This window comes from Pedobacter humicola, from assembly GCF_056490705.1.
The window spans coordinates 1-57671 of the sequence record NZ_JBWJIG010000022.1 but is presented as its reverse complement, the minus strand read 5'-3'; the positions used below and the strand labels follow the sequence as shown (position 1 = coordinate 57671).

Genomic DNA, 57671 nt, shown 5'->3' with positions numbered 1-57671 from the left:
AGCGGCTTTTCATTTAAGAATGTTAAGCTGGGCAAGCCTTCGGAAATGGTAAAGACGGGCCAAAACTTCCAATGTGTTATTCCTCAACTGGCAACAGCCGAAATCAATGGCAAAAAGGCTATTGTAAAGAGTAACCTGCTTTGCATGTCGTACGATGGCGGCAAAAACTGGTATTTTATAAATGCAGAGAAAAGCCAGGAAGCCTCACTCCGGAAATTAATACCCGAGATCAGCAGTAAACTGGTTATTCCGAAATCGGAAATCATTCCTCAATAAATTTTAGCTTACACACATGAAATACCATAAAAACTTTAGTTGGTTTATACTCCTGATTATACTGGCGCTTAATATTGGCTGCGACCAGGTATCTAAAAACATTGTAAGGAACAAGATCAGCGATTACGAACACATCAGCATTATTAAAGATCGTTTTACCTTAACCAAAGTTGAAAACAGCGGCGCATTTTTAAGCTTAGGCGATAACATGCCCTATATTTTTCGGTTGATCATTTTAACAGGCTTACCGTTATTATTTTTAGGTTATGGCTTATATTTCCTCTTTGCTAAGCGAAACCTCCCTGGCAGCATGCAAATTGCGCTGTGCTTCTTAATTGGTGGTGGCATCGGTAATCTTTACGATCGGATAGTTCATGGTTCGGTTACAGATTTTATGCACATGGACTTATACCTCTTCCAAACAGGGGTTTTTAATTTTGCAGACATTTCGATCATGATCGGTGTGGGCATATTGCTTTTTCAATCGTTAAGAAGTAAAATGCAAAAAGAAGAAATAACAGAAGAGGCCGAATAATTACAGATTTCTTAACAAAGAATTACCGCCATTAAACAAACATATATTTATCTTTAGGTATTAAACAATCAAAAAATAAAATCCCATCATGAAAAGAAATGCAACAGCCGTATGGCAAGGTTCTATTAAAGAAGGTAATGGTAACATTACAACACAGAGCACTACTTTAAACAATACTCAATATTCTTTTAACTCCCGTTTTGCAGAGGGTGTTGGTACAAACCCTGAAGAATTAATTGCTGCTGCACATGCAGGCTGTTTTACGATGAAATTATCTGCTAACTTAACTGAAGCAGGATTTACTGCAGATAAATTAGAAACAAAATGCGAAATCAACCTTGATCCATCTAAAGGTGAAATTGTGGAGTCGCATTTAACTTTAACAGCTTCTGTACCTAACTTAAGCCAAGAAAAATTTGATGAACTGGTGGCCGATGCCGAGAAAAACTGCCCAATCTCTAAATTATTAAACACAACCATTACGGTTGATGCTACTTTAGCATAGGCCTTTGTCATGCTGAGGTACAAAGCATCTGAACAATGATACAGATCCCTTTGTACCTTAGCACGACAGCTTATCCGTATTTCCAGCAAAAAAATAAAAAAATTGTATAACTTAGTTTCACCCATCTAAGTTAACATGAAAAAAACGCTCTTATTTCTAAGCACTGTTTTACTCTTAAACAGTTGCGTGTCTTTTAGCAGTAAAAAGGAACAAACCTTTACAATTACTTCAGGCAACTATACTGATAGTATAGATCTTACCAAACCCATTTCAGAAGAAAGTTTATTTACAATAGCAAGAACGAATAAAAGTAAAAAAGTTAAGGTTTTAGCTGTTCAAAATCTAAACGATGAATCCAATCTGTTTAATATCGCTTGTTTTGATCAGGATACCGCCCTCGTAAAAATAGCAGTGGTAAAAATGAATGATCAGTCTAACCTGTTCCATATTGCCAGTTTTAATCAAAATATAACGGTAAGAAAAATTGCGGTAGGTAAAATGAACGATGAATCAAACTTATTCCACATTGCTTCATTTGATAAAAATGCTTCAGTAAGAAAACTGGCCGTTGCAAAGATGAACGATCAGGCTAACCTATTTCACATTGCCTCTTTTGATAAAGATGCCGCAACAAGAAAATTGGCTGTAACTAAAATGGACGATCAGGCCAACTTATTCCACGTAGCCTGTTTTGATCAAGATGTGGCAACCAGAAAATTGGCGGTAGGTAAAATGAACGATCAGGCCAATCTGAACCATATCATTTCTTTTGAAAAAGAAAGTGAGATCAGGCAGCTTGCATTAAATCAACTCAACCACAATTAATCAATTGACAGTTATCAATTCACCGTTCAACAATAAGCTTTCAAAACCTACAACAACCTAAGCCATGTATTTCCCTACAATCGGCATTCTTCTGCCCATACCAAATGCTTTTGGCGATACCCTTAAAATAGGTGGCGTTTGATAACGTTTAAATTCGGCGATATTAACCATTTTCAAAATACGCTGTACCAAGGCTTCATCAAAACCCTGGGCAATAATAGCCTTTGAACCCTGTTTCTTTTCAATATGCTGATATAATATTTTATCAAGGATTTCATATTCTGGCAATGAATCTGAATCTTTCTGATCTGGCCTTAATTCTGCCGATGGCGGTTTAACAATGGTATTGACCGGAATAATCTCCCGCTCTTTATTGATGTATCTGGCCAACTCAAATACCTGCATTTTATACACATCACCTATTACACCGATCGCGCCGCACATATCGCCATATAAGGTACCATAACCCACCGCACACTCACTTTTGTTAGAAGTATTGAGTAGAATATAACCAAACTTGTTGCTCATCGCCATATTGATAATGCCACGGATGCGGGCCTGGATGTTTTCTTCTGCAAGGTTAAACGGCAAACCTTTGAAAGCTGGTGCCAGTATATGGTCAAAAGCTTCGGCGACATCTTTAATCGGTACAATTTCGTGCATACAGCCAATGTTGTTCACCAGATCCAAAGCATCCTGAACCGAATGGTCAGAAGAAAATTTTGAGGGCATTAATACCGCCATCACGTTTTCGGGTCCTAAAGCGCGGCAGGCCAGCGCACAAACCACAGCCGAATCAATTCCGCCTGACAAGCCTAAAACTGCTTTATTAAAGCCTGATTTTCCGAAATAATCTTTAATGCCCAAAATCAGCGCATCGTGGATCTGCTCAATATCCGTCATTCTTTCTGATTGAGGGTATTTATTCCGTACATTTTCAACCTCTTCCAGATCGAAAACCTGAAGATCTTCTTCAAAATATTTCATTTCGGCTTTCATCGCGCCGTCTGCATCAAAAACCAGTGAACCACCGTCAAAAATAATTTCGGTCTGTGCGCCAACCTGATTGACATAAAATACCGGCAGGTGATATTTTTTTGCATTATCAGCCAGTACTTTAATCCGTTCATCATCATGCGTATAAGAGAAGGGAGATGCCGCAATATTGATCATCACATCCGGCTGCTCTTTAATCAGTTCATCCATCGGATTAGATACATACAACGGATTATCGTTAATGTTCCATAAATCTTCGCAGATGGTCAGCGCAATTTTTTTACCCTTAAAATCAATACAGCCAAACTGTGTGGCGGGTTCGAAATAACGGTATTCGTCAAATACATCATAAGTAGGTAAAAGCGCTTTTTTAACCGTAGCCTTCACTTTCTCATCCTCAATAAAATAGGCTGCATTAAACAAGTCCTTTCCTTGTAATACCTCATTTTTAATCGGCAATCCAACAATACAGGCAATATCTGTACAATGTTTGGCAATTTCCTTAACAGCATTTTCGCAGAGTACAATAAACTCATCAAACTCTAAAAAATCCCTTGGCGGATAGCCACAAATCGCCAATTCAGCAAAAACAACAAGATCAGCGCCTTTATCTTTCGCCAATTGAATATGTTCGGTTATTTTTTTAGTGTTGGCCTCAAAGTTTCCGATATGGTAATTGAGTTGTGCTAGCGCTATCTTCATTTTGTTTATCAAGTAGTTAGTATCGGGTAATGGGTATCAAGTAATTAGTAGTAAGTAGCAAGTCGTGAGTATCTGGTATCAAGTATTAGGTATCGAGTATTAAGTAGCAAGTATCAAGACTGATTCTTAGAAGAATACGCCAAAATTAAGTGCCAGGTAGTGGTTTTTAACGTTTCTGCCTTTATCACTTACAATGTTAGTGAAACCATTGTTAAAGGTTAAACCCGCTACGATACTGGTGTTTCCCGAAATATCAAATTCACCACCGCCACCAATAATCAATCCGGCACGATAAAACTTGATATTATCCGATACATTTAAATTATCACCTACAACAGTTCCTCCCGTTACCGCATCCTGCTTAGCACTAATATTAATGGAGTTAGACAAGCCAAACTGCCCATACCAGCGTTTGCCATCAGCCTTTACGGTTTTTAATTTAACGGTTAAGGGCAAGTCTACATATTGCAACTTATATTTTAAATCGTAGGCTTTCGGCGCGGTACTGCTACTTCCAGCAAAATAAGGCAAAACATTTGCCTCTGTGCTTTTACCATTAATTGAGGTGATGGTTAATGCGGTAGCAAAACTATAATTAGGGGCGAAGTTAAAATCGCCGATCAATCCATAAGAGAAGCCTAAAGCAACACCATCCGTTTTTCCCTGCTCTGGCTTAATCCACCCAAAAGTTGGTGTAGCGGTTAAGCCCAACCTAAAGCCGTAACTGGTTAAGGGAGAATTTTGCGCGCATGCGCCAAAACTTAAAAGAGACAAAATTAAAATGGTTGATATTCTTTTCATGCTATAGCTGATTATATATATTTGTTCTACATGATGTATAACGTAAAACACTGGCAAATTTATCTAATTTTTCTTTTTGCCATCACATTTATTTCCTGCAGACAAAGCAACAGGCCCGATGTTAGTCATATACAGGTAAATATCAGAATTGACAGATTTGACAATGCACTATTTGCCGGTAAAAACAAGAATATTTCCGACGTAGATAAACAGCTTAACTCGCAGTATGGCGCATTTTACGACGACTTTATCCACCGCATCCTCGACAGCAAATATTCAAATACCGAATCGTTGGCCAATTTATACCGTGATCAGGCTTATACCGATTTAACCAAAGAAGTGGATAGCGTTTTTCCTAGCCTAAAGGTTCAGGAAGAGGGATTGAATGAAACCTTCAGATACATTAAATATTACTATCCAAAAGCCAAGGTTCCAAGGTTTATTTCCTTTGCTTCGGGTTTTGCTTACCAGATGCCGGTAGGCGATAATTACCTCGGTATTGGTTTAGATATGTTCCTGGGTAAAGACAGCAAATTTTACAGGGCCATTGTACAAAGTGTTCCATTATATCTTTCGAGAAGATTTGCGCCCGAATATATTGTTCCACGCGTAGCTGAAACTTATGCGCACGAAGAGCTTTTTGCCGAGCCTGATGAAAACAGGACGCTCCTATCTAAAATGATTTTCCAGGGAAAGGTTTTATACTTTCTAGATCAGGTTTTACCTGAAAATATAAGCGATACAACCAAAATTGGATACACCCAGCAACAGTTAGATTGGGCACAAAATTTTGAAGGGGATATTTGGGCATATTTTTTGGAGAACAACTTTTTGTATGAAACCGATTACCAAAAGATCCAGGTATTTTTATCAGAAGGACCTTTTACGCCGGGTTTAGGCGAGGGCAGAGATTCGGCACCAAAATTGGGTGTGTGGATGGGTTGGCAAATTGTTAGAAAATACATGAAAGCACATCCTGATGTTACCTTACAGCAGCTAATGGCAGATAACGATGCACAGAAAATTTTAAATCAATCGAAGTATAAACCGAAACAACAGAAATAGTCCGTTAGTCTTAAGTCCAGAGTCCTAAGTCGGGAGTCTTCATTTAAAAAATCATCCCAAATTAAAATCTATGAAAGTTGGCATTGTATTATCAGGAGGAGGCATTAGGGGAATAGCACATTTAGGCGTTTTAAAAGCTTTCAGCAATTTAGGCATTACCTTTAGTCATATTAGTGGAACGAGCGCCGGAGCGATAGCCGGGGCCTTTTTTGCCGCAGGTATAGATCCGGAAGAAGGATTAAATATTTTCCTCAAAACAAAGCTCTGGCGTTTTGTTAGGCCAGCTGTAGGCTCTTTGGGTTTGATTAATATCGAGAACACTTCCTTAATCCTAAAAGAATATTTTCCTGAAGACACGATCGAGAAACTCAAAATCCCGCTAACCATTGCTGCGGTAAATTTTAGCGAAGGACGGTTGGTATATTTTACCAAAGGTCCTTTAATTAGGGCAGTCCATGCTTCTAGCTGTATACCTGGTATTTTTAAGCCCATAATGATCGATGGACAGATGTACGTGGACGGTGGTATTTTAAACAACTTCCCTGTAGAACCATTAATGGAAGATTGCGATTTTATCATTGGCTCTTCCTGTAACCACCTTAAACCTGTTGATAAAATTACGGGGATTACCAATTTGATGGGACGTGCCGGCATCATGTCGATCAACCATGATATGGAAAGAAAAGCTAAATTCTGCAATGTACTAATTGAACCAAAGGGTTTGGGTGCCATTAGCACTTTTGATATGAAACGTGCAGAAGATATTTATTGGCTCGCACATGAAGAAGCCTTGATTACCATCAAAAATAGCCCCACCATCTCCGAATTAATTACAAAATAAACCGTTTCCCTTAATAAATACCCAAACGCTAAAAGTAGTATTTTAACCACAAAAATACGATCACACATTACAAATCTACAAGTATAAAAAATACGGAATTGAAATAAAAATATTACATTTCCCTTGGTGTTGATGTAATATTATTTTACACTAGGATTATACTTTGCAAAATGCAAGGTAATAAACCTAAACGTCTGTCCATGTTTTTTAACCTCCTTATTCTTTTTCAAAGAAGAAGAATTCCTGTTTTTACGATCTTCTAACTTGATTTCCTGTCAGCATACAGATCAATATTTTTTACCTAAAAAACCTAAAACATGAAATTCTTAAAATTAAATAAAACCCTGATTGCCGCTCTCGCATTAACAGTATTATTTTCTTGTAAGAAGGAAAAACCAACAGAAACCGCAGATTTACAGCAACCGGAATTAACTGCAGCCAACCGCCTTAGCAATTTCAAGATCTGCACAGAAAAAACCTTAAATGGGACCACACCAAGAGGAGCCGTTATAAAATCATCAAAATGGGCAAGAGGAACCACAATTAAGGTCAGTTTAAACGGAAGCACTTTAGCCATCAGAAATAAAGTGATTCAATATGCCAAAGAATGGGAAAAATATGCCAACATCAAATTCAACTTCGTTACCAACGACAGGACCGCTTCCATTAGGGTAAATTTTGTTGAAGACGGGAGATCCTGGTCGTACATGGGAACAGATGTGAAGTATATACCAGCTGATAGTGTAACAATGCATTTTGGATGGTTCAACTCAGAAACAGATGACTCAGAATTTAGCCACGGTTTTACACGAATTTGGACATGCTTTGGGATTAATCCATGAGCACCAACACCCTTTGAATGCTATTCCCTGGGACAAACCAGCTGTTTACGCGTATTATGCAGGCTATTGGACTCAAGCAGAAGTAGATGCTTATCTATTTGCAAAAGAAAATATTGCGCAAACCAATTATAGTGCTTATGATAAAAATTCGATCATGCATTATGCCGTTCCAAACGAATTGACGATTGGAGACTACGAGGTAGGATGGAACACGGTATTATCACCAACCGATAAGTCATTTATCCGCACAGTTTATCCATTTTAAAAGATAAATAAATATGCATAGTGGCATCATGTCACTATGTATATTGTATTAAAACCGGAAAATAAGATCATCGCTATGCTATTTCTTTCACAAAAACCGTTTCTAACCTGTTTAATCCTCGTTCTCTTTCATAATTCAGCCCGCTATCTTCCAAATTAAAAATATCATTTTAATTGATTTCATCTGGCCATGCAATATTTATACTACACAAATATTGCTATAAATTACAAAAAACTAAGTGTAAAACATACACTAATGCAATAAAAATATTACATTTCTCTTGGCGTTACTAGAATATTATTATACTTTAGGATTATACTTTGCAAATGCAGAGGCAATTAACCTAAATGCTAACTTATGTTTTTCAACCTCATTATTCTTTTTCAAAAAAGAAGAATTCCTGTTTTTACGATCTTCTAACTTGAATCTCCCAGACCAAAAACAGATCATCAATTTTTACCTAAAAAAACCTAAACCATGAAATTTTTAAAATCAAATAAGACCTTACTTATAGCCCTTGCGCTTACCACTGTATTCTATTCTTGTAAAAAAGAAAAACCAACCGAAACAGCAGATCTACAAAAGCCAGAATTATCAAGTGTTAATCCGCTTGGCGATATTAAGATCTGTACAGAAAGATCTTTAGATGGCATTACTCCAAGAGGTGCGGTTTTAAAATCGACCAAATGGGCTCCGGGAACCACGATTAAAGTGAGCTTAAACGGAAGCACAGCAGCCATCCGGGCTAAAGTAATACAGTTTGCCAAACAATGGGAAACTTATGCCAACATCAAATTCAACTTTGTCACAAACGACAATACCGCTAAAATCAGGGTAAGTTTCGTAAGTGGAGACGGATCCTGGTCTTATATCGGAAAATCTACACCTAGCACTGGTGCAACGATGAATTATGGCTGGCTAACGGCAACTACAGCAGATTCGGAATATAGCCGCGTGGTCATCCACGAATTTGGTCATGCCCTGGGATTGATCCACGAACACCAACATCCATTGGTGGCGATTCCTTGGGATAAACCAGCTGTTTATGCCTACTATGCGGCTGCACCAAATTACTGGAGCCAGGCAGATGTAGATAATAACTTATTTGCTAAATACAGTACTACACAAACCAATTATAGTGCTTATGATAAAAATTCGATCATGCATTATTCAGTTCCAAACGAATTAACCATCGGTGATTTTGAAGTGGGATGGAATACGGTATTATCACCTACCGATAAATCATTTATCGCTACAGTTTATCCATTTTAGAAAATAAATAAATACACATAGTAGTATAATTCACCACTATGTGTATTTTGCTTCTATAAACCGAAAAACAAATATGTCTATCGCTTTGCGGATTTCTTTTATCAAACCGTTTTTAGCCTGTTTGATGCTGATTTTCTACTATCAGGATGTGTCGGCACAAGATGTTCCGCACAAATGGCAAATAAAGCCTTATGTGGGTATTCAGCAATCGAGGTTCGATTGGTCTATTGCCGGTAACACTGCCGGAACGAGCCCCAATATATTGTCGGAGCTGATCTGGAAAAAACTTAAGGGACCGAGTTTTGGTTTAAACATCAGGTACAATGTTACCAGTCGGCTGAGTGTAAAGGCAACTAACCAATATAGCAGCATAACCAAGGGTGAGGCAGAAGATACTGATTATGCAGATGATGACCGGCAAAGTGCCTTTTATTTTGATCTGCTCGATGCAAATAAAGGTTACTTGTACAACGGCAACTTACAGCTTAGCTATCAGCTTTTAAAGCTGGGTCAGTTTAATATTAACCCTATCATTGGGATTTCCTATAATCGGCAGAAATTTCATCTTTTAGAAAGCGCAAATAATCCGGCTAGCAATGGTTTAAACTCTACTTATCAGGTAACGTACAAAGGTTTTGATTTTGGGACAGCATTTATCTTTAAAACACAGCATTTTAGCCTGGGTGCCGAAATATTGGGTGGATTCTATACCTACGCTTCAAAAGCCAATTGGAATTTAATCCCTGATTTTGCAAAACCTGTAAGTTTTACGCATAAGGCAAATTCCTTTGCATTAAGTGGCGACCTCAATCTTTCAGTTCCGCTGAACAAAAATTTGCGTATAGAACTGGATTATCTGATCAATAACATTAAAACCTATTCCGGTGTAGACAGGGCTTATTATAACAACCGTAATACTGAGGAAACTCAGTTTAATGGCGCCAATTTTAGAAAAAATGCATTGTTATTGGGATTAAATATTGGTTTTTAATTTTTTAAGGCTACCAAACGCTCGCCTTCCAAAACCGGAATTGCCTGGCAAAGATTTAACTGCAGGCAAAAAACCACGTCTTCTTCAATATTCAGTTGGGCCAAGCGGTGGCTATGTGAAGATTTATGGAGGTATTTCCTCAGATCTACTTTAGCTAACGCATATAAATCTTCGGCCGCTACACTAGAATCGTCGAAATGTTCAAAATTTTGGCGGAGATTATTTACCACTGCTCCGGCAAATAAAGTATCTTCTAAATTGAACTGATCTTTCCAGCCTGCACACAATAAAAGCACGTTTTTATTCTGCCTTTTCAGGTAATCGCAAAGCGCATCTAAATTCAGGAAGGAACCAATTACCACCTGATAAGCTCTTTTTTGAGCGAGGTGCAAAGCTTTGGTACCATTAGTCGTGGTTAAAACAACCGTTTTCCCACCCACTTTTTCTTTCGTGTAAGAGAAGGGTGAATTTCCAAAGTCATATCCTTCCACTACTTCTCCGTTTCTTTCTGCCGCCAACAAAAACCCGCTGTCGCGATAAGTTAAACAATCTTCAACGTTTGCAACAGGTATAATTGCTTCTGCACCATTATCTATCCCATACGTAATAGACGAGGTAGCCCTTAAAATATCGATAACCACCACAATACTTTGCTCGATATCATACAAATCAATCAGGGCCGGTGTTAAACAAACTTCTATTTTTTTTGACATTCAGTGAGATTTGAGTATTGAGATCTGAGTATTGAGATGTGAGATATAGCGGTCGAACCGTCTCAAATCTCACATCTATTGCCTCAAATCTTATTTATAAAAAGGAAACTTAACCACTTTAGCTTTGATTGGCGTATTGCGGATTAAAATAAAAACTTCGGTTCCTTCTTTGGTAAAATCTTTTGCAATGTAACCCATACCAATCGCTTTTTGCAAGGAAGGTGCCTGGGTACCAGAGGTTACTTTACCGATAATATTTCCTTCAGCATCGGCAATTTCGTAATCATGACGGGGAATGCCACGATCGATCATTTCGAAGCCAACCAATTTCTTTTGAATACCCGCTTCTTTTTGCGCCAATAGGGCTTCTGAATTGGTAAACGTTTTAGAAAACTTGGTAATCCAGCCTAAACCTGCTTCAATTGGCGAAGTGGTATCATCAATATCATTTCCGTATAAACAGAAACCCATTTCTAAACGTAAGGTATCGCGGGCACCTAAACCGATCGGCTGAATGTTGTATGGCGCACCAGCTTTAAAAATGGCATCCCAGATCTGATCTGCATGCTGGTTTTCGAAATAAATCTCAAAACCACCGGCACCGGTATAACCAGTTGCTGAAATCACTACATTATCAATACCCGCAAAAGTACCTTTCACGAAAGTGTAATACTCCATTGAGGCCAAATCAACATCAGTCAAACTTTGTAAAGCATCAGCCGCTTTTGGTCCCTGAATAGCCAGAAGAGAAGTTTGATCAGAGATATTGTGCATTTCTACCGCTTCTGAATTAAACTGTTGGATCCAGTTCCAATCTTTCTCGATGTTTGAAGCATTTACCACCAACATGTAGGTTTTATCATCTATTTTATAAACCAAAAGATCATCTACAATACCACCGTCTTTATTTGGCAGGCAAGAGTACTGAACTTTTCCATCATATAATTTAGAGGCGTCGTTACTGGTTACACGCTGAATCAGGTCTAATGCATTTTCGCCTTTCAGGATAAATTCGCCCATGTGGCTTACATCAAAAACACCCACACCATTACGAACAGTTGCATGTTCGGCATTAATACCTTCGTAAGTAACAGGCATATTGTAACCTGCAAATGGAACCATTTTAGCGCCTAAAGCGATGTGTTTTTCTGTTAATGCGGTGTTTTTCATCCGTAAGTTTTATTTTTTATGATAATGAAGCTATTTGATCTATTTTATTCAACTGATTCAGCCTGAAAATGAGGCGACTTTCACCTTAATCTTCCTGGGGTGCAAAACTACTAAGAAAAAGATAAAATTTTGAGGTTATTTTATCATATCCTACCGATTTAGATACCAACATTCGATAAGTATAGATAGCGTATAGTACTGGTACGCTTTAGCTATTCGAAGCGGTTTTAAACTGGTTACCAAATTGAGGGTAAGTCCGCAGCAAGTCCGCGTATAGTCCGCGTTTTTACACCTAAATGCGGACTTGGTTTGGACTTGTATTACACTGACGTTCATCCACTGATTCAATTCAGGATTACCTAGGCACTCAGCAATTCCTCGTAAATCTTTAACATCCTGCTGGAGATCAGATGAACACCGTGGTCGTTTTCTACCGTTTTACGGGCATTCTCGCCGATCTCCATCCAGCGTTTAGGGTTAATGATGCATTGTAAAATAGAACGGTAAAATTCATCTGCCGAATCGGCGATTAAGATATCATGTCCATGCCTGCAATTAATCCCCTCGGCGGCAGTGGTGGTGGCGATAATGCATTTTTTCATCGCCATGCCCTCAATAATCTTTACCCGCATGCCGGTACCTGATATTAGGGGTACAATCATAATCGCCTTCGAATTCATAAACTCTACGGCATCAAACACCTCTCCTTCTACAATCAGGTTTTCCGAATCGTATTCGAAGAAATGTTTCTGCATGTTTTTCCCGGCGATATAAAACCGGAGATCTTTATTCAATTTTTCGATATCAGGCCAGATATCATCCAGAAACCATTCTAATCCTTCCTGATTTGGCCGCCAATCCATCGCACCCAAATGAAAAAGTGTAGGGAAACTGGTTTTGGTTTTATCTACTTTATATTTTTCCAGATCAATGGCAACCGGAAAAACCGACATCGGGATTTCACAGCCAAACATTAAGATACTTTGTCTGTCGGGCTCGCTAATGGCAAAAATATGGTGGAAACGGTTAATCTGATCGGTTTCGTAAGCTTTAAGCCGCTGGGCTAAAAATGCCAGGTATTTCCGCCTGATTAAAAACTTTTCTGAATGCGAGAGGCGTTCCCAAAGGGTAAATTCGATATTATGTGCCCTGTAGATGAGTTTGGCGTTGCTATTTGCCTTAACCACATCTAAATATGGCACTACAAAAAGTCCTTCGAACTGAATGATATCGAAAGCATTTTCGCGCAGGAGATTTTCCAACTGCCGCGCGGCATCCTCACTATAATACCTGGAAACATTGTAAGATTCGTTGGTGAAAATATTAAAAAATGCCGACCACACGTTTACATCAGTATCTAAATCGTAGGTATGATATTTAATCTGTTCAAAAATGGGATCGTAGATATCCTCGATATCAATTCTTCCTTTTGTGGGATTAAGGCTAAACAAAGTAATATCTGCACCAAGTTGCAGCAAACCTTTTATGGTGTTATAAACCACAATGGGATAACCACTATTTGGCGGAAAGGGAACCCGCTTAGTAATCAACAGAATTTTCACGATGTGGTGAAAATACGAAATTTTAGGCGTTTTTTGAAAACAGTTCTAATTGGGGGTCGCTAACATTGAACGTTTTGCGGTGAAAAGGCGATAATCCGATTTCGATCACAGCCCTGCGGTGCGCAATTGTTGGATATCCTTTATTTTGCTGCCAATTGTAATGCGGGTAATCGACATGCAGATTGGTCATGAATTCATCGCGGTGTGTTTTCGCCAGTATAGATGCCGCAGCGATATTTAAATATTTGCCATCACCCTTGATGATACAGCTATGCGGAATCTGTGGATAGGTTTTGAAGCGGTTGCCATCAATTACGAGATATTGTGGCTGGGTATGTAATTTTTCGATTGCCCTATGCATGGCCAGAAATGATGCATTTAGAATATTGATGCGGTCGATTTCTTCATGATCGCAGGATGCTACCGCCCAGGCCAAAGCTTCTTGCTCGATAATTGGCCGCAATAAGGCCCTTTGCTCATGAGATAGTTGCTTTGAATCGTTTAACCCCTCTAACACGTACCCTTTTGGCAATATTACCGCTGCTGCAAAAACAGGTCCGGCGAGGCAACCTCTTCCAGCTTCATCACACCCAGCCTCTAATAACTCTTCCTGATAGCAGTTTAACAACATCTTGCAAATTTACTGAAATAGAGATACTAAGGAAATTATTTTGTTCAACATCTTTTAAACATTAATTTTAAGGATAATATAACGTGACTGATCTACGCTCATGAGATACAACGAAACCTTAGCCCTCCGTGTTGCCGAGCGCCTGATGCATATCCAGGATGTGGCAGAAAAAGAGATGTTCAGTGGCCTTGTTTTTATGGTGAACGGCAAAATGTGCCTTGGAGTTTCCAAGAACAGTATGATGGTAAGGCTCGACCCCAGTACATTAGAAAGTTTATCTCATAAAGATGGCTGGGAGCAAATGGTGATGGGCGACAGGCCAATGAAAGGTTATATTTCAGTTTCAGAAGATGTTTTGGGGCGGAATGATGAACTCGATTTTTGGGTTAATCTTGCTTTGGCCTTCAACCCAATGGCGAAAGCATCAAAAAAGAAATAAGCCAATAAATCCTGCATACATTTTTTTCGCTCTATGCGCGAAGGCATGGTAGTTTTTCGCAGGTGTTAGTGTTTTTATTGGTGCTCAAGAATGCTTGCGCATTTTGGAGCGCCAAAGTACCCAAAGCGCTTTGTCAATCCAACAAAGAGCCTCATTACACAATCCTTCGCACATCAAAAAAACAGCGGCACTTCGTTTAATCAGGTATTGTTTGTATTTTCTTTGGCCTGATTGAGCCCTTCGGGGTTTGTGTTCAATTCTTTTCAAATCTTTGATTCATTGCTTATGAACACAAAACCACTGCGTTTCAGGTTTGTTGGTGCAAATTTACCTCGACTGCACCTGTTTTTTTAATTTCCCTGGCTCTTGGGATTGACGGAGTTCTTCGGTAAAACCTATAGGTTATTAAAGTTAGCTTAGCGTAACGCCCTGGAAAATCTACCTTGCAAAGTTGTATCCACACGATAGGCTAATAATGCAAATACTAGCAAGAGCCATATTTTTTGATTAATTTTATCTTTCTAATCAAATTTTATGAATAAAGGGGCTGCTATAGCGGTATTTCTGCTATCTATTTCATTCACTGTTCTGGCTCAGGTTAAAAGAGCTGCTACATCAACAGCAATCAAAGAAGTAAATACAACACAATTAAAAACCCAGGCTCCGGAAGGGCATTACTGCGATTATTGTAAGTTAAATTACCCCGAATCGCATTTCCCCTGCATCATGAAATCCATCAAAGGCAAACTGGACGTAACTACCGGCGAGGTCAGTTTTGTTGCCGGGCAGCCCATAGGTGGTATTGTAGTTAAGGGAGGTAAAAACCCTGGGGGCAGCTCCATCAATCTGGTTACCAATCCAAATGGGGAAATAGAATTCAACAATGAAAGTTCAGGGAATTATAAATTTATCATTACTGTACCTTCAACCAACCCAAAATCAAGGGTAGCGGGTTCGCCAATCGGAGGTATAGTTGTGAAAGGTGGCAAAAATCCAGGTGGTAGTTTGATCACGGTAATCACCAACGAAAATGGAGAAATAGAACTTAACAATCTTGCTGCCGGAACCTATAAATTCACTGCTTTTGGCGCTTCTGCAACAGAGAAAAGTAATCCTTTGTATAAATCGAGCTATTCGGATAAGGTAAATCCTTTATATCAGAATTAAATTCATTAAATTTAAGTTTCCTTCCATTTTTGGCACCATTATGGAATATTTCAAGTTTGTGCATCTTTAAATTATTACACATTTAAAACACACATTATGAAACGTTTAAATTTAATATTGAGCTTTGCCCTTCTTTTGATGGGTGCTCAATCTTTTGCCCAAACCAACAAGGAAACTACCGTAAAAATTGTAGCGGATAAACACTATACTTTTGTTGCCAACACTGCCCTGCCCATGTCAAATATGGACATCAATAGAATAATGAGTACGATGCCTGGCGGGATGGGTGGTTCTGCGATAAACCTCACCGGATCGCAATATGATGTAAAGGTTACCAAAGATAGCGTTGTGGCCTACCTTCCTTATTACGGAAGATCGTATACTGCGCCGATAGACCCGAGTCAGGGTGGGATTAAATTCACCTCAAAAGATTTTACGTATACCGAATCGAAGAATAAAAAAGGGGCTTATACTATCCAGATCAACACAAAAGATGTAAAAAGGGAAAATTATCGCTTTACCATCAACATTTCGACCAGTGGTTATGCTTCACTAACAGCAAGCAGCATCAATAAACAGCCAATCATTTTTAATGGTTATTTAGATGAGCCAAAGAAACAGGATTAATTTTGTCATCCTGAGCCTGTGGATGGATTTACTTAAATTAATAGTAAGGCATTCGACAGGCTCAACGTGACGTTTCCGACATCAGGATAACCCAATGTCTTTATTTTTTAATCAACTCAATCTGAAATATATGTGGCCATTTCTTACCAGCCACAAAAAGTCTTTTCGTTGTTTTATCATAAGCAATACCGTTTAAAACATTATTCGCTTTTTCGTCTTCTGTTTTAAAGAAGTCGGCTGGCAACAATCCGGATAAATCGATCCTGCTTTCTACCGCACCCGTTTCCGGATTGATCACCAGAATTTCATTGGTTGTGTATACATTAGCATAAATCTTACCATCGATGATTTCCAATTCATTTAGATTTTGAATGGCTCCCTTGTTATCGAATACATCAATTGATCCAATTTTCTGATAGGTATCTTTATTCAGGAAAAAGATAGTGTTGGAACCATCGGTATTGTATACTTTTTGTCCATCGAAAGCCAAGCCCCAGCCTTCTCTTCCAGTGGTATAAGCAAACTCGGATAATTTCTTGAAAGTTGCCTTATCGTAAACAAAACCTACTTTCTCGCGGTAAGTCAACTGAATAATTTTGTTTCCGATTACGGTTATTCCTTCGCCAAAATATTGCTTATCTAAGTCTGCTTTCTGAAGGATTTTCCCTGTAGATGGATCTACTTTACGCAAACTCGAATGGCCGTAATCGCCGGCACTTTCATAAAAAAAGCCATCATGATATTCCAAACCTTCTACATATGAAGCCGTATCGTGAGGCAAGGTTTTAATCACTTTATAGGTATATTCTGTTGGTGCCTGAGCCGCTAAAACATTAATGTTTGAGGTTAGGTCTTCTGATTTTCCAGCACCGAATATCTTTGCCGTTAAGAGGTGATTGCCCAGTTTCAAACCAGCAGTTTTTAGCTTGATGGCCAAGGTATCGTTTTTCGAAAGCACTTTGATGGTATCGATCAAATACACTACAGAATCTACTTTTTGTTCAGTGCCAAATTGTACTTTAACATCAAATTCATTCCCTGACGGCACATTAAGACCAGTCATAGGTGAAAGAAAACTTCGGTAGGTTGTGGTAGCATCGTCTTTACAAGAGCTTACAAATGCCATTGTAATTCCGATAAATATGAAATTTTTGATTGGGTTAATCTTCAGGCCAAAACGCATCTTCAATATGTTTTAAATTATAATTTTTATTTTTTGTAAAGGTAATCGCAATAATATCAAAACGGACATCATTTTGATGGTTCATTAATTCAATATAGGCATTAGCCGCCAATTCCATCTGTATTTGTTTAGCCTTGTGCACAAAATCTTCCGGCTCGCCAAAGGCAACCGAACTCCGGGTCTTCACTTCTACAAAGATCATGATCCCGTCTTTATACACAATTAAATCTACCTCAGCCTTTCCATAGGTCCAGTTTTCATCTAAAACCTCGTATCCGTTATCTTCCAGATATAACTTCGCAATGCGTTCTCCTTCTTTACCTAAATCGTTGTGTAAGGCCATAAATAACTAAAACTGGAGTTAGATCCCAATTGCTGTTGTAATGATGTTTAGTTTCTTCACTTAAACCGCTCGTCATGCTGAATTTATTTTATTAGCCAAAAGATAAGCGATCATTCCTGGCAACTAATTATTCAGTCATTATTTAACAATCACAGAACCCAAAAACTTAGATATTTCTCTTTCCACCCCTTTTATCACCCCATAGCGCTGCATCAAAATCATTTGATTATCCTCGTCTTTTTCATCTTTTATTTCTTTCAACAGGTTCATCAATATCTTTTCTACCTTTCTTTTTTTAAGGTGAAAAATCCCGCCTAAGATCGTGGCTTTTAAATTCATCGATTCATCCTTAACATAAATGAGGTGTTTATTGAGCCAGTTCTCGCTTAGCGCATACTCTGAAGTTGAAAGCGTAATCGCAAGATCCGCAATATCCCTATCCTGATGTTTAACAAAATGGTTAGCAGTAGGTAGTCTGCCATTGTCGATTTCTGATTTATAATAATCGATAATGCGCTTACAAAGTGGGTCGTCAAATTCTACATCACTCAGATTCTGCATGATGAACGAGCCGATATACATATCATCAATTTTATCCCAGTTTACAAATTCGTGCCCAAAGGCCAGTAATAAACGAACAATTTCCTTTTCCTGAAATTCATTCTCCTCAACAGGTGCTTCATGGCCCATGGGGCCTGCGCTGTCGTCCCATAAATCATCCGGCGGACCAAGGGGCTCAGGCGCACCTGAAGAATAGGGTTTTGGACTTGACGACGGATTTGCCCGTTGATTGCTGTCGAAGTTTTTCTTAAGCTTAGCCGAACGCATTTTATTGAGTTCGCCCAACAGAATATGTTCATCGATTTCGAGCAAGCTGCTACACTCGCGGATAAAAACCGAAGCTTTGATCTGATCCGGAATTTTAGCGATACTTTCTACAATATCGCGGATAATACCTGCCCGCTTGATGGGATCGTTGCCCGCATCTTTAAGCAGCACATTCGCCTTATATAATATAAAGTCTTTTCTATTCTGCTCAAGATAGGTTTTAAATGCTCCTGCCCCCACATGGTGCATATAAGAATCAGGGTCATGGCCATCAGGGAAGGAAACGATTTTCACGTTCAGTCCTTCTTCCAAAATCATATCCAAACCCCGGAGTGAGGCTTTAATCCCTGCCGCATCGCCATCAAATAAAATGGTGATGTTCTGGGTAAAACGCCCGATCAGTTTAATCTGCTCCACCGTTAAGGAGGTACCCGAAGAGGCTACCACATTTTCTATTCCAGCCTGATGAACAGAAAGCACATCGGCATAACCTTCGGCCAGATAACAGTTGTCTAAATCGCGGATGGCTTTTTTGGCGTGGAATAAGCCATAAAGCACATTCGATTTGTGGTAAATCTCACTTTCAGGTGAGTTTACATATTTAGGAACATTTTTATCGGTTTTTAAAGTCCTGCCCCCAAAACCGATGATCCTGCCTGTAAAATTATGGATCGGAAACATTACCCGGCCACGAAAGCGGTCGTAAATTTTTCCATTATCGTTTTTGATCGATAATCCGGTGGCTTCTAAAAAATCTAATTTATGACCGGCATTGATTGCGCTTTGTGTCATCGCATCCCAAACATCGGGAGAGTAACCCACTTCGAATTTTTTCAGGATATCTTCTCTAAAGCCGCGTTCTTTAAAATAGCTTAAGCCAATTCCCCTGCCCTCGTCGGTTTCCCACAGCTGTTTAACAAAAAATGCAGCGGCATATTGCGAAACCACGTAAAGGCTTTCCTTAGCGCTTTGCGCTTCAGCATCCTGCGGACTAAGTTCGGCTTCCTCAACTTCTATATTGTATTTATTGGCTAAAAATTTAAGCGCTTCGGGATATGAATATTTTTCATGATCCATAATAAAACGCACCGAATCGCCTCCTTTACCACAACCAAAACATTTATAAATGCCTTTGGTTACGGATACGTGAAAGGAAGGTGTTTTTTCGCCGTGGAATGGGCAATTACCTATTAAACTGGTTCCGCGTTTTTTTAAGTGCACAAAATCCCCAACTACCTCCTCAATACGGGCGGTATCCATTATCTTATCTATCGTTTCGCGGTTGATCATATCCTACTGTTGTCCGTCATTGCGAGGAGGCACGACGAAGCAATCTTTTATGCTATTAATTATTTCAATTTGTTATCACTAAGCAGGAAAGATTGCCTCACTCCACCGCCCACCTTCTTCAGTTTGCAATGATGAATCGACTTGCACTACCATTCTTTCACTATTTCCCATAAATCCTTCCATTCAGGATTCATAGATTCTATTAATTTTATCTTCTTTTTTCGGCTTCCGCCTTTAATTCTCTTTTCTTCAGCAATTGCCTCCATTATTGAATCATAAGAACAAAAGTAAACAAGTTTATCAGTGTTATATCTTGCCGAAAAAGACTTTGGATGTTCCTTGTCTTTATGCTCTTTCACTCTAAACATTAAATCTGAAGTAACTCCAACATATAACGTTGTATGAGTAAAATTGGTAATAATGTAAACTGTTCCGCCTTGCTCCATTACTCTTTTAATCTATCATTAAGCAGGAAAGATTGCTTCACTCCACCGCGCAATCACCCTTCTTCAGTTCGCAATGACGAATGTTATTTCTACTTCACCAAAGGCAATAACTGATCAGCAACCAGTTTATTTCCTGTTTCGTTTAAGTGCACCCTATCAACGGTTAAAATGCCTTTTTCTTTATCTTCAGGATTATTTTTTGCCTCATAATCGGCAAATATCTTTCTTAAATCGCACACTAGAAGGTTATTTTTTGCAGCCAATTCTCTGATACCGGCAGCATATTTATTTAAATCTGCATCCAGCTCATTGGTACCATCCTTTTTCTCGCCCACCACAGAAGGCGTAACCAGCACCACTTTACTTCCAACACCCTGAATCTTATTGATCAAAGCCTGATAAAATTTTAAATACTTATCATAATCAGTTCCGGTATGAGAAGACTGTTTGTGCCAAACATCATTAATGCCCACATAAATTACTACTAAATCCGGTTTCTTGTTCAATACATCGTCTTCCAAACGCAGGTATAAATCGTAAACCTTGTTACCACCTATCCCAGCGCCGATTACGTTATACTTTGTAGAATCGAGCGATTGTTTGATCAGGGTTACATATCCGTTTTTAGAAACGCCCTGTTGGGTAATTGAATCGCCGAAAAAGATAATCCGTTTTGGTTTAAATGTCATCGAGGTTAATGCAATTAAGCAAAAGCTTAGTAAAATACTTGTTTTTAATACTGTTTTCATTCTATATCTTGGTTAGGGTTATTTTTTATCAGTCTTTTTAAATTCCAGATCCTGAAAGTCGAAACTAAAATCAGTTAACGGCGATATCGCTTCTATTTTAAATCCATCGGCTATTGCATTGTTATCCAAACTGAAATTAACAAATGCATCGGCATCCAAACTCCGATCATACCATTTTACGATATAGGTATTTCCCTTGTAATAGGTCATGTCGCCTTTTAGTTTTGGTGCGTTTTTAGCCTGAAAATGCATTTTACCATTTATTTCACTGATGGTTACATCGCCAAACCACAAATCGTGGTAAGTTCCGTAGTAACTTTTAACATCAGGTTTTGTAATAGAAAGTTTTTGTTGTGCTGCAATATCGTTCCAAACCTTACTCACCATTTCATCGGCTTGTTTTTCATTTCTAAGGCGGTTATCGTTATAGATTTTAATCCGATCCTGTCCTTTAATCCCAAGATAACCATCTTTAATCGAGTTGGTAATGGCATTAAATGCAGCGCCCGACTGTTGGTTGGTTAACACAATAATCCCCAATTTCATTTCCGGAAGAATGGTTACCTGAGTTACAATTCCCGATAAACCGCCTGTGTGCGTGGCCTGAAAATTGCCATTCACATTACTCAAAAACCAGCCTAAACCGTAGCTGCTAAAAGCAGCCGGATTACCTCCAGCAATAATGGTCTGCGGGGTCCAAAGCTCTCTGGCTACAGCAGGACTGAATAATTTCTTATCTAATGTTTCGCCGTATTTACCACCGTTGATCATCGCCATTACCCACTTGCTCATGTCGGTAACGTTCGAATAAATCCCTCCGGCTGCATTCGCAATTTCTCCAAAGCTTAAGCCTACCGGAAGCAGTTTACCTTCGTAAGGCGCATGGCCATCAATTACATTTGATTTATCTTTTAAACGGTACCACGAAGCTGCAGTTTTGGTCATTCCTAATGGTTTAATGATGCGGCTTTCTATAAAATCCTCATAAGTACCTCCCGAAACCCTTGCTACTACGTCGCCAGCCAAAATATACATCAGGTTATCGTAATCATATTTGGTACGGAAAGATGAAACTGGTTTTAAATAGCGGAGGTTGTGGATGAGCTGTTTTTTATCTACGGTTGATGAATCAGGCCAGATCATTAAATCGCCCGCCCCTAAACCTAAACCACTGCGGTGTGTAAGCAGATCGCGGATGGTAAATTCGCTGGTGACATAGGCATCGTACATTTTAAATTCCGGGATTACATCGGTCACTTTTGTATCCCAGGTGATTTTCTTTTCATCAACCAACATGCCCAAAGCTGCAGCCGTAAATGCTTTTGTATTGGATGCCACACCAAAAAGGGTATTTTCATCAACCTTTTTATTGGTTTTGATCGAACTTACACCATAACCTTTTAAATGGATTACTTTACCGTCTTTAATTACAGAAACCGCGATACCCGGAACGTTAAAAGTGCTTAATGTTTTTTCAACCACGCTATCGATCTGTTTTGAGGTGAGCACCTGTGCATGTACCTGGATGCCCAAAAACAGTAATAAGGCAAATGATATTTTAAATTTAAAGGGAGAGAAGAATTGCATATTGATCGGTTTAAATAATCGTTTAAAGATAATAAATCTTTTAGGCGATAGTCGAATCCTTATTTACCCTTTTCGAGTTTGTAATCTTTATGCACGATTAAAAAACTTGCCCGTTCTTCCTTTTTGAAGGGGTAATCCCAATTGCCCTGATAAGTGATTTTAGTCGGCAATTTATCTTCGCCAAAATAGCCCATTTCGATATTCATCTGCACATCAAAATCAAAGAGCATGTTGCTGTATTTCATATCAACATAACGCCCCAGGATATTGAAGTTGCGTTTATCAAAAATGGTGACCAGTTCTTTGATCATGATGCCATCTTTTGTCCAGCTGCTTAAATCAGGTTTTACAGAAACCTTAAAGCGATAAACCGGGATGGAATCCAGATAAGTACCACTGGTGAAACCATAGTCGTAATACTGGCGCATATTGGCTGAAAATATTTCAGTTTTACTACCAATAAAAGGCACCTTAACCGGCCTTCCAGGATTGAATATCAGTGTTTTTAGCTTGTCTTTGTAGCTCTCATTTGTTCCACCCTTTCCATCGGGTTTAGGTGCATTGGGTACGAAATCGGTGCTATAGGCATTCATAAAAATGTAGTCGAACATTTCTACAGTATACAGCTGGTATTTGCCGTTTTTCTTATAAATTTTGCCGGTATCCTGTTTTACGAGATATTCCATTTTATAAGGCCCGCTGTTGTTGTGACGGATTTTACGGTATACTTTGCCATCCACCTTATTCTTTTTATCGTAGCTGTATATCCTGTTTTCGGCAATAAAGGTATAACGTTTCATATTCCTGAACGACTGATAAAAAGAGGTATCGTACATTACTTTTTTAATGAAAGTCTCTACGTTCAACTTTTCGGCCTTAATGTTTACCGTAGAATCGAGCGTAATGGTTTTAATCGTATCCGGATTGAAACGGTTGATTTCCTGAGCAAAACCTGTATACAAGAGCGATGTTAACAGTAAAAACAAAAAGACTTTTTTCATGCAGATTGGATAATGTTTGATGGACGATGTGAGATGGAAAATGGATAATGGAAGAAACGCTCCTCTCATCCATTTTATTTGTTTACATTTTAGTTTCCTAGTTGTTTTAATGCAATATAAGCCATCAGTCCTGTTGATATTTTTAATGCATCTTCATCAACATCAAATCTTGGGGTATGCACCGAATATTGTGTGTCTTTAGCCGCATTCCCGGTACCTAAACGGTAAAAACAGGCATCGGTTACCTGCGAGTAGAAAGAAAAATCTTCCGCAGCCATCCAGATATCTAAATCAACTACGTTTTCTTTACCTAAAAAGTCTTCGGCAAAAGCCCTTGCATTGGCGGTTAATTTTTCTTCGTTGATTAAAAACGGATAACCTCTGTGGATATCGAAATCGCAACTTCCGCCCATGCTTTCGGCCATTCCTTCGGCCATTTTTTTCATGCGTTTGTGTGCCTCATCTCTCCAGTTTTCATCCAGGGTTCTGAATGTACCTTCGATTTTTACTTCATTGGGAATAATATTGGTTGCACCGTTGGCGATCACTTTACCAAAAGATAAAACCGATGGTAAACGTGGGTCGGCATTGCGGCTAACGATCTGTTGTAAGGCGATGATAATATGTGATGCGATTACAACAGGATCGATGTTCTGATGGGGCTGTGCACCATGCCCGCCTTTTCCGGTTACGGTAACATACAATTCATCAGTTGAAGCCATATAAATCCCCGAACGGAAACCTACTTTACCGGCATCAATCATAGGCATTACATGCTGTCCGACGATGTGCTGCGGTTTTGGGTTTTCGAGCACACCCTCTTTAATCATAATGCTGGCGCCACCGGGCAATAATTCTTCGGCTGGCTGGAAGATCAGTTTTATGGTTCCACCGAAATCATCTTTCATTTGATTTAAGATGTTTGCCGTACCTAAAAGTGAAGAAGTGTGTACATCATGTCCGCAGGCATGCATTACACCATGATTTTTAGAACGGTAAGGTTTATCATTGGCTTCGTGAATGGGTAAAGCATCCATATCGGCACGTAAAGCAATCACTTTATCAGAAGGGAGATTTCCTTTGATTAAACCCACTACACCTGTATTGGCGCAATCGGTATATTCTATTCCCCATTTTTTTAATTTATCCTTGATGAATAAAGAAGTTTCAAATTCTTTAAAAGACAGTTCAGGGTTGGCATGGATATGTTGACGATAGCCTACCACTTCGTCGAAAATGTTGGCGGCTAATTCTTGTACTTTATTTTTGATCATTGTTTGTCGTGGTATCTAAAGTTGGTGCATTAATTTTTTCCCTGAAAATAAACAGTGTCGGGAAAGCTGGTCTGAGTTCGTTGATTAATCGCTGCGCCTCTAATCGGCTCCTAAAATCGCCCACCCGAACATAATAATTGGGTTCTTTATAAGTGAGATAGGTATTCAATTGCGGGTAAAGCCCTTTAAACCTGGCCTGTTCGTTAAAAACCTCACGCCGGTCTGAGCCATAAAAAATCTGTACCCGGTAACCGTAGGCCGAAACAATGGGTTTACCTGGTTTTACTTCTCCCGAGGTTTTATAAACTTCGAGGCGTTTAGCAATTAAGCTATCAATTAAAGGATCTTTTATTACCGTTACCTCCCCTTTTTGTGCAAAAGCAGTCGTAAAAAGAAACAAACAACCTATAAAAGTGAATATTATTTTCATGTGTATTAACCCTGGCATTTAGTGAGGAGGTGAATAAAATATCACCTCGTTTCTTCTTAACAACAAGAATGCCGAAATCGTTGCAAAAATCGGCATTCTTTATGGGTTAAGCAAATCGTTATTATTTTGGAGTTTTTTTTTGTTCGTCATTTCGAGCGGCCGCCAACAAAGTTGAGATTTTTTAAATAGGTGATCGACTAATGTTAATTGAAAGATTTCTGAAGTATGGCCAAAATCAGTTTTTGAAAGATTTCTCCATTCCGCTGCCGATTAAACCTGTGAAACAAGCAAGCATACTAAGGTAAATAACAACAAATGCTTAAATCGGTACGCTCCAGTCGAAATGACGATAGTTTATGTGATGACATCAATAAAGAAAGCCAGATTCCTTTCGAAACCTGGCTTTTAGCATGATAAGCATTAAGCAGATGCCTAATTTGCTTTTTTAGGCTCTAAAGTAAATTCATATACTTTTGGATCATATTTCATTATCGCACCGGTAGCAGCATCAATAGCAAAACCAAATACACCAATAACGTTTAATATGGCAACAGGATTGAATGTAGTCTGGGGCTGGAATGTTTTGGTTTCGTAACCATCAAGCTTTAAACTGATGGTTTGTCCGGTAAACCCCTTTTTTAAGGGAACGGCCATTGGCGTCACTCCGGTTTTGACGCCATCTACTTCAATAGCTGCGGCAGGTGGGTTTGAATTGATCTGAACAGTTTGGGTAGTTCCGGTAAAAATGGTGGCGCAGCTCGATAGCAGCAGTGTCGCTGAAACAGCGGCAACGTTAAAAATCCTTTTCATTTGTGTGTGTGTTGTGTGTGTTCCTACTCTTATGGCTTTTCAGTTCCGCCCCGTTTTTTATGGTTTCTGGACTCCATTTTTAAGTTTAATAGTCATTAAGAAATTGCCTACCAATTTCTTAGTGACTGTGACTAAATATAGGAGTTAATTTGTAAATTAAAAATTTAGTTATAAAAAAAGCCCCGGCAATAAATGTCGGGGCTCGATAAGTTAAGATAGGTATTGATTATAAATTCGCGCCGTGGCAGTTTTTAAATTTTTTACCACTACCACATGGACAAGGTTCATTTCTACCTACAGTTGCTTCCTTCCGGATTGGCTGTTGCGGAACGGCCTCACGCGTATCTCCAAACTCGATACCAGGTTCTTCTCTGCCAAACTCTTGTTTAGTGGTTTGCAGCTTTGGCTGTTTAACCGGAGCTGGTGCTTCTCTAACCTGATCAGGCTCTTGTTGTACCGGAATACCACCTTTATATAAGAAACTCACCACTTCTTTATTTACCGCATTAAGCATGTTTTTAAATAAGTTAAAAGCTTCCATTTTATAAATTACCAATGGATCTTTTTGTTCGTAAACCGCATTTTGTACGGATTGCTTCAAATCATCCATTTCGCGTAAATGTTCTTTCCAGCTATCATCGATTAAGGCTAAAACAATGGTTTTTTCGAACGAACGCACCACTTCTTTTCCTTTGTTGTCGATGGCTTTCTTTAAATCAACCGCCACCTGGATACCACGGATACCATCGGTAAAGGGAACCACGATCTGCTCGATATGCTCGCCGCGTTCTTCATACACCTGAGTTAAAACCGGTAATGACTGTTGAATAATTGCTTCCGATTTACGTGCATAAAATGCTTCTGCTTCTTCAAATAACCTTTCTGTTAACTGAGGAATACTGGTTGAGGTAAATTCTTTGTCGGTAATAGCGGTGTCTAACGAGAAGTTTTTGATCACTTCCAACTTAAAACCATCGTAATTTCCTTCTTGTTTATATTCGCTTACGATATCTTCGGCAACGTCGAATACCATATTGTTCATATCCACATCTAAACGTTCGCCAAATAAAGCGTTTTTACGTTTAGCATAAATTACCGTACGTTGTGAGTTCATCACATCATCGTACTCCAACAAACGTTTACGGATACCAAAGTTGTTTTCTTCTACTTTCTTCTGTGCACGTTCGATAGATTTGGTAATCATCGAGTGTTGGATCACTTCACCATCTTCGATTCCCATACGTACCATGATGCCAGAAATACGCTCTGAACCAAATAAACGCATTAAGTTATCTTCTAAGGAAACGAAGAACTGAGATGAACCCGGATCACCCTGACGACCTGCACGACCACGTAACTGCCTGTCTACACGACGAGATTCGTGACGCTCGGTACCCACGATCGCCAAACCACCGGCTTCTTTAACACCTGCACCCAATTTAATATCGGTACCACGACCAGCCATGTTGGTGGCAATGGTTACGGTTCCGGCCTGACCAGCTTCGGCAACGATATCGGCCTCTTTCTGGTGCATTTTAGCGTTCAATACATTGTGTTTAATTCCACGAAGTTTAAGCATACGGCTTAATAATTCTGAAATCTCTACAGATGTTGTACCCACCAATACCGGGCGGCCAGCTTGCGGCTCCAATTGTCCGGTTTGCGGATTAACCGCAGGGATTAAAGCGCCTTTAGCATCTAGCTTAGGTACCGCTCTTCCTGTTGGATCGTATTTAACCACCGGTTTACCATCCTTTTGCTTCACATTGCCTTCTTTGTCTGTTTCATATTCTGTTTCGTAATGAGAATATGGAAAAACAAGGTATTGTATCTCTGCTGCAACAGCGTTATATTTTTCGCGAACGGTACGGTAAACATAATCCTGTTCATCAATCCTTGAAATATTTCTGTTGGTTGGAATCTCTACCACATCTAATTTATAGATCGACCAAAACTCGCCAGCTTCTGTAGTTGCAGTACCCGTCATACCGCAAAGTTTGTGGTACATACGGAAGTAATTTTGCAAGGTTACCGTTGCATAAGTTTGGGTAGCATCTTCAACCTTTACATTCTCTTTAGCCTCAATGGCCTGGTGCAAACCATCAGAGTAACGGCGGCCATCCATAATACGGCCAGTCTGCTCATCAACAATTTTAATTTTCCCTTCATCGATGATGTATTCTACATCAATTTCGAATAAAGTATAGGCTTTTAACAATTGGTTTACCGAATGGATACGCTCTGCCTTAACAGAATAATCGCGCATTAAAGCATCTTTCTGAACAACCTTTTCTTCCAGAGGCATATCAGATTTCTCTAAGTCTGCTACTTCAGTACCCACATCTGGCAATACGAAGAAGTGAGGGTCTTCACCCGATTGGGTAATCAGTTCGATCCCTTTTTCGGTTAATTCAACCTGGTTGTTTTTCTCGTCGATATAGAAATACAATTCAGAATCTACCTTAGGCATATTCTTAGATTGATCTGCCATGTAATGATTCTCTGTTTTCAACAATAAACCGCGAACACCGCTTTCACTTAAAAACTTAATTAAGGCTTTATTTTTTGGCAAACCACGGTAAGCGCGTAACAAGGCCAAGCCACCTTCACCCTCTTCAGTTCCGCTGTTGCCTGCATTGATTAACTTTTTGGCTTCGTTTAAAGCTTGCGTTACATATGCCTTTTGTGCATTAACCAAACGTTCGATACGTGGTTTTAATTCATAAAACTCATGTTCATCACCCCGGGGAATCGGACCAGAAATGATTAAAGGGGTACGGGCATCATCAATTAAAACTGAATCGACCTCATCCACCATAGCAAAGTGCAATTTACGCTGCACCAATTGATCAGGTGTTTGCGACATGTTGTCACGCAGGTAATCAAAACCGAACTCATTATTGGTTCCGTAGGTAATATCTGCGGCATAAGCTTTTCTTCTTTCCTCCGAATTTGGCTCATGTTTATCGATACAATCAACAGTTAAGCCATGAAATTCAAATAATGGACCATTCCACTCACTATCCCTTCGGGCCAGGTAATCATTCACCGTTACGATGTGTACACCTTGTCCGGCCAATGCATTTAAATAAGCGGGTAAGGTACTTACCAGGGTTTTACCCTCACCGGTAGCCATCTCTGCAATTTTACCACTGTGTAAAACAATACCACCAATTAACTGTACATCGTAATGTACCATGTTCCAGGCTACTTCGGTTCCTGCAGCATCCCACTTATTGGCCCATTGTGCTTTATCGCCAACAATTTTAACATTGCTTTTTCTTGCAGCGTAGTCCCTGTCGAACTGGGTTGCGGTAACTTCTAAATAATCGTTCTCGCTTAAACGGCGTGAAGTTTCTTTAATCACGGCAAAAGCTTCCGGAAGGATTTCCAAAAGTACTTTTTCCAATTCTGCATCGCGGTCTTTGCCTAAAGCATCAACCTGATCGTAGATAGCCGTTTTTTGATGAAGATCTAAATCTTCGCTCTCTGCATCAGCTTTTAGAGCTGAAATTTTCCCGTCAATATCGGTCAAAAAAGCAGAAATCCTTTCTTTAAATTCTATGGTTTTACCACGTAGTTCATCGTTGTTCAGGGCCGACAGTTTACTGTAGTGCTCGTTAATTTTTACAACCAATGGCTGGATAGCCTTTATATCTCTTTCTGATTTACTTCCGAAAACCTTCGCTAAAAATCCTAACATTATATTATTTTAAATCGTATTTATATTAAAAAATGGTGTGTCACAACAACCAAGCCATTGTCTTTCTTAAGTCAGTTTGGCAGTTGCTGGTATAAATGGGGGGCAATCTTATAAAGATTAATTTTTAAATAAAGATAACTAGGGACTGTTATTCTTCGGTTTTTTCCTGATTGTTAAATCTGCGATAACCTGATTTACACATACATATTTTTCAACTTTTAACTGAGGCTGAATCCCAATTAAAGCCAGTTTGGTATAAGATAACAGGTATGGATTACGATGTTCGTTAAGCTGATTAGAACTTTGATCAGCTGCATTAACATTGATTTTGTACTCTTTACAATATTCGTTTAATATCCTTAGCCCTTCAACACGTTCGGCTTTTGCCAAATGTGTTAAGCTAAAAAATACAAGCGATATGGTAACAAAGTGTTTCATTAATAGCGGCAAAGCTAGTTTTAATCTTTTATAAAAAGAAATTACAGCTTAGCAAAAAGTGTACCTCAATTTTTTAGTTCTGCATTTTATATTACTGTATTCCAATTCTATTTTACTGAACCCCCGATTCTATTTTATCGCATCTGCATTCAATACTAATGCTAACAGCGCCTTGCTCATCTCCCCTTACTTCATCATTTATCCCGTTCACCGTTCCAACCCGAGCGTTTGTCGACACATTTGTTACAATAAGTCCTATTTCATGCAACTTTAATCCAACGAAACAAAACGCATTGACTATGGAAAGAAAAAATTTCATCAGAAGCTTAATGATCGGGGCCATCTCCACCCCTGTAATTATTGAGGCCTGCAAAAAAAGCAGCATCACCGATGGATCAAACACATCGGGTTCGGGCACGGCCGGAACAACAGCCAGCACCAATGGCACCTGTACTTTAGCACCAACTGAAACAGAAGGACCTTTCCCTACAAAAGTACCGGCATCGTATGTGCGCAGCGATATTACCGATGGGCGTTCAGGCTATAAAATGACCGCTAAAATTACCATTGGCAACTTAAACAACAGCTGTGCGGGTTTGGCAGGCGCGATTGTAGATATATGGCATTGTGATGCAGAAGGAAACTACTCTGAATATGGAGGAAGCGGCATGCAAAACATCAATTATCAATCTGTACACTTTTTACGTGGTCGCCAAACAACCGATGCAAACGGCCTGGTCACCTTTACCACAATTTTTCCAGGCTGGTATAGCGGCCGTGCAACGCATATCCATGTGCATGTTTATAATGCAGCCGGAACATCGTTAATGGTTACACAAATTGCTTTCCCTGAAGGTGCCGGAACATCGGTTGCATTGGTAAACGGTTACAGTAAAGGTTTAACTGGCTACACCTATAATAATGCCGACAATGTTTTTAGTGATGATAAAGCGGGCGTAGAAATTGCAACCGTAACCGGAACATTGACCGCTGGTTTTGAGCTTACTTTTAAAGTGAATGTAAAAGCGTAGTTTATCCTTATAATTGTTTTATTTTCATAAAGACGTTAGGAATTCTTAACGTCTTTTTTAATTTTATACCATGTCGAAAAAAGTAATTACGCTGTGTTACCGGAAAATAATTGATGCCACCAATATCAGCGAATGGGATAAGTTTGTACATGAAGATAGTTTTGCAGAGTTTAAGATGCAGGCCCAGTTTTATAATCAGGAACAGCGGTATTCTACTTTTGCCGAAATACTACTGAATGCTCCGGAAGCAGAAAAACTTCATTTTTTGGTGAGCGCAGCCATTACAGGTTATTTACGCCAGTTAAATGGTATTATCCCCGATATACTGGACAATTTGGGGAGGCGCTTTTTAGCTTTTGAAAATTTTAAGTTCGAACTGATCAACTCAGATATCAACGATATCGAAAAACACAAAGTGGCGGTCAATTTCTTTTCGAAACCACTTATTTGGCACGATACCATTGATAATTTTATTTTGGTTTCGCAATTTAAAGAAACGGATGAAGCGGAAATTTTTACCAACCTTTTTCAGATACAGCCTTTTGTAAGTATCCACGCGATAAAAAACATTGATTAAAAGATGGAACTCAACCCTGGAAAAATATTTTTGGCCGATCAACGCGGATTAACGGAAACGTCGGTGTTGCGGCGGTATAGCACTTTTAATTTTGAGAAATATTACAATGAGCATAAAGAACCTTTTGGCAATTTATTCTTATGTAATGATGATTCGGTTGCTGGCGGAAAAGTTACCTTTTTTCTTTGTAAAGAAGATTCCTTCCAGCTATTTATGCCCATTACCGGCGGAATTGATATTGTTGCCAATGGTAAAGAATTTGCTATAGAAAGTGGCCAGATACAGGTTTTGAATATGGGCAAGGGCGAGGTGCTGGAAATCAGCAACCCTTACCAAAATGATATCATTAATTATATCCAGCTTGGCATCAAAACCGATATGTTTTTAATGCGGGCAAGTGAGATGCTTTTTGGTTTCGACTTTGAAAAAAACCAGAACCAGCTGCTTGAAATTATTGCGAGCCCTAAATTACCTTTTAAGTTAAGTGCGGGTATTTTTGCCGGTCGCGAAGAAGCTGTTTATAAAATGCAAAGCCCAAACCATCAGCTTTATACTTTTATTATCGATGGCGCTTTCGAAATTGAAGGCCGTTTAATGCATGCAAGAGATGGTTTGGCCCTCTGGGATGTTGAGCAGGTAGCACTGGAGGCCTTGAGTAATCATGCTATTGTGTTGGTTTTGGAAATGACTCCAACCATTTGAATATCTTTGGATTTTTCCCCGCAGATTTTAGAAAATGATCGCAGAATAAGCCCACAGTAAGGTATAATGCATATTAAAAAGGTGATTCAGTGTAAGATGTTACCATCTTACACCACAACAAATTCTGGACGCGGTGAAGATTCTTTAATTACCGGATAGATTCTGAAACCGGTTCAGAATGACGGATTGAATGAAAAAGACTTTTAACCCTTATCCGTCTTCCATCTCACATCCTCCATTATTTAAACACCACTTCTGTAGCCCCGTAGCCAAACTTCTCTTTTCTGGCATCCATGTAGGTTTTTACATGTGGATTTTTACTGATTAGTTTATGGATTTTATCCCTTAAGGTACCGTTACCCGAACCGTGGATAAAAACGATCTTATCGAAATGATGCACAACTGCAGCATCCATTGCCGTTTGAAAATGATTGATCTGGATCTGCAGCATTTCATCGGCTTCTAAAAAATGATGGTCGTCCCTTAGCTTTTCGATATGCAAATCAATTTCCTTTTGGGGAGCCGCAACCGTTTTTTTCTCCTCAGTTGATCTGAAAAAACTTTCCTTTAATTTTTGAGGATCAATGCTTACCGGAACCAGATCATCCAAACGGATCAACCAGCCTTTGTTTCTCAATTGAGGCAACTCCTTTTGTTCGGTACTAAAATCTTTTGCCCTGAATTTCTTACGGATTATCAAAGGATCGATTGGCTTAACATCAGCCTTACTGAACACCAAAACCTGAAAGTTAAATTCTGGCCAAAGATCAAGATCAGCCAAAGAAGCCGAATAAACCAAGGTTGAAGCATAAGCTTCGATTATACCATGAAAAGCACCAGCATATTTTTCCTTTCGCTCAGTGGTTAAGCTCATCAATAAAATATTTGGCGAATGATTCTGCAAATGGAAATGCACCACATTACCGGCCTTTTCGTCTGTAGCAACGGCAAGGTAAATGCCATTTTCAATTTTGCTTATACCGGGGATATTTACCTGGATGGGTTTAGGCGCATCGAGTTCTTCCGCTACTACACCATGGCCATGCACAGAAGTTAAATTACTTACCGCAACAGGAATTTCGAAACCATCCTCATCAGTAACCCCTAAAGTTTGCGTATCGATAATCTTCGTCACATAACCCTCCCGTTTTTCATCAACAAAACGCACAAAATCTCCAAGTTTAAACTTCATAGCTGCTAAATCCCCTAAAAGGGAATCTCCATATTATTTAGTAATCGTTATAAATTTATTCAAATTTCATCTCGCCTTTCAGCTCCCCTTTCGGGGCCGGGGGTTAATGCCTCGTATCGTTTCCGTGATAAATACTCAGGTAACTTTCATATCTCGAAACGGCAATTTCACCATTGTTTACCGCTGCCATAACAGCACAACCTGGTTCGTTCACATGCCTGCAATTATTAAAACGGCAATCGTGTGAAGTTTTAAAGATCTCCCTAAAAAAATGGCCGAGTTCTTCTTTTTCGATGTCGATAACACCCAGCTCTCTAATACCGGGCGAATCTACGATAAAACCGCCCTGAGGCAATTCGAACATCTCGGCAAAGGTAGTGGTATGTTGCCCTTTATCGCTCCAATCGGATACTTCGCCGGTTCTTAAATCACGATCAGGCAATAATGCATTGATCAAACTCGATTTCCCTACACCCGAGTGCCCCGATATCAATGTAATTTTATCGGTAATCAATTCCTGGATCACCGGGATGTTGATCCCCTTTAAAGCCGAAACTTCGTAACAGGCATAGCCGATATTTTCATAGATGTCTTTAAACTCCTGTAGAATTTCTAAACCCTCTTTACTAAACAGATCGAGTTTATTAAACACCAAAACCGCAGGGACATCGTAAGCTTCGGCGGTTACCAAAAACCGGTCGATAAAACCTAAGGAAGTACGGGGTGAAGCCAGTGTAACTACCAGCATGGCCATATCCAGATTAGCGGCCAGTATCTGTGCCTGTTTGCTCAGGTTGATCGATTTGCGGATGATGTAGTTTTTACGGGGCAACATTTCGTTGATCAAGCCCTGGTTGCTATCCCGTTCCAGATCAAATTTCACCCGGTCGCCAACCGCAATCGGGTTGGTGGTTTTAAGTCCTTTAATCCTGAATTTCCCAACAATCCGGCAATCGTAGCGCTCGCCATTATCGGCCAAAACACTATACCAGCTCCCTGTAGATTTAATAACTAATCCCTGCATATTTGCGGTAAAGGTATGAATATGATTCCATTGGTAGAAGTGGCCAGTGTGGATAAAAGTTTGTGCATTTACAATGGAGCACAAAAAGAATGCAGACATTTTACCCTTATATTTGTTATCTACCAAATATCTTACATAAATCCAACGCTTTAAAAGGCAAAAAACCTAAATTTGCGACAATAAAAATCAAAAATATAATGAGTTTCAGAATAGAACACGATACCATGGGCGAGGTGCAGGTACCAGCCGACAAATACTGGGGTGCACAAACCGAACGCTCACGCAATAACTTCAAAATCGGGCCTGAAGGTTCGATGCCAAAAGAAATTATCCATGCTTTTGGATACCTGAAAAAAGCCGCAGCGCTTGCCAATACCGAACTTGGGGTATTATCAGCAGAAAAGGCTGAACTGATTGCCAAGGCTTGTGATGAAATTGTTGCGGGTCAATTGGATGATCAGTTTCCATTGGTGATCTGGCAAACCGGTTCAGGTACACAGAGTAACATGAACGGTAACGAGGTAATTGCCAACCGTGCCCACGTTATAAATGGTGGTGCATTAGCCGACGATAAAAAAGTGCTTCATCCGAACGATGATGTAAATAAATCACAATCATCAAACGATACTTTCCCAACTGCAATGCATATTGCAGCTTATAAACTAACGGTAGAAACCACCATCCCCGGCTTAGAGAAGCTAAGAAATACATTAGCAAAAAAAGTTGAAGAGTTCAGTACTATTGTTAAAACCGGACGGACACATTTTATGGACGCTACCCCACTAACCTTAGGGCAAGAGTTTTCGGGTTACGTACAACAGATCGACAACAGCATCAGAGCGATTAAAAATGCTTTGGTTATGGTTTCCGAACTGGCTTTAGGTGGTACCGCTGTAGGTACGGGCTTAAATACACCAAAAGGATATGATGTTTTAGTGGCTAAAAAAATAGCCGATTTAACAGGATTGCCGTTTGTTACGGCTCCAAATAAATTCGAAGCTTTAGCAGCACACGATGCAATGGTAGAACTTTCTGGTGCACTGAAACGTACTGCAGTTGCTTTAATGAAAGTAGCCAACGATGTAAGGATGTTAAGTTCAGGTCCACGTTGCGGTATTGGCGAAATTGTAATCCCTGATAACGAACCAGGCTCTTCTATTATGCCGGGAAAAGTGAATCCTACGCAACCGGAGGCTTTAACAATGGTTTGTGCACAGGTAATAGGTAATGATGTTGCAGTTTCGGTGGGCGGTATGTCGGGCCATTTTGAACTTAACGTATTTAAACCCGTAATTGCGGCCAATGTGCTACAGTCGGCCCGTTTAATCGGCGACGCCTGTGTTTCTTTCACTGATAAATGTGCGGAAGGAATTACCGCCAATTTACCAGAAATTGAAAAACACCTGCAAAATTCTTTAATGTTGGTAACAGCTTTAAATCCACATGTGGGTTACGAAAATGCGGCTAAAATTGCAAAGAAAGCACATAAAGAAAATAAAACCTTAAAAGCGGCAGCAGTTGAACTGGGCCTGTTAACCAACGAACAATTTGATGAATGGGTTCGTCCGGAAGATATGGTGGGCAGCTTAAAATAAGGCCATTTTTAAAAGGACATATTGAGAAATAAAGGTTTGTCATCCTGAGCCTGTCGAAGGACCTACTTAAATTCATTGTAGAGCATTTGGACAGGGCTCAACGTGACAGATGAGGCAAATCAACATTTTAATTAAAGCAACAGGCAATATGAATTCAATACTCTCTACACTAGTCAATCTGATATCTATCATTTCACCGGTTATCATATTTGCCGCCTGCTGTTATTTCTTATCAAAAAAATCCGCTGTTGAGGCTATTTTAATGACTATTGGTTCAGGAATCGGTTTACTCACAGCCTTATTTTATAGTGTGTTAATGCCTTTTCTAATAAGTGACCGTCATTTTGCATACACTCAGGTTTCAAAATACTATACCTTAATCGGTATCGTCAGCTTTATCGCCAGTTTATGTTTCGCGGGAGGCCTGCTAATCCTGATTATCAACACTGTTAAAAAAGATAATGTAAGCTACGATCAGTTCCCTAAAAACAACGACTAACAATAATGAACAAACTGCATCGGGGTATAAAGGCTTTTTACATATTCCTTTTTACACTATCCATTTTACATATAGCTTGTAGTCCAAGGCCCAATATACAGGGTAATGGCGAAGATTTTATACAGGGGGTATGGAATGAAGACTCGGTTGCCTTTAGCAACAAATTAAGCAATTATACCCAACACCATTTTAAGTTCAGCTGCGATTCGGTTTACATTGATATGGTTACACACAGTAAAGTGAACCTGTATGAAGATTCGTGTTACCACAATGGTATTTGGAAAGAATATGCGAAAGGTGTTTATGCTGTGAGGGGCGATACCCTATTTGTTGGTGCTACCTTTACGCAAGCCAATTACAAACAAAAAATATCAGGCTGTTATCGCATTGGCAGATATGATAAAAATTTCCTGATCAAAAAACGGTCTGCAGACACCTTATCTTTGGAAAGTTTAAGCGATCAGCGCGAGATCAAATTAATCCTCAAAGAAAAAATTACCTGCGTACCAAAAGAATTATAACATGATATTAACATCAATTAAAAAGAAATTAATCACGGCTTTAGCTGTTGGTTTTTTAGCCTATTTACCTGTCCAGGCAAATGCCTGGGGAACTATCGGCCACCGTGTAGTAGGTGAAATTGCCGATAGTTATTTAAAAGCTAAAACACGCAAAGCCATTCAGGGCATTTTAGGTTTCGAAACTCTGGCAATGAGTGCCAATTGGGGCGATTTTATTAAATCGGATTCCACCTACAATTATATGTACAACTGGCATTTTGTTAATCTTCCTGCAGGATTGGATAAAAATGGCGTATACAATTTTTTATCGACTGAAAAATCGCCAAGTCTTTATACCAAAATCCCTGATCTGATCGCGGTTTTAAAGAAAACAAGCAGTACTGCTACCGAAAAGAAACTGGCCTTACGCATGTTGGTGCACATGGCAGGTGATTTATGCCAGCCGATGCACGTTGCACGGAAAGAAGATTTAGGCGGTAACCGTGTTTCTGTTTTATGGTTCAATGAAAAATCGAATATCCATAGGGTTTGGGATGAACAGTTGATCGAATATCAACAGTTAAGTTATACCGAATATGCCAAAGCAATTAATCATCCTTCGGCAGTTCAGCTTTACAACTGGCAAAATACCAGCCTTAAAGACTGTATTTATGAATCGTATGGCATTTGCAACAAAATTTACGACACCACCAAACCAGATTCGAAATTAAGCTACCGTTATAATTTCGAATGGGTAGATACACTTAACAGTCAACTGTTAAAAGGCGGTGTACGTTTGGCAAAAATGTTAAACGATATTTATGGATAACATTTTAATTAAAAACATTTAATGCCTCAATGCAACCCCGCTTGGGGCATTTTTGTATTACCGTAATGTGCAATCTATAACTTTCCCTTTTACCTATATATTTATAGCAAAATCTACATCACATTGAAAATTTTAATGGTTTGCCTGGGCAATATCTGCCGTTCGCCATTGGCCGAAGGCATTATGCGCCACCTGGCGGATGAACAAAACTTAAACTGGGAAATTGCTTCAGCAGGAACGGGCAACTGGCATATTGGTAAAGCTCCAGACCATAGAAGTGTTTCTGCTGCCAAGGCGCTGGGCTACGATATCAGCAAACAGCGGGCACAACAGTTTAACCCCACCATGTTTGCTAAATACGATCTGATTTTAGTAATGGACCGGAACAATTTATCCGATGTGCAAAGCCTTGCTAAAACCGATGAGGAACGAAAAAAGGTTAAACTTTTCCTTGATAACGGCGAAGTTACAGACCCATATTGGGATAATGCCTTATTTAGCCCTGTTTGCAGTCAGGTTGAAGAAAGATGTAAGGAAATTATCAAACAACTTTCTTAAATTTAAAGCACATTAAACATCACTAACCAAGTTTAAAAAATGAAAAAGTATATTTCCCTATGTTTATTGATTGCCGCCGTTTTTTTATTCCAAAGCTATACTGTAGCAAAGAAATCGGCAAAAGTTTTAGTCTTTTCCAAAACCAAAGGCTTTAGGCACAACTCCATTGAGATCGGAAAAGAAGTGATCCAAAAGTTGGGTACTGAACATCACTTTGAAGTAGACACCACCGAAAATGCAGATGTTTTTACAGAAGATAATCTTAAAAAATATGCTGCCGTAATCTTTTTAAGCACCACTGGAGATGTTTTGGATAATAAACAACAGGTTGCTTTCGAAAGGTATATCCAGGCCGGTGGAGGTTATGTTGGCGTCCACGCCGCTACTGATACCGAATACGATTGGCCATGGTACGGCAAATTGGCCGGCGCTTATTTTATTAGTCATCCAGCTGTTCAGGAAGCTAGATTTGTAATTAAGGACAAAAAACATCCGGCTACTAAATTCCTTACCGATTCGGTATGGATGAGAAAAGATGAACTTTATAACTTTAAAGATATCAACCCTGATATTAAGGTACTGATTACGTTAGATGAAAAATCATATACTGGTGGTAAAAATGGCGATTTCCATCCTTTTAGCTGGTATCACTCTTTCGATGGCGGCAGAGCTTTTTATACTTGTATGGGCCATACCAAAGAGGGTTGGGCAGAAGATAAATTTCAGAACCATTTATGGGGCGGCATTGAATATGCTATCGGTAGCCAAAAGAAATTGGATTATAGCAAAGCACATTCTAAATTTTAAATAACAAATAGCGCTTGCTGATGATGAATCAACAAGCGCTATTTTTATCTTGTAAACATTTTACTGTTAATAAACCACGAATATATTCCACCATATATTATCGTCTTTATACAATGGTTTCATCGCCCAAAAGCAATCGATTTGATCCTCATCCAATAATTTCTCTAGCTTTTGCGAAAAATCAAAAAGATTATTGTTCGATCGGCTCTTACACTCTTCTACTTCTCTTTTGCCAGGGATAAGCATATTTCTTAATACAAGATATTTAGTCACTTCCACTGCAACCAAGGGCTTCTGATGCTCGCTTAATTTAAGCGCTCTATCCATTTCATACATCATTTTGCGCACAAGTGATGTATCCATTTTTGGAACTTCGATTGCATTCCGGCGATCCTCAGATTGAATTTGCTGAGCATTGGAAAAATCCAGAAAACAACTGCTTAAAAAGAAAAAAATCAAACCTGTTCTCATTATGGATTATTTTTGGTCTTCTTAAAGTTAACCAAATAAATATAATTCAGCATACAGAAAGAAGCTATAGCACCAAAGGTATGCCACAAAAAGTGCGTACCGATGCTTAATATGTCCCATTTGTCGGCGATACGAAAAGTGAGCGCGAATACAAAAGCAACCAGGGCAAAACCAACCCATTTGCCATTCTTCCATTCCGTTTTAATAAGGTAACCAAATACGGGAAATAACACCAGTGCGGCCATAAAAGCATAATTGATGTTGATAAAAATCTGAAAATCGCCATTACTGAAAAGCCTTCTCACATAAAACTGAAAGAAAGCATACACGGCCACGATTAAAACCGCAAAATACCACTTGGTTAACTTAGAAAGAAAGTAAACCCCGGCCGAAAGACATAATAGCATAATTGGCATCCAGTCCATCATGATAAAAATCGGCCAGCGCCTTAATCCATGATAGGTAGTTCCTCCTATCCCACCGATATAAAGCAATATCAATGCAAGACTCAAAAAGCGGTGCTGCTTAAAATTACCCCAAAGTTTAATTGTCCAATAAACTGCAATAGCTAAAAAAAAGCAACTTGTAATCGTATTAAAAGGCTCTGGAAAAAGCTGGCTAAGATTAGTTTCAGTGTACATCGTACCGCCGTCGGGAGGGGTCTGAATAAAAGCGCTCATGATTAAATAACGTATGCTGAAATTAAATGTTTGATGGATCAATGTAACGATCAAGATGTAAAAATAATTTCACTTCTACATTTTCAATAGGTTAAATATTGATTAACCCTTGCCTCACCAACCGTAATTATTTGTACTTTAGTTTTATCTAAGCTATACCATTATGAAACCTTTATTGATTCTTTTTCTGCTGCTATCAACCAGTATTTACGCCCAATTTCCTCCTGAACCTTATGGCGCATTACCATCAAAAAGGCAACTTGCCTGGCACGATATTGAAGTTTACGGCTTAATCCATTTTACACCAACTACGTTCGAAAATAAAGAATGGGGCTTTGGCGATGCCGATCCGAAAACATTTAACCCTACCGATTTTAATGCCGATCAGATTATCCAAGCAGCAAAAGCCGGTGGATTAAAAGGCATTATCCTCGTTGCTAAACACCACGATGGCTTCGCCCTTTGGCCAACTAAAACTACGGAATATAACATCAGTAAAAGTCCATTCCGGGCAGGAAAGGGAAACCTCGTTAAAGAGGTAGAGCAGGCTGTACGAAAAAATGGTTTAAAGTTTGGTGTATACTGCTCTCCCTGGGACCGGAACAACGCGCGCTATGGAACGGACAAATACCTGGCCATTTACCAGGCGCAATTAAAAGAGCTGTACAGCAACTTTGGCGAGCTTTTTATGAGCTGGCATGATGGTGCCAATGGTGGCGATGGTTATTATGGAGGTGCCAAAGAAAAACGCTCGATAGATAATACCACTTATTACGATTGGAACAATACCTGGGCCATTACACGCAAAATGCAGCCCATGGCCAATATCTTTAGCGATATCGGTTTAGATATCCGCTGGGTAGGTAATGAAGATGGTCATGCGGCAGAAACCTCATGGGAAACCTTTACGCCAATGCCTCCTGCCGGAAAAAATGTAGCTGTTCCCGGACAGGCAAATTATCCTGAAAGTCCTGAGGGGATTAGAAATGGTAAATTCTGGATGCCCGCAGAATGCGATGTTCCCTTAAGAAAAGGATGGTTTTACCATGCCAACGAAAAAGCAAAAACACCAGAAACCCTATTCGATCTGTATTTAAAAAGCGTTGGCCGTGGTGCAGGTTTAGATCTTGGTTTAGCGCCCGATACCCGTGGCCAGCTCCATGCAGATGATGTAGTGGCTCTAAAAACTTTTGGCGACATGGTTAAACATACCTTCGAAAATAATCTGGCTAAAAATGCACTGATCAAAGCAAGCAATAGCCGGGGTAAAAAATATGATGTTTACTCTCTTCTGGATGGTAAAAGAGAAAGCTATTGGGCTACCCAGGACGATATTCATGAGGCTAGTTTAGAGATAGACTTAAAAACAGCTAAAACTTTCGACATCATCAGCTTGCAGGAGTATATCCCATTGGGTCAGCGCATAGAAGCCTACACTATAGAAGTATTTGAAAACAATGCCTGGAAAAAAGTTTACGAGGGCAGCAGTATCGGTGCTAAACGTCTGGTCAAATTGGATAGCCCCGTTACTACTGATAAAGTAAGAATACACATTACTAAATCTCCGGTTTGTATTACCTTAAGTGAAATTGGGCTCTACAAAAAAACAGAGTAACAGCTAATCCTTTTTGTAAAGAATCTCGAAAACCTCACTTAAAGCTGTGGAAGTTTGTTTGCTGTAGCGATAAGTGCTGTCGGCTTTAATATCCCGATACATTAACATTACTGCCCTGTGCGACGCTTTACTGATTTTTAAAATCTTTTCACGTTCTACAGCATCTTCCGGTTTTAATTTTAAGACTTTCATTTCCTTAACGATGGCCAGATTCTTTTCCATTGGCTCAATGCCATCTTGTTTAATCGAGCTGAGTTTAACATCTTTTGGCAAAGAAGTTTTTAAATACATGATATTGTTAATCGAACTCAGGTTATTGTTAAAGGTATTTCTTAATTTACGGTATTCTTCTGTTCCGTATGTCGGACTAAAGTGGAGAACACCACTAAAAAACATCAGGAACAAAAGAACCGAAACGGCGTATCTTGTCCAGTTTTTAACTTCGAAAGTTTTATCCCATTTATAGGTAAGTATATAGGCAAAAATAAAGCCCGAAACAAAACCTCCAATATGTGCGGCATTATCGACCCTTTTGCCAAAAGCACCATTTACCAACACCAACAACGATACAATTAACGTACTTACCAATAAAGCTTTTGTTGCTTTCTGTTCAAAAGATTTAGTCATAAGTAAGGCAACAAATGCTCCATAGAGCCCCATTATTGCCCCGGAAGCGCCCATCATCATCCCTTCCTGATGAAAAATCAAACTGACCAAGCCACCGCAAACCCCACTCATCAAATATATAAACAGGTATTTTTTCCAGCCCAGTTTATTTTCGATCATCAAACCCAGGTAAACCAGGGCGTACATATTAAAGAAAAGATGAGAAATTGATCCGTGGATAAACTGATGGGTAATTAAACGCCAATATTCGCCGTTTAGCACCAAATTGCGTTGGTTAACGCCAAAATTTAAAGATAGCCGCTTTATTTCTTCAACATAATCATCATGAGAAGCACTACCGTTTTTTAATGATAAACTGGCCATCAATACAACTGAAAAAAGGAAGATGGCGATATAATAAAAAACATTGAAAAGAACAATAACTGGCGTCACTGTATACCCCTTTTGAGGGAAAAACAGGAACAGTACATTTTTGATCTTGTTCTTTGTTGCCAAGGGCGCTTTCTCAAAATACTGATCATCCTGTGTGGCAATAAATTGGTGAAATTTAGATAAACTTTCTTCCCAAATATCTTTCAGATGAAATTCTACATACCCGAATTCATGAAAAAATTTTTCGAGGTTGAGGTCGTTCTTGCCATAATCGTTAAAAAGCATTTGAATACCTACACATTCACTTTTTACTACTGCAAAATTATTATGGATGCGGATTGATATTTCTTCGCTGTAAGACTGGAAAGATATCGGGGTATAGGCAATCAAACCAGTTTCAGAAACATGGCTCAAACTCCATCCCAAATTTTCTATAGCTTGCTTAGCTACAATTAAATATTTATCTGCCGGAAAATCGGCCAGGGGAATATATTTTTCAATTTTAGGCGAGTAACCCCAACTGACTGACATAGCGTTTTTAGATTTTTTTCGCTACTAAGATAATATAAGGTGACAGTTTTTTACTTTCGAATGGGATAATCTTGGTAAATATTTTTCCGCTTAGCCAAACCGCTTTCTTAAATAAACGAACGCCTGCCGATTTCTGGCTTTCGTTTTCCAGCCACACGCTAAATCGGCCAAAATAACCCGATTTTACTTCTTTAAGCCCAGCCTGTTCACAGATTGATTTCAACAACGCTGGATCCATGCTGTTGATATTATGTTTATCATAGTTTTCCCTATCAAAATTCTTTTGAAACCAGCCATTAACGGCCTTAAAATTTGGTAAGGTAATAAATAAGGTTCCTCCTGGTTTTACAAAAGCGATGTGGCGGTTAATAATATCGGCAGTATCGTTAAAATGTTCGATTAAACCGCAGCTCAGTACAAGATCGTACTGCTTTTCTGGCGTATAATTAAAAAGATCAGTTTCTATGATATGGATATCCTTTTCGGTTAAGCTGTTCATTTCTAAAAGCTCGTTCACAACCGGTGGATGGACAAAATAATCTAAAAGGGTAACATCAAGTTTGAAATATTTTTTCAGGAACACAGCATAATAACCAGGGAAACCGCCCAACTCAATGGCCGTTTTAACATTATTTTGCTGAATAACATCTGCCAGTTGCTGATGAAATAAATAGTTTGAAGGTAACTGAACCGCTAGTCCTTTTTTACTTTCCCAATAATTTACCCAAAAAGCCCTGTCGGTTAATAAATTTGCCATGTTTTAAATAATTCCAGTCCCAAAGAAACGGAAAAATTTGGTTAACTGTATAAACTGTTTAAATTGTAGAACCCGTCAAAAGCATAAGTCCTTAAAAATGTTATTTTGAAACTTTATCGTCCTTTCGATCCGATAGCTATCTGATCGAAAGGACGATTTTAAGCCCTAAATTAACCAATTTAAACCGTTAACAGATTAACCCTATTTAAGGTCTTTCAAAATCTCCGCCACTGCTTTTTCCAGTTGAGGATCTTTATCGGCTAAGCGGTCTTCGAATGTATTTTTCACAAAAATATCTGGCTTCACCCCCTCCTTTTCGATGTTTTTACCATCCATGGTATAACAGCCCCATGAGGGTAAACGATAAGAAGAACCATCAACCAGGCCTTTGGCCGAGGTAAAAATAATCCAGCGGTAGGTTTCTGTTCCGATAATCTTGCCCAGTTTTAATTGTTTAAAGCCTGCAGCCGTCATTTCGGCATCACTTAAGGATTGTTCGTTAACAAGCAGTACGATCGGCTTGGCGGCAGGACCAAAATTACTTTGCGGAGCTAATTTGCCTCCGCGGTATTTCCATTGCAGATAAGGGCGCTGAGAAAGGAATTTCAATACATCATCATGCACATTTCCACCTGTATTGTAACGGAGATCGAGAATAATGGCTTCTTTATTTTCTTCCTGTGCAACCATATCCAAAAGGAAGGTTTCGAGTTCGCCACCGCCCATATTTTTCATGTAAGAATAGGCAATCCGGTTATTGCTCCATTTGTCTACATTCTTATGGTTTTGCGTAATCCACTCATCATAAAGGTTTCCGCGCAAAGTAGCTGAACTTTCCGGATGTACATTTACATAAATGTCTTTTCCATTGCGTTTAAAGGTTAAGGTAATTTCTCTGTCAAGCGAGGGTTTACTAAAATAATAATCGCGGTCTATTTTTTCATCTACCTTAACTCCGTTTACTTCTGTCAGAATATCACCTGCCAAAATATTGGTTCGGGTACGGGCAGCGTTACTTTTAGCGGCAATACGTTCAACTTGTAAAGGATTTTCATTGTCAAAAATAATTCCTGTTTCATTGGTGATGTAGGTCAGGTTTTTGCGTTCTTCTGCACCTGCACTATTAAAGCCCATATGCGAAGAATTCAGTTCGCCCAACATATCGTTCAATAAAAGCCTCAAATCACTACGGTTGTTCACATAAGGCAGGTAGGCTGCATAACGTGTTCTCATTTTATCCCAATCTACCCCATGGAATTTTTCATCATAAAAATTTTCATCCAAACCCACCCAGGTTTCGTAAAACATCTGGTTAAACTCGGCATTCAGGTTTCTGGTAAATTTATAACCGTAATCTATACGGTCAAGCTTATTGCCTTCTAACGAATACTTGTTGATCGTACCTCTTGATAACACGAAAAACCTATCTCCTGCCGATACAATCGAATAATCGCCGCCATCTGCAACCTTTTCGGTTTTATTGGCTTCGAAAGGTTCAATAGTCGTGCGGTATAGTCCCGGGGCGCCACCCTCATGGTTAGACGAATAGAACACATAAGTTTTATCGCCTTTGGCAAAAGCATCCGTTCCATATTGTCCGCCAAATGAAGGGCCAACCAGTTCAATCCGATCCAGAATATCCTGTGTATTGATGGTAATTACGTTCGCAGGTTTGGGTGTGGGTTTTACCTCCGTTTTCTTTTTAGCAGTATCTGTTTTTGCTTTTTTATCCTTTTTGTTATCGTTTACCGAAGGCTTAACTTCTGTTGGAGCAGGTTTGGTTTCTTTGAACAGATCATCGAATTTATCAGAACGGTAAGGCTCATCATAATTATCCAATGCCATTCGGTAAATGTGCGCATTGGCCATCCCGGTTGGATACGACGGCTTGGTACGGGCACTGGTAAAGAAAATATACTTTCCATCTGGCGACCATGCCGGTCCGGTTTCAGTAACACCTGTATTGGTTAAGTTAATGGTTTTATTGCCTTTAATGTTGTGCACCATAATATCCTGTTCGAAATTCCGGTATACGGTAAAAAGCACATATTCATCATTTGGCGAAAAACTTGGTGCGGCACTCTGCAGGGCCCAAAACTCATCGGTGACCAATGTTTTCGCGTCGAAGGTTTTAAGATCCATCAGTTTGAGTTCGTTTCTGCCGCTCAGGTATACCGCCATGGTTTTGCTTTTGTTCAAAGTGATATCGCGTACATTTGCCTTGTCTTTGGTCAGCTGTTTTATTGTTCCTTTTCCATCACCGCTAATCGTAAACCAGTTCTGATAGCCATTGGCCGTTTGACTGAACAAAATCGTTTTGTTATCTGCCAGCCACTTGCATTCCAAAGCACGCTCTCCGCTATTGGTAATTTTGCGGATAAATTTTCCATCTGCATCGCTCACAAATACCTCACCACGGGAAACAAAAACCATCTTTTTCCCATCTGTAGAAGCATCGAAGGCCGAAATATTGTCACGAACATCGTACTCTTGCTCTTTACTCAATACCTGATTGCGTGAAGTGCTGATATTGACCTTTTCCGTTTTCTTTGAGGCTACATCGTAGATGTATAATTGATAATCCTTTTCAAATACAACAGTAGTTCCATTCGCCGAAACAAATGGGCGTTTAATGGAAGTATCAAAATTAGTCAGGCTTGTTTTTTTGCCACCGATAAAAGTGTAAAGATTGTATTCCTCATTCCCTTCGTCCGATACGAAAAATATATTCCCTTTTTGATCAACACTGGTCCAGAAATCTTTCCCAATGTAATCGGTATAACGCTTGTAACTTTTCGATTTGGGATTATATGATTGGATATCGGGATTGTAAGCTCCTTTGTAATGTTTGCGGTTTGCGAAGCGATAACTCTCCCAGGTATCACTAAAAAACAGTTCGCCACTCGGCGATTCGGCAATATGGTGTGTAGTGTTAAAATAATTATCAAATAAGCGGGCAGCCGTACCGCCGTTTACACTTACTTTGTAACTTGAAAAAGAATTGTAACGGCCCGAAGTAAAATAGATCGTTTTGGAATCCCAGCTCCAGTTGTCTACTTCATCTGCAGCATCATTAAATGTTAATTGTTTAATGTCACCACCTGTTAAAGGCATAATGTACACATCATAATTGCCAAACTGGTTGGACGAAAAAGCCATCCATTTCCCGTCAGGAGATATTTTCGGGTTGATTTCTTCGCCCTGCATCGCTGTAACCCTTGAGGCTACACCACCTTTTACCGGTACTTTCCAAATATCACCATCATAACTGAATACTATTGTTTGTGCATCGGGCGTTAAAGCAGGGTATGCGGCAAAGTAAGTTTGGCCTTGAGCAAATGAGTGGATAGGCAACAGAAATGCGAGTGTCGCAAGCGATTTTAGCAGGGATTTGATCATGATTTATTTTGTTTGGCTTTGGATGCATCAACCAAGTTTGTTTAAAATCATCATAAATGATAAAATGATTATTTTAAACATCCAGCCTTCATCCTACAGTTAAAAAGCGATAAAAAATATTAGGATGAAAATACACAACAGATTTTATATTCGTAAACATAAATGTATTTTTGATTGATTTGAAAGTAGTACACCTAAATACCTATGATGGAAATGGCGGAGCAGGACGGGCCTGTTTGCGCTTAAGTGATGCCTTAAAGACCAGTGGAATTGATTCAAAGGTATTGGTTTACTATAAATTTGGCCAAAATCCAAAAGTAGATACCTTTAGTAAATCACCTTTTCAAAAAGCTAAAGCCATTTATAATATTCTTTCAGAAAGATATTATGCCAAATGGTTGAGCAAATCGGTAAAAACCCCTTTCAGTTTACAATGGTTCGGCCGTTCGGTAATTAACCATCCTGATGTTAAGAATGCTGATATTATTCACTTACACTGGGTAAATCATGGTTTTCTAAATCCCAAATTTCTGGCTCAGCTTGACGAACTGGAAAAACCGATAGTATGGACCTTTCATGATAGCAATGCCTTTACAGGTGGATGCCATGTACGCTATGGTTGCGAAAACTTTCACCAGCAGTGTGGCAATTGCCCAATTTTAAAGATCAGCGGTAAAAATGATATTTCGCACAAAACATGGCTACGTAAACAAAAAGCCTATACCAAATTAAATTTCCATATCGTGGCGCCAAGTAGGTGGATGGCGGCATCGGTAAAATTTAGCAGTTTATTGGGTACCAGAAAAGCCACTGTGATCCCGAATACCATTGAAACAAAAATTTTCAAACCCTATGTTAAATCAGAGGCCAAGAAAATCTTAAAAATCAATCCGGATAAATTTGTATTGATGAGCGGATTTATGCCCTCAAAAAACGATAAACATAAAGGAACACCCTATTTAATCGAAGCTTTAGAAATTCTATCACGCAGGGCTGGGATACAAAAAGAAAATATCGAACTCGTTATTTTCGGAAATAAAGAAAATGCCGAAATGCCGGAGTTCCCATTCAAAACTACATTTTTGGGTACCATTAATAAAGATGAGCACTTAGCTAAATGTTATTCGGCCGCCGATGCTTTTATTACGCCTTCCTTAGAAGATAACCTGCCCAATACGGTGATGGAAAGTTTAGCCTGTGCTACACCAGTTGTTGCCTTTACTACAGGTGGTATCCCCGATATGGTTAAACACATGCAAAACGGTTATCTGGCCGAATATCAAAATGCAGAAGATTTGGCAAACGGGATCGAATGGCTTTATCACCGTCCTAATAAAGAAGAAATCCAAAAGGCAGCGAGGTTAAGTATCCTAACCGATTTCTCAGAAGAAGTAATTGCTGCAGAACATATCCATCTTTATGAAACCCTGATTGACTTACAGCCGAAATAAAATCAAGGTTTTAAAATTTAGTTGGCAAAGTTTCATTTTCTTGCCAGCAAATAAAAATTTGGCCAATCTTTATTAAATTTATACCGGTTGAAACTGTTAAATGGAAAGCATCACTAATTATTCTGAAAGTATTAAGGCATTAAAATCAGCTATTTTATCTAGCCGGTATAAAGCTGCTGCTTTAGTGAATAAAGAACTTTTGCTACTCTATTTTACAGTAGGCAAATTTATTTCGGAAAAGGTAGAAAAAGAGAAATGGGGCGCTAAAGTAATAGATAACCTTTCCAATGATTTACAATTAGAATTACCAGGCTTACGCGGATTTTCGGGAACAAATATTAAGCGGATGAGGTTCTTTTTTGAGTCGTGGCAAGAGCATGTGCTAATTAGTCCGTTACTGACGGACCAATTACAATTAATTGATATTCAGCACATTAAATTTAGTCCGTCAGTGACGGACCAATTGGAAAAAACATTTTTCAACATCAGTTTCACACACCACATCGAAATTTTACAAAACTCACAATCAGCAGAGGAAAGGACATATTATATCCAAAAGGCAGCTATCGAATTTTGGAGTGTCGGTACCTTAAAACATCAACTCAAAAACAAATCATTCAGTAACTCAGGCAGTTTACCGAACAACTTCCTAAAAACGATTTCTAACGAGGAATTGAGGAATAAAGCGCTCCAATCATTCAAGGATGAATACCTGTTGGATTTTATTAATTTAGAAGAACCCGATGAAGAAGACGAACGCGTTTTAGAAAGTGGCATCGTGCAGAATATCAAAAAGTTCTTAATGTCGTTAGGAACAGATTTTGCATTTATCAGCAATCAGTACAGATTGATTGTTGAAGACGAAGAATATTTTTTAGACCTTTTATTCTTTAACCGCCGTTTACAATGTTTGGTTGCTTTCGAACTCAAAACGGGAAAATTTAAACCTGAGTATTTAGGAAAAATGAACTTCTATTTATCGGCCCTTGATGAATATGTTAAACAGCCACATGAGCAACCATCAATAGGCATCATACTCTGTAAAGAAAAGAAGAACAAAATTGTAGAATTTTCATTCCGCGATTTTAATAAAGCGATGGGCGTTTCTACCTATACAACCAGTAAAATACTACCAAAAGCATTTAAAGGTTTAATCCCCGATGCAGAAACCTTTAAAAAATTAATGGACTAACCCATGCCCAAATTAACCATCATCACCATTGTATACAACAATGTTCGCGATATCGAACGTACCATTCATTCTGTCCTTAACCAGACTTATAAAAAAATAGAATATATTGTAATAGACGGTGCATCAACCGATGGCACTTTTCAGGTGGTTGAGCGTTACAAAGATCAGATTTCAAAAATCGTATCAGAACCCGACAAAGGTATCTACGATGCCATGAACAAAGGTTTGGCTTTGGCTACAGGTGATTATGTCTTATTTATGAACTCAGGGGATGAGATTTATGATAAGCATACCGTAGAAGACGTTTTTGCTTCTTCACCAGGTGCCGATATCTATTACGGAGAAACTGAAATGTATAACGACAACTGGGAAAACTTAGGCCGCAGGAGGCATGAAGCACCAGAAGAGTTCGACTGGACCAGTTTTAAATACGGTATGAACATCAGTCACCAGGCCATTTATATCCGCCGTAGTATTATTACACCTTACGATTTAACTTATAAATACAGTGCTGATATCGACTGGATTATCAAAGCGGCAAAAAAGGCTTCGAATATTGTGAATGTTCACCGTTATGTAGCCAAATACCTCGTTGGTGGCATGAGCAAGAAAAAACACCGCGAGAGCTTAAAAGAACGGTTTAACATTTTTACCAAATATTATGGTCTGGTACCCAATATTTTCAATCATATTGTTATTGCAGGCAACCTGGCTTTATATTTTATAAAACACCGCAGGACAAATGACTAGCGTATGAATGAAGAAATTAAGGAGCTACTCTCCATCTATAAGCAGGAAAAGGAACTGATAGAATCCTTAATCGAAAGCGATAAACTCAACAATGATAATAAGGCGATCTACCTGAATTCTAAAATCCTGTTAAACATCCAGCACCAGATTAGGTTAATTGAATTATTAAATGACCCCTATATAAGGGAAAAAGAACAGCTAAAAAGAACAATAGATTTCTATGTTAACAGGAGCGGACCTGAAGAAGCTGAGGATTACACCGCACATATGTTGGCGCAGATTGACCAAAAACTTGATCAGTTAAACAGCTATAAACCTGCCTACTTTAATGATGGGCAAGAGTTTGATGATGCCATTTTTGATCTGGTAGAAAATAAGATCAGTGCTTTTATTTTCCATCTACGGAAAGAAGAAAACCTTTATCTCAAATTCTCGATCAAAAAAGATAAAATCATCATTAGATTAACACCATTCTCTGATATTTTAGTTAAGCGGTATTTTACTAAATCTGCAATAATCGCGCTAAAACAAATCGGCTTTAATACAAATAAAACGCATACTTGCTATCAGATTAAATGTCCCTTGGAAGGCTTTAAAGATGCTATCGCAATAAAAACAATTGTTAGCCGGGTAGTGTACGAAGCCCTCTATAATTATCAGCTAAATACATTAACCACCCTCGAAATCATCCCCTAATCTCAAATTTATAAAAACAATAATTTTCCCCAACTGTCTTTAATACATCACCTATTAAAAATTTAAAGATTATGGGACAATTAAGTAACCGCACTATTGCTGTACTTTCAGAAAGCGGATTTGAAGAAGTAGAATTAACCGAACCAGTAAAAAGGTTAAAAGAAGAAGGAGCAACCGTTCACATTATCTCCTCGAAAAACGGGAAAATAAAAGCCTGGAATCACGATCACTGGTCGATAGAAGTGAATGTAGATAAAACCATTTCGGAAGCGAATGCTGAAGATTATAATGGATTGCTTTTACCGGGTGGGGTAATCAACCCTGATCAGTTACGGGTGAATGAAGATGCATTAGCTTTTGTAAAATCGTTCTTTGCCGAAGGAAAACCAGTTGCGGCAATTTGCCACGGTCCACAAACTTTAATCAATGCAGATGTGGTTCAAGGCAGAAAATTGACTTCAGTAAAAAACATATCTCAGGATCTGATCAATGCAGGCGCACTTTGGTCGGATGAGGAAGTGGTGGTAGACCAAGGCTTGGTTACCAGCCGTACCCCAAAGGATTTACCTGCGTTTAACGATAAAATTGTAGAGGAATTTGCCGAAGGTGTTCATGAGGGGCAGCATGCCTAAAAACTTTGGACGCTCTTTCTAGATTCACTCAAAAACGGTTGGCAATTTGCCGGCCGTTTTTATGTGCCGTCAGATGTTACCATCTGATGGATAAAATCCCTCTGATTATTTTTCATGTCGGATGGGAACATCCTACACCACGAAGAACCTGACACCACTTATAACTTTACCTGCCTGATGATATTTTTAATGTTCAGTTCAATAATATCAGTCATGGTTTTACAACGCAAATAATTGGTATCCTTAAAATAATCGCTCATACCCTGTTTGAGAAGAGCGATGTTCTCAGGTGTGGTTAACTCTTCCTTGTTCGAAACATCACGGAGATCGGTTAAACGGTGCCGCTCGCTCCTCACCCGGTGTACAATGGATGATCGTTCTTCCTGTTGGTATTGTAGTACTGTTTTTTCAGTCAACTGTTCCATACTCATTTTTACATAAGGGAGGTTTTCTTTAAAAAACTGGGGCAGATAAACCTTTAAATTCCCTTCATAAAACTGCTGGTCGAAGTCTATGGCACGGATGCGGAACTGGATATCATCAAAATCAGGTGTAATCTGTACCACAAAATTATAGGCACGCATATCGCCCAAAAGCATAATTAAACAGCGTTCGTTAAACTTTACAAATTCTTTAGCAATCCTGGTCGGATTAAATTCAGGGGTATACAACTGCCCTTTTGTAAAAACATCTCCTGGTATCCCTGCAATGTGTTCTTCAACCAAGGTATTGCCATCAACCAGATAATTAACCTGATTTGGCGAAAGAATCTCCTCCATTTCCAAACCATAAATCCGCGAGGCATCAGCTTTTTTGATGTAGAAATAATCATAAACATCATTTAAGCGGTTTACAATCCGGATACGAAAGGGATGGGTATTGCCGAAAGTGCAATATTCAATTTTATCGATGTACTTATGCTCAACAATACGCAGATTGCCCGATGCTTTTAGATTGGCGTAAATTTCTTTTAAACCTTCATGTAGTGTTTCGATTAAATCCTGTGCATAAATAGGCCCTTCCCACAGCGAATCTTTACCAAACTTGTCCATTAAAGGAAAAGCCTCATTAAATTGCATCAAGTCGTTATAACCAATGGGTAATTTCGCCTCGCGCTGATAGGTACGCAAATATTTCTGCAAAGCAGGCGTAACCGGAAAAATCGGCTTCTTTTTCGAAATTTTAACATCATTGTATTCCATGCGGAGGCAATGTACAGTTTTAAAAATTTAACAACAAAGAACGTGAGATACTTTCTTTTCTATCGCAAAGGAAGCCAGGTTTTATGCAAAGAATGCGGAGCAAAAACTACATAGCGTGCTTTGCGGTTACTGCTTCGGATAACTAAACGGCAAAGCGCTCAAATACCTGCTGATTTTCCGATAGGGGTAATTCCCTGCCCCCTGATCTGCAAACTGCACAATAATGGTATTTGTTTTTGGATCTACATATAACCTTTGCCCCAGCATCCCTTCTGCAGCATAATCGCCATTATCGCCTTCCTGAGGAATCCACCAAAGGTAATGATGCGCCGATTTTTGCCAGCCTTTGGCGGAGGCTGGTTTTTCCGCCCCGATATTGGTTGATTGATACACCCAGCTTTCCCGAACGACCTGTTTTCCGTTGTATCGACCTTTATTTAAATACAAGCGCCCTATTTTTGCAAAATCAATAGCAGTCACCTGGAAACGGCTTGCTGTATTTGCTAAACCATTTGCCTGGTCTAAACCCCAGGTGGCATTGTAGGCTGTACCGATTTTCTTCCATACATTGGCTTCGAAATATTGCGCCACAGACTTGCCTGTTGCCTTTTTTAAAACCCAACCCAATACAATTGGATCGATGCTTTTGTACACCCAAACCGTACCGGGTTTATTAACAAGTTTTACCTTCATCAACTGTGCCTTCATATCATTGGTATAGTAATATTTGGCTTCATCTGAAAAAAATGCTTTTACGATCCCACCAAGTGCATCCTGAAATTCGAGACCGGATTTCATGTCTAAAAGATTTTTCAACGTAATCTCCGCAAAGGCAGGGTTTGCTTTTAACTCAGGGATATATTGGATTACTTTATCGTTTAAACTCTTAATAGTATGATCGTTTAGCGCCTGGCCGATCAGAATAGAAATCATGCTCTTGGCTCCAGAAAAGATAGAAGTTAATGTACTATCACGATAACCTTTATTGTATTTTTCGTATAAAATACTATCATTCCTGATCACGATAAAAGCATTAATCTGTCCATTTTTTAAATATGCTTTCAATGGAACAGATTGATTATTTCCATCTAAAACATGGAGTGTATCCAGATCGTTCCGCTGCTTTGCCGGCCTGATAAAATGAAAGACAGAATCACTTTTATGCGAAATTTCCTGAGGAAAAATTTTATAGGTTTCGGCATTTGGCGCCCTATACTTTAATACACTTAACAGATAGGGCTTCCAAAGAAATAGCGCAAGCAATGATAAAAAAAATGAATAAATCAGAATTAGGAGTGCTTTTTTGAAGATCTTCATTGTCAGGCGTTGTACCAGCAAATATAAAATATTTAAGAAATTATGCCTGTTTTAGATATTCATTTCTTTCAAAAAGAAGCTCATGTTTAGGTTTGTATTTCCACCTGTTATGGCTCCATAACCAATAGTCCGGTTTTTGTCTAATCATTTCTTCCAAAAAACGGGTATGTAATTCCGTAATTTCGAACTCTGCGGTTTCAGCGGGATTTAAACAAAGGGGTACACAATCCACATCATAAAAACCGCGCTTTAAAACATTGATTCTAAAATAAAATATGGGCTGATTGGTCCGTTTTGCAATTTTTTCAATTCCCAATTGAACTGAGCTAGGCTGATGCATAAAAGTGGTCCAGTAGTGTGATTCATCTTTCGAGGGTGCCTGGTCATTTCCAAAGCTAAACATGCTTGGCTGACCTTTACTGGCCTGCAGGGCACGCATGGTCTGCCTCATGGCAATTAATTTATTACCGAACCTGCTCCTTATTCTTTTAAACCATTTGTCAAATGTAGGATTGGTTAAAGGCTTATAAATCGGGTAATGATCTGCAGAAAAATTAAGCCCGATACCTAAAGTACCCCATTCCCAATTGCCATAATGTGCCGAGCAGATCAGCACGCTTTGTCCGCGATCTAAGTACGACTGAACCTGTTCTTTATTTTTAAATACAAAACGCCTTTTGATTTCTTGCTTCGAAATATTGTTCATCTTGATAATCTCAAACACCAAAGAAGCCAGGTATCGGTAAAAACGCTTTTCAATCGCAACAATCTCTTTTAAAGTTTTATCAGGAAATGCTTTAAACAGGTTCGTTCTGACAACTTTCCGGCGGTAGCCGAAAACAAAATATAACAGTAAATAAGCGCCATCGGCCAGAATGTATAAAACAGATAATGGAAGCAAAGATAATACGCCTAAAAAAAATATTCCCAAATGGGAAATCCCCTTTTTAATCATACCAGAATAAGTTAAAGCGCTAATTTAAAAAGCGCTCTAAAAAATTATGCCATGAAAGTGTTAGTTTTTAAGATTAGACCAAACGATGAACTTAGGCGATTACATCGGTCATGTTCTGATCTTTTTTGATCATTGCTGAAACCTTTGGTTCTGGTTTATATTTCCACCTCCGGTGACTCCATAACCAATAGGCAGGTGCCTCTTTAATCATGTCTTCCAAAAAGTGTGTATGCATTTCGGTAATTTCAAATTCGGTAGTTTCGGCTGGATTTAGGCAGATAGGCACACAATCTACTTCGTAATAGCCTCTTTTTAAATAATTAATTTTCAGATAAAAAACCGGTCGGTTGGTTTTTCTGGCGATTTTCTCAACCCCTAACTGAATGGAAGATTCCTGATTTAAAAAAGTCGTCCAGTAATTAGATTCCTCTTTTCCGGGCGCCTGATCACTACCAAAAGTAAACATGGTTGGTTTATCTTTATTGGATTGGATAGCCCTTAAAGTTTGGCGCATCGATACCATATGGTTTCCAAATCTACTTCTCATATCCAGAAACCACTGATCAAAAGCTTCGCTACTCAAAGGTTTATAAATTGGAAAATGTTCCCCCGAAAAATTTAAGCCAATGGCCATACATACCCACTCGTAATTGCCATAATGGGAGGAACAGAAAAGTACGCTTTCGTTGTTTTTAAGATATGCTTCAACCAGATCGGTATTTTTGAACTTAACCCTTTTATTCAGTTCTTGCTTAGAAATGCTCTTCATTTTGATCACCTCGATAAAAAGTGAGGCAAAAAATTTGTAAAAGCGTTTCTCTATAGCATAAATTTCGGTAGGTTTTTTTTCGGGAAATGCATTAACGAGGTTTTCTCTAACCACTTTTCTACGGTAGCCAAAAACATAAAAGATTAACACATAAAAAGCATCCGCCACTCCGTATAATATATATAGCGGTAAAAGAGAGAGCATATTTAATAAAAATATACCCGTTTTGGATAACCCTTTATTAATCATGATGGTGGAGAATTAGTTTGCTAGCAAAAGCACAAAATTAAAGTTGAATGCCAAATGAATTGCCATCTAATTGTTAGTTTTTTTATTCCTACAGGTTTTATGAAAAAACGCTGACAAAAATTAAATATTTCAGACACATTTCAATGTACAGACAACGTGTACCCAAAGGTTCTCCACATTGTTATTTCAATCTATGATCAAAGCCTTATTGCATCGGCATCACCATATTTTTCATCAGGGATTAACGGAACGAAGGGCTATCATTAAAAAATACACTGCAACTGCTTTCCTGATTATTTTCACCTACTAAATTTACTATTATACCATAAGTTGATGAATATCAGTCCTTTTACAATTAAAGTTGCCAACTCAGATGAACCATCTA

The 57671-nt window shown here is 39.0% G+C and carries 57 protein-coding genes (1 of these 57 running past the window's edge); 28 read left to right on the top strand and 29 right to left on the bottom strand.

Annotated features, from left to right (window positions below):
* The 4 genes from AC04Q1_RS24160 to AC04Q1_RS24145 form a co-directional block, all read left to right on the top strand.
* Nucleotides 1-276: the 3' portion of a hypothetical protein gene (locus AC04Q1_RS24160; protein WP_478367119.1), read on the top strand. Its footprint begins 237 nt before the window's first position; only the last 276 of its 513 coding nucleotides appear in the window; its start codon lies beyond the left edge, outside the window; the stop codon is at nt 274-276.
* 16 nt (nt 277-292) lie between these two features.
* Nucleotides 293-811 carry a signal peptidase II gene (lspA, locus tag AC04Q1_RS24155; protein ID WP_478367118.1) on the top strand — a complete coding sequence of 173 codons (519 nt, stop codon included), beginning with the start codon at nt 293-295 and terminating at the stop codon, nt 809-811.
* Nucleotides 812-899: 88 nt separating this feature from the next.
* The gene (locus AC04Q1_RS24150) at nt 900-1316 is read left to right on the top strand and encodes an OsmC family protein (RefSeq protein ID WP_478367117.1); all 417 of its coding nucleotides are present in this window, start codon (nt 900-902) and stop codon (nt 1314-1316) included.
* Nucleotides 1317-1451: 135 nt separating this feature from the next.
* Nucleotides 1452-2141 carry a hypothetical protein gene (locus AC04Q1_RS24145; protein ID WP_478367116.1) on the top strand — a complete coding sequence of 230 codons (690 nt, stop codon included), beginning with the start codon at nt 1452-1454 and terminating at the stop codon, nt 2139-2141.
* A gap of 57 nt (nt 2142-2198) precedes the next feature.
* Here AC04Q1_RS24145 and AC04Q1_RS24140 read toward each other — a convergent pair whose 3' ends face one another.
* On the bottom strand, nt 2199-3839 hold the full coding sequence (locus tag AC04Q1_RS24140) for an NAD+ synthase (RefSeq protein WP_478367115.1): 1641 nt from the start codon (nt 3837-3839) through the stop codon (nt 2199-2201).
* Nucleotides 3840-3965: 126 nt separating this feature from the next.
* Entirely contained in the window at nt 3966-4640 is a 675-nt protein-coding gene (locus AC04Q1_RS24135; RefSeq protein WP_478367114.1) for a porin family protein, read from the bottom strand.
* A gap of 30 nt (nt 4641-4670) precedes the next feature.
* Here AC04Q1_RS24135 and gldB point away from each other — a divergent pair, with 30 nt between their 5' ends.
* The 6 genes from gldB to AC04Q1_RS24105 all read left to right on the top strand — a co-directional run bounded on the left by gldB (nt 4671) and on the right by AC04Q1_RS24105 (nt 9916).
* On the top strand, nt 4671-5705 hold the full coding sequence (gene gldB, locus AC04Q1_RS24130) for a gliding motility lipoprotein GldB (RefSeq protein WP_478367113.1): 1035 nt from the start codon (nt 4671-4673) through the stop codon (nt 5703-5705).
* A gap of 70 nt (nt 5706-5775) precedes the next feature.
* Complete coding sequence (locus AC04Q1_RS24125) at nt 5776-6546, top strand: patatin-like phospholipase family protein (protein ID WP_478367112.1); 771 nt, start codon at nt 5776-5778, stop codon at nt 6544-6546.
* Nucleotides 6547-6863: 317 nt separating this feature from the next.
* Nucleotides 6864-7388 carry a zinc metalloprotease gene (locus AC04Q1_RS24120; protein WP_478367111.1) on the top strand — a complete coding sequence of 175 codons (525 nt, stop codon included), beginning with the start codon at nt 6864-6866 and terminating at the stop codon, nt 7386-7388.
* The gene (locus tag AC04Q1_RS24115) at nt 7327-7653 is read left to right on the top strand and encodes a M12 family metallopeptidase (protein WP_478367110.1); all 327 of its coding nucleotides are present in this window, start codon (nt 7327-7329) and stop codon (nt 7651-7653) included. The genes AC04Q1_RS24120 and AC04Q1_RS24115 overlap by 62 nt, the downstream gene beginning before the upstream one ends.
* 477 nt (nt 7654-8130) lie before the next feature.
* Nucleotides 8131-8925, top strand: a complete 795-nt coding sequence (locus tag AC04Q1_RS24110; RefSeq protein WP_478367109.1) for a M12 family metallopeptidase — start codon at nt 8131-8133, stop codon at nt 8923-8925.
* A 73-nt stretch (nt 8926-8998) separates the two neighbouring features.
* Nucleotides 8999-9916: a hypothetical protein gene (locus AC04Q1_RS24105; RefSeq protein ID WP_478367108.1), complete on the top strand. Its 918-nt coding sequence runs from the start codon at nt 8999-9001 to the stop codon at nt 9914-9916.
* Here AC04Q1_RS24105 and AC04Q1_RS24100 read toward each other — a convergent pair.
* From AC04Q1_RS24100 to AC04Q1_RS24085, 4 genes are all read right to left on the bottom strand, one after another.
* Nucleotides 9913-10629 (bottom strand): 2-phosphosulfolactate phosphatase, encoded by a 717-nt coding sequence (locus tag AC04Q1_RS24100; RefSeq protein ID WP_478367107.1) that lies wholly within the window; start codon nt 10627-10629, stop codon nt 9913-9915. The two genes, AC04Q1_RS24105 and AC04Q1_RS24100, sit on opposite strands and share 4 nt — an antisense overlap.
* 90 nt (nt 10630-10719) lie before the next feature.
* Nucleotides 10720-11799, bottom strand: a complete 1080-nt coding sequence (gene gcvT, locus AC04Q1_RS24095; protein ID WP_478367106.1) for a glycine cleavage system aminomethyltransferase GcvT — start codon at nt 11797-11799, stop codon at nt 10720-10722.
* A gap of 359 nt (nt 11800-12158) precedes the next feature.
* Nucleotides 12159-13361, bottom strand: a complete 1203-nt coding sequence (locus AC04Q1_RS24090) for a glycosyltransferase family 4 protein (protein WP_478367105.1) — start codon at nt 13359-13361, stop codon at nt 12159-12161.
* Nucleotides 13362-13383: 22 nt separating this feature from the next.
* Entirely contained in the window at nt 13384-13992 is a 609-nt protein-coding gene (locus tag AC04Q1_RS24085) for a ribonuclease HII (RefSeq protein ID WP_478367104.1), read from the bottom strand.
* Between the two features lie 100 nt (nt 13993-14092).
* Between AC04Q1_RS24085 and AC04Q1_RS24080 the strand changes: the two genes are divergently transcribed.
* From AC04Q1_RS24080 to AC04Q1_RS24070, 3 genes are all read left to right on the top strand, one after another.
* Nucleotides 14093-14431: a TfoX/Sxy family protein gene (locus AC04Q1_RS24080; protein WP_478367103.1), complete on the top strand. Its 339-nt coding sequence runs from the start codon at nt 14093-14095 to the stop codon at nt 14429-14431.
* A 534-nt stretch (nt 14432-14965) separates the two neighbouring features.
* On the top strand, nt 14966-15598 hold the full coding sequence (locus AC04Q1_RS24075) for a hypothetical protein (RefSeq protein WP_478367102.1): 633 nt from the start codon (nt 14966-14968) through the stop codon (nt 15596-15598).
* 96 nt (nt 15599-15694) lie between these two features.
* Complete coding sequence (locus AC04Q1_RS24070) at nt 15695-16225, top strand: DUF4251 domain-containing protein (protein WP_478367101.1); 531 nt, start codon at nt 15695-15697, stop codon at nt 16223-16225.
* 100 nt (nt 16226-16325) lie between these two features.
* On the opposite strand, the gene AC04Q1_RS24065 is transcribed toward AC04Q1_RS24070, so the two are convergent.
* From AC04Q1_RS24065 to AC04Q1_RS24010, 12 genes are all read right to left on the bottom strand, one after another.
* Nucleotides 16326-17351 carry a glutaminyl-peptide cyclotransferase gene (locus AC04Q1_RS24065; RefSeq protein ID WP_478367100.1) on the bottom strand — a complete coding sequence of 342 codons (1026 nt, stop codon included), beginning with the start codon at nt 17349-17351 and terminating at the stop codon, nt 16326-16328.
* Between the two features lie 34 nt (nt 17352-17385).
* On the bottom strand, nt 17386-17751 hold the full coding sequence (locus AC04Q1_RS24060; RefSeq protein WP_478367099.1) for a YraN family protein: 366 nt from the start codon (nt 17749-17751) through the stop codon (nt 17386-17388).
* A gap of 138 nt (nt 17752-17889) precedes the next feature.
* Nucleotides 17890-19869 (bottom strand): DNA primase, encoded by a 1980-nt coding sequence (gene dnaG, locus AC04Q1_RS24055; RefSeq protein WP_478367098.1) that lies wholly within the window; start codon nt 19867-19869, stop codon nt 17890-17892.
* A gap of 146 nt (nt 19870-20015) precedes the next feature.
* Nucleotides 20016-20315, bottom strand: coding sequence for a GIY-YIG nuclease family protein (locus tag AC04Q1_RS24050; RefSeq protein WP_478367097.1), 300 nt, complete (start codon nt 20313-20315; stop codon nt 20016-20018).
* 89 nt (nt 20316-20404) lie between these two features.
* Nucleotides 20405-21064 (bottom strand): SGNH/GDSL hydrolase family protein, encoded by a 660-nt coding sequence (locus AC04Q1_RS24045; protein ID WP_478367096.1) that lies wholly within the window; start codon nt 21062-21064, stop codon nt 20405-20407.
* A gap of 18 nt (nt 21065-21082) precedes the next feature.
* Entirely contained in the window at nt 21083-22651 is a 1569-nt protein-coding gene (locus AC04Q1_RS24040) for a serine hydrolase (protein ID WP_478367095.1), read from the bottom strand.
* Between the two features lie 59 nt (nt 22652-22710).
* A complete protein-coding gene (locus tag AC04Q1_RS24035) occupies nt 22711-23652 on the bottom strand; it encodes a hypothetical protein (protein ID WP_478367094.1) in 942 nt (313 codons plus the stop codon).
* A gap of 89 nt (nt 23653-23741) precedes the next feature.
* Entirely contained in the window at nt 23742-24926 is a 1185-nt protein-coding gene (locus tag AC04Q1_RS24030) for a M20 metallopeptidase family protein (RefSeq protein ID WP_478367093.1), read from the bottom strand.
* On the bottom strand, nt 24913-25356 hold the full coding sequence (locus AC04Q1_RS24025) for an SPOR domain-containing protein (protein WP_478367092.1): 444 nt from the start codon (nt 25354-25356) through the stop codon (nt 24913-24915). The genes AC04Q1_RS24030 and AC04Q1_RS24025 overlap by 14 nt, the downstream gene beginning before the upstream one ends.
* Before the next feature lie 432 nt (nt 25357-25788).
* Nucleotides 25789-26166 carry a PEGA domain-containing protein gene (locus AC04Q1_RS24020; RefSeq protein ID WP_478367091.1) on the bottom strand — a complete coding sequence of 126 codons (378 nt, stop codon included), beginning with the start codon at nt 26164-26166 and terminating at the stop codon, nt 25789-25791.
* A 226-nt stretch (nt 26167-26392) separates the two neighbouring features.
* Entirely contained in the window at nt 26393-29869 is a 3477-nt protein-coding gene (locus tag AC04Q1_RS24015) for a preprotein translocase subunit SecA (RefSeq protein ID WP_478367090.1), read from the bottom strand.
* Nucleotides 29870-30007: 138 nt separating this feature from the next.
* Nucleotides 30008-30307, bottom strand: a complete 300-nt coding sequence (locus AC04Q1_RS24010) for a hypothetical protein (protein ID WP_478367089.1) — start codon at nt 30305-30307, stop codon at nt 30008-30010.
* 299 nt (nt 30308-30606) lie between these two features.
* Between AC04Q1_RS24010 and AC04Q1_RS24005 the strand changes: the two genes are divergently transcribed.
* From AC04Q1_RS24005 to AC04Q1_RS23995, 3 genes are all read left to right on the top strand, one after another.
* Complete coding sequence (locus AC04Q1_RS24005; protein WP_478367088.1) at nt 30607-31338, top strand: dioxygenase family protein; 732 nt, start codon at nt 30607-30609, stop codon at nt 31336-31338.
* Nucleotides 31339-31408: 70 nt separating this feature from the next.
* Nucleotides 31409-31915, top strand: coding sequence for a hypothetical protein (locus AC04Q1_RS24000; RefSeq protein WP_478367087.1), 507 nt, complete (start codon nt 31409-31411; stop codon nt 31913-31915).
* A gap of 3 nt (nt 31916-31918) precedes the next feature.
* Nucleotides 31919-32617, top strand: coding sequence for a pirin family protein (locus AC04Q1_RS23995; protein WP_478367086.1), 699 nt, complete (start codon nt 31919-31921; stop codon nt 32615-32617).
* Nucleotides 32618-32855: 238 nt separating this feature from the next.
* Here the strand turns inward: AC04Q1_RS23995 and AC04Q1_RS23990 are convergent, their stop codons facing one another.
* A complete protein-coding gene (locus AC04Q1_RS23990) occupies nt 32856-33809 on the bottom strand; it encodes a Smr/MutS family protein (RefSeq protein WP_478367085.1) in 954 nt (317 codons plus the stop codon).
* A 103-nt stretch (nt 33810-33912) separates the two neighbouring features.
* Entirely contained in the window at nt 33913-34833 is a 921-nt protein-coding gene (gene rsgA, locus AC04Q1_RS23985) for a ribosome small subunit-dependent GTPase A (protein WP_478367136.1), read from the bottom strand.
* 197 nt (nt 34834-35030) lie between these two features.
* Here rsgA and fumC point away from each other — a divergent pair, with 197 nt between their 5' ends.
* The 6 genes from fumC (at nt 35031) to AC04Q1_RS23955 (ending at nt 39621) form a co-directional block, all read left to right on the top strand.
* A complete protein-coding gene (gene fumC, locus AC04Q1_RS23980; RefSeq protein WP_478367084.1) occupies nt 35031-36428 on the top strand; it encodes a class II fumarate hydratase in 1398 nt (465 codons plus the stop codon).
* A gap of 148 nt (nt 36429-36576) precedes the next feature.
* On the top strand, nt 36577-36927 hold the full coding sequence (locus AC04Q1_RS23975) for a hypothetical protein (RefSeq protein ID WP_478367083.1): 351 nt from the start codon (nt 36577-36579) through the stop codon (nt 36925-36927).
* A 5-nt stretch (nt 36928-36932) separates the two neighbouring features.
* Entirely contained in the window at nt 36933-37448 is a 516-nt protein-coding gene (locus AC04Q1_RS23970) for a fumarate hydratase (protein WP_478367082.1), read from the top strand.
* Between the two features lies 1 nt (nt 37449).
* The gene (locus AC04Q1_RS23965) at nt 37450-38256 is read left to right on the top strand and encodes a S1/P1 nuclease (RefSeq protein WP_478367081.1); all 807 of its coding nucleotides are present in this window, start codon (nt 37450-37452) and stop codon (nt 38254-38256) included.
* Between the two features lie 123 nt (nt 38257-38379).
* Nucleotides 38380-38814 carry a low molecular weight protein-tyrosine-phosphatase gene (locus AC04Q1_RS23960; protein ID WP_478367080.1) on the top strand — a complete coding sequence of 145 codons (435 nt, stop codon included), beginning with the start codon at nt 38380-38382 and terminating at the stop codon, nt 38812-38814.
* Between the two features lie 39 nt (nt 38815-38853).
* Nucleotides 38854-39621: a ThuA domain-containing protein gene (locus tag AC04Q1_RS23955; protein ID WP_478367079.1), complete on the top strand. Its 768-nt coding sequence runs from the start codon at nt 38854-38856 to the stop codon at nt 39619-39621.
* A 66-nt stretch (nt 39622-39687) separates the two neighbouring features.
* On the opposite strand, the gene AC04Q1_RS23950 is transcribed toward AC04Q1_RS23955, so the two are convergent.
* Both AC04Q1_RS23950 and AC04Q1_RS23945 read right to left on the bottom strand, forming a co-directional pair.
* The gene (locus AC04Q1_RS23950) at nt 39688-40092 is read right to left on the bottom strand and encodes a hypothetical protein (protein ID WP_478367078.1); all 405 of its coding nucleotides are present in this window, start codon (nt 40090-40092) and stop codon (nt 39688-39690) included.
* Complete coding sequence (locus tag AC04Q1_RS23945) at nt 40092-40772, bottom strand: hypothetical protein (RefSeq protein WP_478367077.1); 681 nt, start codon at nt 40770-40772, stop codon at nt 40092-40094. The genes AC04Q1_RS23950 and AC04Q1_RS23945 overlap by 1 nt, the downstream gene beginning before the upstream one ends.
* A gap of 163 nt (nt 40773-40935) precedes the next feature.
* Here AC04Q1_RS23945 and AC04Q1_RS23940 point away from each other — a divergent pair, with 163 nt between their 5' ends.
* Complete coding sequence (locus tag AC04Q1_RS23940; protein ID WP_478367076.1) at nt 40936-42387, top strand: alpha-L-fucosidase; 1452 nt, start codon at nt 40936-40938, stop codon at nt 42385-42387.
* Between the two features lie 3 nt (nt 42388-42390).
* On the opposite strand, the gene AC04Q1_RS23935 is transcribed toward AC04Q1_RS23940, so the two are convergent.
* The 3 genes from AC04Q1_RS23935 to AC04Q1_RS23925 form a co-directional block, all read right to left on the bottom strand.
* Nucleotides 42391-43917 carry a rhomboid family intramembrane serine protease gene (locus AC04Q1_RS23935; protein WP_478367075.1) on the bottom strand — a complete coding sequence of 509 codons (1527 nt, stop codon included), beginning with the start codon at nt 43915-43917 and terminating at the stop codon, nt 42391-42393.
* A 7-nt stretch (nt 43918-43924) separates the two neighbouring features.
* A complete protein-coding gene (locus AC04Q1_RS23930; RefSeq protein WP_478367074.1) occupies nt 43925-44674 on the bottom strand; it encodes a class I SAM-dependent methyltransferase in 750 nt (249 codons plus the stop codon).
* A gap of 201 nt (nt 44675-44875) precedes the next feature.
* Nucleotides 44876-48073 carry a S41 family peptidase gene (locus AC04Q1_RS23925; RefSeq protein WP_478367073.1) on the bottom strand — a complete coding sequence of 1066 codons (3198 nt, stop codon included), beginning with the start codon at nt 48071-48073 and terminating at the stop codon, nt 44876-44878.
* A gap of 179 nt (nt 48074-48252) precedes the next feature.
* Here AC04Q1_RS23925 and AC04Q1_RS23920 point away from each other — a divergent pair, with 179 nt between their 5' ends.
* The 5 genes from AC04Q1_RS23920 (at nt 48253) to AC04Q1_RS23900 (ending at nt 52794) form a co-directional block, all read left to right on the top strand.
* Entirely contained in the window at nt 48253-49524 is a 1272-nt protein-coding gene (locus tag AC04Q1_RS23920) for a glycosyltransferase family 4 protein (protein ID WP_478367072.1), read from the top strand.
* Nucleotides 49525-49624: 100 nt separating this feature from the next.
* The gene (locus tag AC04Q1_RS23915; RefSeq protein ID WP_478367071.1) at nt 49625-50716 is read left to right on the top strand and encodes a PDDEXK nuclease domain-containing protein; all 1092 of its coding nucleotides are present in this window, start codon (nt 49625-49627) and stop codon (nt 50714-50716) included.
* 3 nt (nt 50717-50719) lie between these two features.
* On the top strand, nt 50720-51466 hold the full coding sequence (locus AC04Q1_RS23910; RefSeq protein ID WP_478367070.1) for a glycosyltransferase family 2 protein: 747 nt from the start codon (nt 50720-50722) through the stop codon (nt 51464-51466).
* A 3-nt stretch (nt 51467-51469) separates the two neighbouring features.
* On the top strand, nt 51470-52162 hold the full coding sequence (locus AC04Q1_RS23905) for a hypothetical protein (protein ID WP_478367069.1): 693 nt from the start codon (nt 51470-51472) through the stop codon (nt 52160-52162).
* 71 nt (nt 52163-52233) lie between these two features.
* A complete protein-coding gene (locus tag AC04Q1_RS23900) occupies nt 52234-52794 on the top strand; it encodes a type 1 glutamine amidotransferase domain-containing protein (protein WP_478367068.1) in 561 nt (186 codons plus the stop codon).
* A gap of 158 nt (nt 52795-52952) precedes the next feature.
* Here AC04Q1_RS23900 and AC04Q1_RS23895 read toward each other — a convergent pair whose 3' ends face one another.
* The 4 genes from AC04Q1_RS23895 to AC04Q1_RS23880 all read right to left on the bottom strand — a co-directional run bounded on the left by AC04Q1_RS23895 (nt 52953) and on the right by AC04Q1_RS23880 (nt 57286).
* Nucleotides 52953-53996 carry a hypothetical protein gene (locus tag AC04Q1_RS23895; protein WP_478367067.1) on the bottom strand — a complete coding sequence of 348 codons (1044 nt, stop codon included), beginning with the start codon at nt 53994-53996 and terminating at the stop codon, nt 52953-52955.
* A gap of 126 nt (nt 53997-54122) precedes the next feature.
* The gene (locus AC04Q1_RS23890; RefSeq protein ID WP_478367066.1) at nt 54123-55313 is read right to left on the bottom strand and encodes a serine hydrolase domain-containing protein; all 1191 of its coding nucleotides are present in this window, start codon (nt 55311-55313) and stop codon (nt 54123-54125) included.
* 40 nt (nt 55314-55353) lie between these two features.
* A complete protein-coding gene (locus tag AC04Q1_RS23885) occupies nt 55354-56268 on the bottom strand; it encodes a lysophospholipid acyltransferase family protein (RefSeq protein WP_478367065.1) in 915 nt (304 codons plus the stop codon).
* Between the two features lie 91 nt (nt 56269-56359).
* Nucleotides 56360-57286, bottom strand: coding sequence for a lysophospholipid acyltransferase family protein (locus AC04Q1_RS23880; protein WP_478367064.1), 927 nt, complete (start codon nt 57284-57286; stop codon nt 56360-56362).
* Between the last annotated feature and the right edge of the window lie 385 nt (nt 57287-57671).

Bases quoted from the DNA above. Each gene is read 5' to 3' on its own strand.
- lspA (WP_478367118.1), top strand. From the start codon at position 293: ATGAAATACCATAAAAACTTTAGTTGGTTTATACTCCTGATTATACTG.
- AC04Q1_RS24150 (WP_478367117.1), top strand. From the start codon at position 900: ATGAAAAGAAATGCAACAGCCGTATGGCAAGGTTCTATTAAAGAAGGT.
- AC04Q1_RS24145 (WP_478367116.1), top strand. From the start codon at position 1,452: ATGAAAAAAACGCTCTTATTTCTAAGCACTGTTTTACTCTTAAACAGT.
- AC04Q1_RS24140 (WP_478367115.1), bottom strand. From the start codon at position 3,839: ATGAAGATAGCGCTAGCACAACTCAATTACCATATCGGAAACTTTGAG.
- AC04Q1_RS24135 (WP_478367114.1), bottom strand. From the start codon at position 4,640: ATGAAAAGAATATCAACCATTTTAATTTTGTCTCTTTTAAGTTTTGGC.
- gldB (WP_478367113.1), top strand. From the start codon at position 4,671: ATGATGTATAACGTAAAACACTGGCAAATTTATCTAATTTTTCTTTTT.
- AC04Q1_RS24125 (WP_478367112.1), top strand. From the start codon at position 5,776: ATGAAAGTTGGCATTGTATTATCAGGAGGAGGCATTAGGGGAATAGCA.
- AC04Q1_RS24120 (WP_478367111.1), top strand. From the start codon at position 6,864: ATGAAATTCTTAAAATTAAATAAAACCCTGATTGCCGCTCTCGCATTA.
- AC04Q1_RS24115 (WP_478367110.1), top strand. From the start codon at position 7,327: ATGACTCAGAATTTAGCCACGGTTTTACACGAATTTGGACATGCTTTG.
- AC04Q1_RS24110 (WP_478367109.1), top strand. From the start codon at position 8,131: ATGAAATTTTTAAAATCAAATAAGACCTTACTTATAGCCCTTGCGCTT.
- AC04Q1_RS24105 (WP_478367108.1), top strand. From the start codon at position 8,999: ATGTCTATCGCTTTGCGGATTTCTTTTATCAAACCGTTTTTAGCCTGT.
- AC04Q1_RS24100 (WP_478367107.1), bottom strand. From the start codon at position 10,629: ATGTCAAAAAAAATAGAAGTTTGTTTAACACCGGCCCTGATTGATTTG.
- gcvT (WP_478367106.1), bottom strand. From the start codon at position 11,799: ATGAAAAACACCGCATTAACAGAAAAACACATCGCTTTAGGCGCTAAA.
- AC04Q1_RS24085 (WP_478367104.1), bottom strand. From the start codon at position 13,992: ATGTTGTTAAACTGCTATCAGGAAGAGTTATTAGAGGCTGGGTGTGAT.
- AC04Q1_RS24080 (WP_478367103.1), top strand. From the start codon at position 14,093: ATGAGATACAACGAAACCTTAGCCCTCCGTGTTGCCGAGCGCCTGATG.
- AC04Q1_RS24075 (WP_478367102.1), top strand. From the start codon at position 14,966: ATGAATAAAGGGGCTGCTATAGCGGTATTTCTGCTATCTATTTCATTC.
- AC04Q1_RS24070 (WP_478367101.1), top strand. From the start codon at position 15,695: ATGAAACGTTTAAATTTAATATTGAGCTTTGCCCTTCTTTTGATGGGT.
- AC04Q1_RS24065 (WP_478367100.1), bottom strand. From the start codon at position 17,351: ATGGCATTTGTAAGCTCTTGTAAAGACGATGCTACCACAACCTACCGA.
- AC04Q1_RS24060 (WP_478367099.1), bottom strand. From the start codon at position 17,751: ATGGCCTTACACAACGATTTAGGTAAAGAAGGAGAACGCATTGCGAAG.
- dnaG (WP_478367098.1), bottom strand. From the start codon at position 19,869: ATGATCAACCGCGAAACGATAGATAAGATAATGGATACCGCCCGTATT.
- AC04Q1_RS24050 (WP_478367097.1), bottom strand. From the start codon at position 20,315: ATGGAGCAAGGCGGAACAGTTTACATTATTACCAATTTTACTCATACA.
- AC04Q1_RS24045 (WP_478367096.1), bottom strand. From the start codon at position 21,064: ATGAAAACAGTATTAAAAACAAGTATTTTACTAAGCTTTTGCTTAATT.
- AC04Q1_RS24040 (WP_478367095.1), bottom strand. From the start codon at position 22,651: ATGCAATTCTTCTCTCCCTTTAAATTTAAAATATCATTTGCCTTATTA.
- AC04Q1_RS24035 (WP_478367094.1), bottom strand. From the start codon at position 23,652: ATGAAAAAAGTCTTTTTGTTTTTACTGTTAACATCGCTCTTGTATACA.
- AC04Q1_RS24030 (WP_478367093.1), bottom strand. From the start codon at position 24,926: ATGATCAAAAATAAAGTACAAGAATTAGCCGCCAACATTTTCGACGAA.
- AC04Q1_RS24025 (WP_478367092.1), bottom strand. From the start codon at position 25,356: ATGAAAATAATATTCACTTTTATAGGTTGTTTGTTTCTTTTTACGACT.
- AC04Q1_RS24020 (WP_478367091.1), bottom strand. From the start codon at position 26,166: ATGAAAAGGATTTTTAACGTTGCCGCTGTTTCAGCGACACTGCTGCTA.
- AC04Q1_RS24015 (WP_478367090.1), bottom strand. From the start codon at position 29,869: ATGTTAGGATTTTTAGCGAAGGTTTTCGGAAGTAAATCAGAAAGAGAT.
- AC04Q1_RS24010 (WP_478367089.1), bottom strand. From the start codon at position 30,307: ATGAAACACTTTGTTACCATATCGCTTGTATTTTTTAGCTTAACACAT.
- AC04Q1_RS24005 (WP_478367088.1), top strand. From the start codon at position 30,607: ATGGAAAGAAAAAATTTCATCAGAAGCTTAATGATCGGGGCCATCTCC.
- AC04Q1_RS24000 (WP_478367087.1), top strand. From the start codon at position 31,409: ATGTCGAAAAAAGTAATTACGCTGTGTTACCGGAAAATAATTGATGCC.
- AC04Q1_RS23995 (WP_478367086.1), top strand. From the start codon at position 31,919: ATGGAACTCAACCCTGGAAAAATATTTTTGGCCGATCAACGCGGATTA.
- AC04Q1_RS23990 (WP_478367085.1), bottom strand. From the start codon at position 33,809: ATGAAGTTTAAACTTGGAGATTTTGTGCGTTTTGTTGATGAAAAACGG.
- rsgA (WP_478367136.1), bottom strand. From the start codon at position 34,833: ATGCAGGGATTAGTTATTAAATCTACAGGGAGCTGGTATAGTGTTTTG.
- fumC (WP_478367084.1), top strand. From the start codon at position 35,031: ATGAGTTTCAGAATAGAACACGATACCATGGGCGAGGTGCAGGTACCA.
- AC04Q1_RS23975 (WP_478367083.1), top strand. From the start codon at position 36,577: ATGAATTCAATACTCTCTACACTAGTCAATCTGATATCTATCATTTCA.
- AC04Q1_RS23970 (WP_478367082.1), top strand. From the start codon at position 36,933: ATGAACAAACTGCATCGGGGTATAAAGGCTTTTTACATATTCCTTTTT.
- AC04Q1_RS23965 (WP_478367081.1), top strand. From the start codon at position 37,450: ATGATATTAACATCAATTAAAAAGAAATTAATCACGGCTTTAGCTGTT.
- AC04Q1_RS23955 (WP_478367079.1), top strand. From the start codon at position 38,854: ATGAAAAAGTATATTTCCCTATGTTTATTGATTGCCGCCGTTTTTTTA.
- AC04Q1_RS23950 (WP_478367078.1), bottom strand. From the start codon at position 40,092: ATGAGAACAGGTTTGATTTTTTTCTTTTTAAGCAGTTGTTTTCTGGAT.
- AC04Q1_RS23945 (WP_478367077.1), bottom strand. From the start codon at position 40,772: ATGAGCGCTTTTATTCAGACCCCTCCCGACGGCGGTACGATGTACACT.
- AC04Q1_RS23940 (WP_478367076.1), top strand. From the start codon at position 40,936: ATGAAACCTTTATTGATTCTTTTTCTGCTGCTATCAACCAGTATTTAC.
- AC04Q1_RS23935 (WP_478367075.1), bottom strand. From the start codon at position 43,917: ATGTCAGTCAGTTGGGGTTACTCGCCTAAAATTGAAAAATATATTCCC.
- AC04Q1_RS23930 (WP_478367074.1), bottom strand. From the start codon at position 44,674: ATGGCAAATTTATTAACCGACAGGGCTTTTTGGGTAAATTATTGGGAA.
- AC04Q1_RS23925 (WP_478367073.1), bottom strand. From the start codon at position 48,073: ATGATCAAATCCCTGCTAAAATCGCTTGCGACACTCGCATTTCTGTTG.
- AC04Q1_RS23915 (WP_478367071.1), top strand. From the start codon at position 49,625: ATGGAAAGCATCACTAATTATTCTGAAAGTATTAAGGCATTAAAATCA.
- AC04Q1_RS23910 (WP_478367070.1), top strand. From the start codon at position 50,720: ATGCCCAAATTAACCATCATCACCATTGTATACAACAATGTTCGCGAT.
- AC04Q1_RS23905 (WP_478367069.1), top strand. From the start codon at position 51,470: ATGAATGAAGAAATTAAGGAGCTACTCTCCATCTATAAGCAGGAAAAG.
- AC04Q1_RS23900 (WP_478367068.1), top strand. From the start codon at position 52,234: ATGGGACAATTAAGTAACCGCACTATTGCTGTACTTTCAGAAAGCGGA.
- AC04Q1_RS23895 (WP_478367067.1), bottom strand. From the start codon at position 53,996: ATGGAATACAATGATGTTAAAATTTCGAAAAAGAAGCCGATTTTTCCG.
- AC04Q1_RS23890 (WP_478367066.1), bottom strand. From the start codon at position 55,313: ATGAAGATCTTCAAAAAAGCACTCCTAATTCTGATTTATTCATTTTTT.
- AC04Q1_RS23885 (WP_478367065.1), bottom strand. From the start codon at position 56,268: ATGATTAAAAAGGGGATTTCCCATTTGGGAATATTTTTTTTAGGCGTA.
- AC04Q1_RS23880 (WP_478367064.1), bottom strand. From the start codon at position 57,286: ATGATTAATAAAGGGTTATCCAAAACGGGTATATTTTTATTAAATATG.